Source organism: Mycobacterium triplex, from assembly GCF_000689255.1.
Classification (GTDB): Bacteria; Actinomycetota; Actinomycetes; order Mycobacteriales; family Mycobacteriaceae; genus Mycobacterium; species Mycobacterium triplex.
In genome coordinates this window covers 263,330-321,000 of record NZ_HG964446.1, presented here as the reverse complement: position 1 = coordinate 321,000, position 57,671 = coordinate 263,330, and the positions used below count along the sequence as shown (strand labels likewise).

Annotated in this window: 43 protein-coding genes; 22 read left to right on the top strand and 21 right to left on the bottom strand. The window is 67.7% G+C overall.

Annotated features, from left to right (window positions below; all coding sequences use genetic code 11):
- Positions 1 to 20: 20 nt before the first annotated feature.
- A complete protein-coding gene (locus tag BN973_RS01455; protein WP_036465454.1) occupies positions 21 to 776 on the bottom strand; it encodes an aminoglycoside phosphotransferase APH(3') in 756 nt (251 codons plus the stop codon).
- Between the two features lie 60 nt (positions 777 to 836).
- Here BN973_RS01455 and BN973_RS01450 point away from each other — a divergent pair, with 60 nt between their 5' ends.
- The 7 genes from BN973_RS01450 to BN973_RS01420 all read left to right on the top strand — a co-directional run bounded on the left by BN973_RS01450 (position 837) and on the right by BN973_RS01420 (position 6,523).
- Entirely contained in the window at positions 837 to 1,604 is a 768-nt protein-coding gene (locus tag BN973_RS01450; RefSeq protein ID WP_036465453.1) for a lysophospholipid acyltransferase family protein, read from the top strand.
- Between the two features lie 6 nt (positions 1,605 to 1,610).
- The gene (locus BN973_RS01445; protein ID WP_036465452.1) at positions 1,611 to 2,360 is read left to right on the top strand and encodes a lysophospholipid acyltransferase family protein; all 750 of its coding nucleotides are present in this window, start codon (positions 1,611 to 1,613) and stop codon (positions 2,358 to 2,360) included.
- A 21-nt stretch (positions 2,361 to 2,381) separates the two neighbouring features.
- Complete coding sequence (locus tag BN973_RS01440; protein WP_036465450.1) at positions 2,382 to 3,167, top strand: lysophospholipid acyltransferase family protein; 786 nt, start codon at positions 2,382 to 2,384, stop codon at positions 3,165 to 3,167.
- Between the two features lie 45 nt (positions 3,168 to 3,212).
- Entirely contained in the window at positions 3,213 to 4,040 is an 828-nt protein-coding gene (locus BN973_RS01435; protein WP_036465449.1) for a Cof-type HAD-IIB family hydrolase, read from the top strand.
- Between the two features lie 157 nt (positions 4,041 to 4,197).
- Positions 4,198 to 4,857 carry a hypothetical protein gene (locus BN973_RS01430; protein ID WP_232232008.1) on the top strand — a complete coding sequence of 220 codons (660 nt, stop codon included), beginning with the start codon at positions 4,198 to 4,200 and terminating at the stop codon, positions 4,855 to 4,857.
- Positions 4,854 to 6,020: a glutathionylspermidine synthase family protein gene (locus BN973_RS01425; RefSeq protein ID WP_036465448.1), complete on the top strand. Its 1,167-nt coding sequence runs from the start codon at positions 4,854 to 4,856 to the stop codon at positions 6,018 to 6,020. The genes BN973_RS01430 and BN973_RS01425 overlap by 4 nt, the downstream gene beginning before the upstream one ends.
- 32 nt (positions 6,021 to 6,052) lie before the next feature.
- Positions 6,053 to 6,523 carry a DUF350 domain-containing protein gene (locus BN973_RS01420; protein ID WP_036465447.1) on the top strand — a complete coding sequence of 157 codons (471 nt, stop codon included), beginning with the start codon at positions 6,053 to 6,055 and terminating at the stop codon, positions 6,521 to 6,523.
- A 12-nt stretch (positions 6,524 to 6,535) separates the two neighbouring features.
- Here the strand turns inward: BN973_RS01420 and BN973_RS31530 are convergent, their stop codons facing one another.
- The 3 genes from BN973_RS31530 to BN973_RS01400 all read right to left on the bottom strand — a co-directional run bounded on the left by BN973_RS31530 (position 6,536) and on the right by BN973_RS01400 (position 11,400).
- Complete coding sequence (locus BN973_RS31530) at positions 6,536 to 8,461, bottom strand: spermine/spermidine synthase domain-containing protein (protein ID WP_232232007.1); 1,926 nt, start codon at positions 8,459 to 8,461, stop codon at positions 6,536 to 6,538.
- Between the two features lie 42 nt (positions 8,462 to 8,503).
- Complete coding sequence (locus BN973_RS01405; RefSeq protein WP_407067555.1) at positions 8,504 to 10,150, bottom strand: N-acetylmuramoyl-L-alanine amidase; 1,647 nt, start codon at positions 10,148 to 10,150, stop codon at positions 8,504 to 8,506.
- A 134-nt stretch (positions 10,151 to 10,284) separates the two neighbouring features.
- Positions 10,285 to 11,400 carry a PirG gene (locus BN973_RS01400; RefSeq protein ID WP_198048877.1) on the bottom strand — a complete coding sequence of 372 codons (1,116 nt, stop codon included), beginning with the start codon at positions 11,398 to 11,400 and terminating at the stop codon, positions 10,285 to 10,287.
- A 252-nt stretch (positions 11,401 to 11,652) separates the two neighbouring features.
- On the opposite strand from BN973_RS01400, the gene glf reads away from it, so the two are divergent.
- The 11 genes from glf to BN973_RS01345 all read left to right on the top strand — a co-directional run bounded on the left by glf (position 11,653) and on the right by BN973_RS01345 (position 30,817).
- A complete protein-coding gene (gene glf, locus BN973_RS01395) occupies positions 11,653 to 12,852 on the top strand; it encodes a UDP-galactopyranose mutase (RefSeq protein ID WP_036465443.1) in 1,200 nt (399 codons plus the stop codon).
- Positions 12,849 to 14,735, top strand: a complete 1,887-nt coding sequence (locus BN973_RS01390) for a glycosyltransferase (RefSeq protein ID WP_036465441.1) — start codon at positions 12,849 to 12,851, stop codon at positions 14,733 to 14,735. The genes glf and BN973_RS01390 overlap by 4 nt, the downstream gene beginning before the upstream one ends.
- Positions 14,728 to 15,246, top strand: a complete 519-nt coding sequence (locus BN973_RS01385; RefSeq protein WP_036465439.1) for a phosphatase PAP2 family protein — start codon at positions 14,728 to 14,730, stop codon at positions 15,244 to 15,246. The genes BN973_RS01390 and BN973_RS01385 overlap by 8 nt, the downstream gene beginning before the upstream one ends.
- An 11-nt stretch (positions 15,247 to 15,257) precedes the next feature.
- On the top strand, positions 15,258 to 16,169 hold the full coding sequence (locus tag BN973_RS01380; RefSeq protein WP_036471907.1) for a decaprenyl-phosphate phosphoribosyltransferase: 912 nt from the start codon (positions 15,258 to 15,260) through the stop codon (positions 16,167 to 16,169).
- Positions 16,156 to 18,150: a terminal beta-(1->2)-arabinofuranosyltransferase gene (gene aftB, locus BN973_RS01375; RefSeq protein WP_269147630.1), complete on the top strand. Its 1,995-nt coding sequence runs from the start codon at positions 16,156 to 16,158 to the stop codon at positions 18,148 to 18,150. The genes BN973_RS01380 and aftB overlap by 14 nt, the downstream gene beginning before the upstream one ends.
- 325 nt (positions 18,151 to 18,475) lie before the next feature.
- Positions 18,476 to 19,510 (top strand): diacylglycerol acyltransferase/mycolyltransferase Ag85A, encoded by a 1,035-nt coding sequence (ag85A, locus tag BN973_RS01370; RefSeq protein ID WP_036465435.1) that lies wholly within the window; start codon positions 18,476 to 18,478, stop codon positions 19,508 to 19,510.
- A gap of 160 nt (positions 19,511 to 19,670) precedes the next feature.
- A complete protein-coding gene (locus BN973_RS01365; protein ID WP_036471906.1) occupies positions 19,671 to 20,567 on the top strand; it encodes an esterase family protein in 897 nt (298 codons plus the stop codon).
- A gap of 129 nt (positions 20,568 to 20,696) precedes the next feature.
- The gene (gene culp6 / locus BN973_RS01360; protein ID WP_036465433.1) at positions 20,697 to 21,707 is read left to right on the top strand and encodes a carboxylesterase Culp6; all 1,011 of its coding nucleotides are present in this window, start codon (positions 20,697 to 20,699) and stop codon (positions 21,705 to 21,707) included.
- Positions 21,708 to 21,988: 281 nt separating this feature from the next.
- Positions 21,989 to 23,887 carry a long-chain-fatty-acid--AMP ligase FadD32 gene (gene fadD32, locus BN973_RS01355; protein WP_036465432.1) on the top strand — a complete coding sequence of 633 codons (1,899 nt, stop codon included), beginning with the start codon at positions 21,989 to 21,991 and terminating at the stop codon, positions 23,885 to 23,887.
- 97 nt (positions 23,888 to 23,984) lie between these two features.
- Positions 23,985 to 29,234, top strand: coding sequence for a polyketide synthase Pks13 (gene pks13 / locus BN973_RS01350; RefSeq protein WP_232232166.1), 5,250 nt, complete (start codon positions 23,985 to 23,987; stop codon positions 29,232 to 29,234).
- Between the two features lie 23 nt (positions 29,235 to 29,257).
- Positions 29,258 to 30,817 carry an acyl-CoA carboxylase subunit beta gene (locus BN973_RS01345; RefSeq protein WP_139830132.1) on the top strand — a complete coding sequence of 520 codons (1,560 nt, stop codon included), beginning with the start codon at positions 29,258 to 29,260 and terminating at the stop codon, positions 30,815 to 30,817.
- A gap of 16 nt (positions 30,818 to 30,833) precedes the next feature.
- Here BN973_RS01345 and BN973_RS01340 read toward each other — a convergent pair whose 3' ends face one another.
- Positions 30,834 to 31,700 (bottom strand): cyclopropane mycolic acid synthase family methyltransferase, encoded by an 867-nt coding sequence (locus tag BN973_RS01340; RefSeq protein ID WP_036465427.1) that lies wholly within the window; start codon positions 31,698 to 31,700, stop codon positions 30,834 to 30,836.
- Between the two features lie 69 nt (positions 31,701 to 31,769).
- A complete protein-coding gene (locus BN973_RS01335) occupies positions 31,770 to 33,551 on the bottom strand; it encodes an acyl-CoA dehydrogenase family protein (protein WP_036465426.1) in 1,782 nt (593 codons plus the stop codon).
- Between the two features lie 162 nt (positions 33,552 to 33,713).
- On the opposite strand from BN973_RS01335, the gene glsA reads away from it, so the two are divergent.
- The gene (gene glsA / locus BN973_RS01330; RefSeq protein ID WP_036465425.1) at positions 33,714 to 35,483 is read left to right on the top strand and encodes a glutaminase A; all 1,770 of its coding nucleotides are present in this window, start codon (positions 33,714 to 33,716) and stop codon (positions 35,481 to 35,483) included.
- Positions 35,484 to 35,498: 15 nt separating this feature from the next.
- On the opposite strand, the gene BN973_RS01325 is transcribed toward glsA, so the two are convergent.
- From BN973_RS01325 to BN973_RS01315, 3 genes are all read right to left on the bottom strand, one after another.
- On the bottom strand, positions 35,499 to 36,005 hold the full coding sequence (locus BN973_RS01325; RefSeq protein WP_036465424.1) for a hypothetical protein: 507 nt from the start codon (positions 36,003 to 36,005) through the stop codon (positions 35,499 to 35,501).
- A 159-nt stretch (positions 36,006 to 36,164) separates the two neighbouring features.
- A complete protein-coding gene (locus tag BN973_RS01320) occupies positions 36,165 to 39,386 on the bottom strand; it encodes an arabinosyltransferase domain-containing protein (RefSeq protein WP_139830129.1) in 3,222 nt (1,073 codons plus the stop codon).
- A complete protein-coding gene (locus tag BN973_RS01315) occupies positions 39,383 to 42,712 on the bottom strand; it encodes an arabinosyltransferase domain-containing protein (RefSeq protein WP_036465423.1) in 3,330 nt (1,109 codons plus the stop codon). The genes BN973_RS01320 and BN973_RS01315 overlap by 4 nt, the downstream gene beginning before the upstream one ends.
- 114 nt (positions 42,713 to 42,826) lie before the next feature.
- Between BN973_RS01315 and BN973_RS01310 the strand changes: the two genes are divergently transcribed.
- Entirely contained in the window at positions 42,827 to 43,966 is a 1,140-nt protein-coding gene (locus tag BN973_RS01310; protein ID WP_036471904.1) for a BTAD domain-containing putative transcriptional regulator, read from the top strand.
- A 3-nt stretch (positions 43,967 to 43,969) separates the two neighbouring features.
- On the opposite strand, the gene BN973_RS01305 is transcribed toward BN973_RS01310, so the two are convergent.
- From BN973_RS01305 to BN973_RS01295, 3 genes are read right to left on the bottom strand one after another with little or no spacing between them, the layout of a single operon-like run.
- Positions 43,970 to 44,599, bottom strand: coding sequence for a maleylpyruvate isomerase family mycothiol-dependent enzyme (locus BN973_RS01305; protein WP_036465422.1), 630 nt, complete (start codon positions 44,597 to 44,599; stop codon positions 43,970 to 43,972).
- Complete coding sequence (locus BN973_RS01300; protein ID WP_036465421.1) at positions 44,596 to 45,081, bottom strand: SRPBCC family protein; 486 nt, start codon at positions 45,079 to 45,081, stop codon at positions 44,596 to 44,598. The genes BN973_RS01305 and BN973_RS01300 overlap by 4 nt, the downstream gene beginning before the upstream one ends.
- Positions 45,078 to 45,404 (bottom strand): ArsR/SmtB family transcription factor, encoded by a 327-nt coding sequence (locus tag BN973_RS01295; RefSeq protein WP_036465420.1) that lies wholly within the window; start codon positions 45,402 to 45,404, stop codon positions 45,078 to 45,080. The genes BN973_RS01300 and BN973_RS01295 overlap by 4 nt, the downstream gene beginning before the upstream one ends.
- A gap of 161 nt (positions 45,405 to 45,565) precedes the next feature.
- Between BN973_RS01295 and BN973_RS01290 the strand changes: the two genes are divergently transcribed.
- Entirely contained in the window at positions 45,566 to 45,790 is a 225-nt protein-coding gene (locus BN973_RS01290) for a hypothetical protein (RefSeq protein ID WP_051641064.1), read from the top strand.
- A gap of 61 nt (positions 45,791 to 45,851) precedes the next feature.
- Positions 45,852 to 46,184 (top strand): hypothetical protein, encoded by a 333-nt coding sequence (locus BN973_RS01285; RefSeq protein ID WP_139830130.1) that lies wholly within the window; start codon positions 45,852 to 45,854, stop codon positions 46,182 to 46,184.
- Here BN973_RS01285 and BN973_RS01280 read toward each other — a convergent pair whose 3' ends face one another.
- The 9 genes from BN973_RS01280 to BN973_RS01240 form a co-directional block, all read right to left on the bottom strand.
- Positions 46,185 to 49,451, bottom strand: coding sequence for an arabinosyltransferase domain-containing protein (locus BN973_RS01280; RefSeq protein ID WP_036465419.1), 3,267 nt, complete (start codon positions 49,449 to 49,451; stop codon positions 46,185 to 46,187).
- Positions 49,451 to 51,427 carry a galactan 5-O-arabinofuranosyltransferase gene (locus tag BN973_RS01275; RefSeq protein ID WP_036465418.1) on the bottom strand — a complete coding sequence of 659 codons (1,977 nt, stop codon included), beginning with the start codon at positions 51,425 to 51,427 and terminating at the stop codon, positions 49,451 to 49,453. The genes BN973_RS01280 and BN973_RS01275 overlap by 1 nt, the downstream gene beginning before the upstream one ends.
- A gap of 2 nt (positions 51,428 to 51,429) precedes the next feature.
- Positions 51,430 to 52,194, bottom strand: coding sequence for a decaprenylphospho-beta-D-erythro-pentofuranosid-2-ulose 2-reductase (locus BN973_RS01270; RefSeq protein ID WP_036465416.1), 765 nt, complete (start codon positions 52,192 to 52,194; stop codon positions 51,430 to 51,432).
- Entirely contained in the window at positions 52,195 to 53,589 is a 1,395-nt protein-coding gene (locus tag BN973_RS01265; RefSeq protein ID WP_036465414.1) for an FAD-binding oxidoreductase, read from the bottom strand.
- Between the two features lie 32 nt (positions 53,590 to 53,621).
- Positions 53,622 to 53,987 carry a GtrA family protein gene (locus BN973_RS01260; protein WP_139830133.1) on the bottom strand — a complete coding sequence of 122 codons (366 nt, stop codon included), beginning with the start codon at positions 53,985 to 53,987 and terminating at the stop codon, positions 53,622 to 53,624.
- 96 nt (positions 53,988 to 54,083) lie between these two features.
- Positions 54,084 to 54,563 carry a GreA/GreB family elongation factor gene (locus BN973_RS01255; RefSeq protein WP_036465410.1) on the bottom strand — a complete coding sequence of 160 codons (480 nt, stop codon included), beginning with the start codon at positions 54,561 to 54,563 and terminating at the stop codon, positions 54,084 to 54,086.
- A gap of 189 nt (positions 54,564 to 54,752) precedes the next feature.
- Positions 54,753 to 55,877 (bottom strand): SPFH domain-containing protein, encoded by a 1,125-nt coding sequence (locus BN973_RS01250; protein WP_036465408.1) that lies wholly within the window; start codon positions 55,875 to 55,877, stop codon positions 54,753 to 54,755.
- A 57-nt stretch (positions 55,878 to 55,934) separates the two neighbouring features.
- Positions 55,935 to 56,162: a hypothetical protein gene (locus BN973_RS01245; RefSeq protein WP_036471901.1), complete on the bottom strand. Its 228-nt coding sequence runs from the start codon at positions 56,160 to 56,162 to the stop codon at positions 55,935 to 55,937.
- Positions 56,163 to 56,218: 56 nt separating this feature from the next.
- Positions 56,219 to 57,671: HNH endonuclease signature motif containing protein (locus BN973_RS01240; RefSeq protein WP_414097001.1), on the bottom strand; the 1,453-nt coding region annotated here is incomplete at its 5' end.

Genomic DNA, 57,671 nt, shown 5'->3' with positions numbered 1-57,671 from the left:
GTTTGAGAATCGGTTCGAGCTTAGCGTGAGCCTCCCTCGGAGGTGGGATCCGACGCCTGCCACAGCCGCCGGTAGTAGCCGATGCGGGCCGGGTCCGGTTCGACGCCGTAGGCGCCGAAGAACTCGGGCTCCCAATTGCGGCCGGGGTAGTTCCAGCCCAGCGACAGCGTCGCGACCGCGAGGTCGGCCCACCGGTCGGCCACCCCGAGTTCGCCCAGGTCGACGTGTCCGCAACAACGACCGTCGTCGTCGATCAGGGTGTTGGGGGCGCACGCGTCGCCGTGGCAGACCACCAGCCGGTCGATCGGTGGCGGCTCGCCGACGCGGAGTCGGGCGGCCGGTGACAACGCGGCCAGCCGGCCCGGCGCCGACCACTCGAAAGGGCATGTGCGCATCGGCAATCCGTCGTGCAGTGCGCGTAGTCCGGCACCGATCGCGCGTACCGCCACCTCCGGCACCGCCAGCCGGCGCGGGTGCACCGCGGACAGGCCGGCCAACCCGCGGGTATGCAGCCAGGCAACGCCCGCGTCGACACCGAATCCGAGCACCCGCGGCACCGTCACGTAGCGAACCGCCCAGCGCAGCCGCCCGGCCTCGGCGGTGAAGTCGGCGCCCGGTGCGGTGGCCACCTTGACGAAATCCGGGGCCGAGCCGCCCGAGCCCAGCCGAAAGGTCACCCCGCCCTCCTCGTTGACCCAGACCGCGCGCACCGGCCGTCCGGCCGCGAACTGCTCGACGATCGCCGGCGCCGGCGGCGGGGAAGGCGGGAAGGTCACCGGTCACCTCTTTTCACCACTTCAGACGGCTGGATACCGGTGGCACTAGGCTGAGAAGCTGTGGAACCGGTATACGGGACTGTCATCCAGCTTGCTCGCCTGGTCTGGCGTCTGCAGGGCCTGAAGATCACCGTCTCCGGGGTCGAGCATCTACCGGCCAGCGGCGGCGCGGTCATCGCGATCAATCACACCGGTTACCTCGACTTCACGTTCGCCGGGCTTCCGGCGTACCAGCAGGGCCTCGGCCGCAAAGTGCGGTTCATGGCCAAGCAAGAGGTGTTCGACGGCAAGATCACCGGCCCGATCATGCGCAGCCTGCGGCACATCCCGGTGGACCGGCAGGACGGCGCGGCGTCCTACGAGGCGGCCGTCCGCAACCTCAAGGACGGCGAGCTGGTCGGCGTCTACCCCGAGGCCACGATCAGCCGCAGTTTCGAGATCAAGGAATGCAAGAGCGGTGCCGCGCGGATGGCCGTGGAAGCGGGGGTGCCGATCATTCCGCACATCGTCTGGGGTGCGCAGCGGATCTGGACCAAGGATCACCCCAAAAAGCTGCGTCGCCCGAAGGTGCCGATCACGGTGCTGGTCGGCGAGCCGATCGAACCGACGCTTGGCGTGCCGGAGTTGCGGGGGCTGCTGCACTCGCGGATGCAGCATTTGCTGGAACGGGCGCAGGAACAGTACGGACCGCACCCGGCCGGTGAGTTCTGGGTGCCGCACCGGCTGGGCGGCGGCGCCCCGTCCCTGGCCGAGGCGGCGCGCCTGGATGCCGAGGAGGCGGCCGCGCGGGCGGCACGGCGGGCTCAAGCCGCGGGGGCGCCGGAGTAGCCGCCGATGGTGGAGCCGACCTATCGCACGTTGGAGATCCTGTCCCAGTTGGGAGTGTTCGCCTCGGGCACCAGGATCAGCTACGGCGGGGTCGAGAACATCCCACGGCGCGGGGGTGCGGTGGTCGCCATCAACCACACCAGCTACGTCGACTGGCTCCCGGCCGGGCTGGCGATGCTCCGCCGCGGCCGGCGGCTGCGGTTCATGATCAAGGCCGAGATGCAGCAGGTGAAGGTGGTCAACTTCCTGATCAAGCGCACCGGAACCATTCCGGTGGACCGCAACGCCGGGGCGGGTGCCTACGCGGTGGCGGTGCAGCGGCTGCGCGAGGGGGAACTGGTCGGCGTCTATCCGGAGGCCACCATCAGCCGCAGCTTCGAGCTCAAGGAGTTCAAGACCGGTGCCGCCCGGATGGCCCGGGAAGCCGGCGTCCCGATCGTCCCCGTCATCGTGTGGGGTGCCCAGCGGATCTGGACCAAGGACCATCCGCGACACATCGGCCGCCACAACGTGCCGATCACCGTGCGGGTCGGCCCGCCGTTGCAGGCCGGCGACGACATCGCGCGGACCGACGACGCGCTGCGCGACTCGATGACCAAGCTGCTCTACGAAGCGCAGCAGCAATATCCGCACCCGGCCGGGGAGTATTGGGTACCGAACCGGCTCGGCGGAGGGGCGCCGACGATGGCCGAGGCGGCTCGGATCGAGGCTGACGAGGCCGCGGCGCGAGCGGCCAATCGCATTCCGCGCCAGTAGCCTTAGGGCGAAGGAGAAGACATGGCAGAGGGGTTCTACCGGTTCGGGGAATTGATCGTTCCCCCGCTGGTCGCGATGAACGGGACCAAGTTCACGTTCCACGGGCTACAGAACATTCCGCAACGCGGCCCCGCGCTGATCGCGCAGAACCACACCAGCTACCTGGACTGGCTGCCGTCGTTGTTCGCCGCGCGGGAACGAGGCCGGCGGATGTACTTCATGATCAAGGCCGAGATGGCCGACGTGAAGGCCGTCGACTACGTGATCAAGCACGCCCGACTGATTCCGGTGGACCGGCGCAATGGGCACGACGCCTTCGCGGCGGCGGTGCAGCGACTGCGGGCGGGTGAACTGATCGGGATGCACCCCGAGGCCACCATCAGCCGCAGTTTCGAGCTCAGGGACTTCAAGTCCGGGGCCGCGCGGATGGCGTTGGAGGCGCAGGTGCCGATCGTCCCGCTGATTGTTTGGGGGGCGCACCGGATTTGGCCCAAGGATCATCCAAAGAAGTTGTTCCGCAACAAGATTCCGATCACGGTGTCGGCCGGGCAGCCGATTCCGCCGCACGGTTCCGTCGAGCAACTCAACGCGACACTGCGCCAGGCGATGAACGGGCTGCTGTACCGGGTGCAGGAGGAGTATCCGCATCCGCCAGGGGAGTTCTGGGTGCCGCAGCGCCTCGGCGGCGGGGCGCCGAACCGCGATGACTCGCAGGCGATCCGGCTGGGCGAGCTGCAGCAGCGGGCCCAGAAGTACGGGACCGACGGGGTGACCCGGCCGGGCGAGAAACAAAGCGGGCGGCATTGACGAGGGCAACCGGCCGGGCGGGCGGAACGCCTGCGTGACGGCTCAATGACGGCGCCGACTTCGCGGCCGGCGCTCATCGCGTGCGATGTCGACGGCACCCTGTTCGACGACGACGAAACCATCACGCCGCGCACTCGTGCCGCGGTGCGCGCCGCCGTCGACGCGGGTGCCGAATTCATTGTGGCAACCGGCCGTCCACCCCGGTGGATACGTCCGATCGTGGAAGAGCTGGGGTTCGCGCCGATGGCCGTGTGCGCCAACGGCGCCGTCATCTACGACCCCGCAACCGACCGGGTGGTGTCGGCCCGCACCCTGCCCGTCGACACGCTGGCCGAGCTGGCCGAGCTGGCGACCCGCGTCATCCCGGGCGCCGGCCTGGCGGTGGAGCGGATCGGGCGCAGCGCCCACGACACGGCGACCCCGCAGTTCGTCAGCTCACCGGGCTACGAGCACGCGTGGCTGAACCCGGACAACACCGAGGTGTCGATCGAAGACCTGCTCAGCGCGCCGGCGATCAAGCTGTTGATCCGCAAGGCCGGGGCCCGCAGCGCGGACATGGCCGCCGAACTCGTCAAGCACGTCGGCGTCGAGGGTGACATCACCTACTCCACCAACAACGGCCTGGTGGAGATCGTGCCGCTGGGCATCAGCAAGGCCACCGGCATCGAGGAGATCGCCAACCCGCTGGAGATCGTCAGCGGCGAAGTGGTGGCGTTCGGGGACATGCCCAACGACCTGCCGATGCTGCGGTGGGCCGGTCATGGCGTGGCGATGGGCAACGCGCATCCCGAGGTGCTCGCCGCCGCCAACGAGGTCACCGCCCGCAACAGCGACGACGGGGTGGGACGCGTGCTGGAACGGTGGTGGGGCTAGCCGCCGCGCGCCGCTGCTGACCTCTGCCGAAGCCGTAGCAAATGTGGCAGACTGCCCGCGTGCCCGCGTTCTGGCCCGTTGCCCCTCGTCAGGTGTTCGCTTGCCCGGAGGGTGAGGCCGCCGCCGGTGGTGATCCGTCCGGGTCGAAGGACCGGTAGTGGCGACGGACGAAGACCCGCCGAAGGGCGGCGAGCCCACGGAAGACAAGCCGGACGACAAGCCGGACGAGAAGTCGGAGCCGGAGCAGCTCGCCGACAGCGGTGACGCCGGGCAACCTGCCGACCAGGACGAGTCGCGGCTCCCGTCCGGCGGCAGCATGGAGTTTCAGGATGCGGCGACGACCAGGCCGCGCCCGCCCACACCGGCCGAACAGCGGGCCCGGGCCAAGTACGAAAAGAAACAGAAGGAGCTCGAAGAGGCGCGGCAGGCGGCCGAGGAGAAGCGACGCCATCAGCGCCGGGTGTTGATGGGTGCCGCGGCCGCCGTCGGCGTGGTGGGCCTGGTTGCGGGCCTGGGGTATTGGGCACTGTCGGAGCCGAATGTCACCGCGCAGTGCGTCCAGGACGATCCGAGTGGTCAGCCGGTGATCGTGCCGGACAGTTACTGCACTGGTCATACCGCGGGGCTCAACGGCTTCTTCTTCTACGGCGGCCACCAATACCGTTACTACTACGGCAGTTCGGGCTCGGTGGGTTCCCGGCCGAGCGGCGGAACGACCGTTGCGCCCAAGGGCGCCAACATCACCACCAAGTCGGGGACCAGCATTTCCCGCGGCGGCCTGGGCGGCTCGTCGCCCGGGAAGAGCAGCGGCTCGTGAAGCGCGCGAGGCAGCGACCGCGGCCGAACTGGCAAACGATCGTGGAATCGCAAGGCCTGGTGTACGGGACGCCCGCGCGGGATGCCAGTGGCCGCAGTCGGCCGTATTGGGATGAGTCGGTGCACTACGAGTTCGAGATGGACGAGATCCTGGCGTTGGAAGCCGATGTCGAACTACTGCATTCGATGTGCCTGAACGCCGTCGAGCAGGTCGTCCTGATGGAGCGCTACGCGGAATTCGGTCTGCCGGAATGGAGTTGGCAGCCAATCGCCGAATCATGGCGGCGCGCCGACCCACACGTCTACGGCCGCTTCGACTTACGCTACGACGGACGACGGCCTGCGGTGCTGCTCGAGTACAACGCCGATACGCCGACAACGCTGCTGGAAGCCGCTATCCTGCAATGGTATTGGCTCAAGGACTGCCATCCCGACGACGACCAGTGGAACTCGTTGCATGAACAGCTGGTCGACCGCTGGAAGCAGCTACGCGATCTGCTGCCCAACGACGAGCTGCACCTGAGTTGGTCGGGCGTGGAAGCCACTGGCGAGGACCAGATTACGACCACCTATATGCAGGAAACGGCCGCGGAGGCCGGCTTTCAGACCGTCGGGCTGACGATCGAGGACATCGGCTGGGATTCCGCCCTCGAGCGTTTCGTCGATCTGGAAGAGTCGCCGATTCACGCGGTGTTCAAGCTCTACCCGTGGGAATGGGTGCTCGACGACGACTTCGGCAAGCACGTGGTGTCCAGCTTGCCGCAGACGGCGTGGATCGAACCGTTGTGGAAGACGTTGTTGTCCAACAAGGCGATTCTCGCGATCTTGTGGGAGATGTATCCGGGTCACCCGAACCTGTTGCCCGCCTACATCGACGATCCGCACGAGCTGACCGAATACGTGCGTAAACCCAAGCTGGGGCGGGAAGGCGCGAACATCACCGTCGTCGGCGCCGGCATCCAGACCGCCACCGGTGGCGTCTACGGCGAAGAGGGATACGTCTATCAGCTGCTGGACCCGCTGCCGGAATTCGACGACATGCGGCCCGCCCTGGGCGCGTGGATCGTCGGCGACACCGCGGCCGGACTCGGCATCCGTGAGACGGCGGGACTGATCACCGACGACGGCGCGGCCTTTGTCCCACACCGGATCCCCCAGAAGTGAGCCTCTGAGCAAGTGAACGGAGTTGATCATCGATGACAAGAAACATCGTGGCGCTGAATTCGGGCTACTGGGACCACGGCTATTGGGCGGTGCTCGGCCGGGGCGCGGCAGCCATCATCCTGTACGCGATCGTCGGCCTGGTACTGATGCTGGTCGGGTTCTACGCCATCGACCTCACCACGCCCGGGCCGCTGCGCAAGATGGTCAACGTCGGAAAGCCGAACGCGATCATCGTGTCCGCCGCGGGCATGGTGAGCATGGCGCTGATCGTGGTGCTGGCGATCTACTCGTCGTCCGGAAAGCTGGCCGAGGGTCTGGTCGGCTCGGCGGTGTTCGGGCTGGTGGGCATCGTCGCCCAGGTGGTGATGATGCGCATCGCGGCCGTGGTGATCGGCATCGACATGGACGCGTTGTTCAACTCCGACGAGTTCAACTACGAGGCGCTGATGGTGGCCGCCGCGCAGGTCGCGCTCGGCATCGTGGTCGCCGTCGCGATTCTCTGACGCGCAGCCGATCTAGCGGGAATCGAGGGCCCGCAGGCTTTTTGGCGGCACGGTGGAAGCGATCAGCGTGTCCGCGTCGATGGTCAGGGAACGGTAGGGCAGCGTCGGCAGTCGTGCCGACATCCGTGCGACGGGGTCCTCGCAGGCTTCGGCCAGCCCGGAAAGAAACGCCCATTCGTGTTCGTCACTACCGAAATAGACGACGGTGGGGAAGGTTTCGCGAAATCTCTGCCATGACAAGTGGAGTGATTCGTTGCGCCACAGCGTGGGACAGCCGGCCTGAGCGACGACCACGCGGCCGATGTCACGGCAGCGCCGGAGGAAGTCGGTGTGGTAGAGCCGGTTGTGCTGCACGGCCTCGGTGCGCTCGTCGGGCAGATCGATCACCACGATGTCGTACGACGTGGCGCAGCGGTCCACGAACTCCCAACCGTCGCGGTAGTGCATGGTTATCGGCCCGGATCCCTTTTCCGCCCTGCGCAATTCGTCCTCGGTATAGCCGTAGGGAAGGTACTGCGCGCACAGCCGGACGGCCTCGCGGTCGATGTCGACGTGATCGACATGGGTGGCCCCCGCCGATACCGCCTGCTGACTGACCACGCCCTCGCCCGAGCCGATGACGAGCACCTGCTCGACCTCGCCGGCCAGCAGCAGCGCCGGTACCAGCAGTGCTTCGTGATAGACGAGCTGGCTGAATTCGGTGCTCTGCCGTTCGCCGTCGCTGAACAACGAGACGCCTTGGTGGGTGCGGCCGATCACCAGGTTCTGGAAGTCGGTGTCGACGTCGCAGATGACCTCGGAAACGTCCCAGATCCGGGTCAGCCCCGGCGCCAGCGGTTCGGCGATCTCCCAGCGGTTATCGGCGGCGCTGTCGAAATATGTTGGCAACGCGAAGAATCCGTTGAACTCTACCGATGCGTAGCTGGCGGTGTAAGCGCCGGTGTCGGGGATCTCGACCCGGTCGCCGGGGCTCAGGCTGACCGGAAGCGGATAGCTTTGGTACAACACGTCGTCGCCGTCGCACGTCGGACCCGCGACGACCGCGTCATCGACGGGGTCGCCGTCGCGGTCGGTGAGCAGCCGGTAGCGGATGTACTCGTTCTCGGTCTCGGCAAGACCGCCGTAGCGACCGATGTCGAGGTATACCCAGCGCCGGGCATCTGTTCCGGTGCGCACCGCCGCCACCTCGCAGCTGATCGTGCCCGCCGTACCCGCGATCGCTCGCCCGGGTTCGACCGCCAACTGGGGCGGGCGGGCGCCGAAATGGCGGGCCAGCGCCGCGTCGATGGCCGCGGCGACGACGTCGAGATCCGGTGCGGTACCGGCATAGGCCAACGGGAATCCGCCGCCGACGTTGAGCGTGCTCAGGTCGCCCAATTCGTCAAAAATCGATGCGGCACAACGTATTCCCAGCTCCCACGCCGCCGGGTCGAGTTGCTGGGAGCCGACGTGAAAGCACACACCTTCGACACGAAGCCCCAGCCGCTGAGCACCCTTCAGCAATTCCGCGGCGGACTCCGGCGCGCAGCCGAACTTGTGCCCGAACGGCGTGACCGAGGATGGAAACTCCGGTGCGATGCGGCATTCCACGGCCGCTCCCGGGGCGTGCTCGGCAATGGCCGTCATACCCTGGCTGGTGTCGAACGTGAACCGCCGAACCCCGCGCGCGTACGCCCGGGCGATGTCGGCGGGCTTCTTGACGGTATTGCCGAATGTCATCAGGTCGCCGTCGATGCCGGCGGAGCCGCATGCGGCGATCTCGCCGACCGATGCGACGTCGAATGCCGAGCCCTCCGCGGCCAGCACTCGCAGGACCGGTTCGGCCGGGTTCGCCTTGACCGCGTAGCGAATCTGTGCCCGCGGAAATGCGGCGCGCAGCGCCCGGAAGTTCTTGCGCACCCGAGAAAGATCGATGCTCAGATACGGCGTCTCGGGCACAGGTCGCAGACTAGTACGCCGTTGGGAGGCGTGCTCGGGGCGTCAGGCGTCCGGGTGGGTGGGCAAGGAGAAGTGTTCCGGCGGGACGGCCGGGGCGCTGGGTTCCCGTCCCGAGAGCTTGGTGGTGATGCCGTCGAGGATCTCGCTGACGTCGCCGGTGAGGCGGTTGTAGTTCAGCGTCCCGTGCTGGAAGTTCTGCGTGATCTGCAGTGGCTCTTGGATTTCGGCACTGGTCGGCAAGCCCAGCGGGCCGCGCTCGTAGCTCTGCGAGGCCCAGGCGTCATAGATCGCGCCGGTGACGGGTTGTGCTCCGGTCACGGGGGACCAGTACATGGCGCCCTTGGCGAAGGTGGAGTAACGGGCATCGCCTTCGGCGTTGTCTTCCGGCGAGGTGGGCGCACCCAGCACGCTGTTCATCCCACCGAGTTCCTGCCAGTGCTGGTAGATGGCGCCGCCCTGCAACGCCTTGATCAACTCCTCCGGCGGATCGTTGAAATGGGATGCGATGTCCCGGATTTCGTCCATCAACGCATACGCGGCGTTGCCCGGACAGTCGGTGTTGCCGACGTCGCGGTGGGTGAAGATGGTCGGCAGTGTCGCGACGGCGCCGGCCGGAAACGTCGTGTAGTGGCTACCCGCGGACTCCAACGCCACCATGCCCTTGGGGTCGACGCCGTCCAGTCCCAGGCGCCAGCCCAGCAGCCGTCCGACGGCGCGAAGCGCAAGCGGTGTCGGCGGTACGTCGTCGAAGTTGCCGATCATCGCGACACCCCAGGTGTTGCGGTTGAATCCGCCGGTGTGGAAGCCCTCGACGGCCTTGGTGAGACCTCCGGCGCTGCCCTCGAACACCTGGCCGTACTTGTCGACCAGCGCGTTGTAGGCGATGTCGCACCAGCCCAGCGTCTTGCTGTGGTAGGTGTAGATCGCTTTGACGATGCCCGCCGATTCCAGCGGCGAGTAGTCATTGCTGCCGGCGGTGTGGTGAATGACGGCCGCGCGAACCCCGTTGTCGTATTGCGGACTACCGCACCGCAGCGACTCGTCGGCGCCCCATTCCGCCCGGCTGATGATGGCGGGCGCCTGGCCGGGCATCAGCACTCCCGACGGCGGCGTCCACGTCGTCTTGACCGGCGCCTGCGGCGGGGAGATGAGGATCGCGGAGATGTTCTGCCCGAACGGATGTTCCTTGGAGGCCGGCCGATAGCCCAGCTCGTTGACCGGTGCCGCGGGAGCCGGCCCCAGGGTCACCGCGGCATCGAGCGGGCGGGTGACGGCGATCTGCACGGTTGTCGTGGTGCCGACGAACACCGGATCGGTGCTGCGAGGTCCCTCGGTGGGTCCGGCCGATTCGCCGGCCGGTGGTCCGTCCGGCGCCGCGGTCTCGTACTCGGTCTGGTACCAGGGCCCCCACGAACCGTCGGGGTGTTTGGCCCGCACCCGGGTGGAGGTGCCGGCCAGGTCGCCGGTGAGCGCGACCAGCGAAAACGGCGCCTGCTGGGTGACTTCGCGAACCGTGACGCCGCCGCCTAGCCCGACCAGGGGCTGCTCGGTCAGTTTTGTTTCCCGAGCCGGTTTCGCGGCGGCGGGGGCGCCGTGGTCGCGGGTCAGGTCCGCGACCGCCGAAACGAGGACAACCGTGGCCGCGATGGCGGTAAGCAACATCGTTGGCGGACGGTGACGAGACGACACCAGCCGATGTTACGTGTGTTTCTGATGTTATTAATGAGGCGACACGAGTTTTCGTGGGGCTAAAACCTGTTCGACGGCACCGCAGAGGATTGGTGACTCTGCGGTGCCGTCAGGTAACGGGGCCCCCGAAAGTTCTAGACCGGAGGCAGCGCCGGGGGGAGCGCCGCGGCCGCACCCGGCAGGGCGCCGGCCGCACCCGGCAGAGCCGCGGCAGCACCGGGCAGGGCACCGGCCGCACCCGGCAGAGCCGCGGCAGCACCCGGCAGGGCACCGGCCGCACCCGGCAGCGCCGCAGCCGCACCCGGCAGGGCACCGGCCGCACCCGGCAGGGCACCGGCGGCACCGGGCAGCGCACCTGCGGCGCCGCCCTGGGCCTGCATGATGGCCGGCATCACCAGGCCCTTGAGCAGGTCGATGGCCTGACCGGCACCAAGCTGGTTGGCGGCTTGCATCACGTCGTTGACGAGGCCGCCACCGCCGCTGCTGCCGCCGCTGCCCGCCCCGCCGATCGGCGAGGCGCCACCCAGCGTCGACGGGTCACCCAGGATCGGGTAGGTGCCGTCGACACCCGGGTCCAGCGGCGCACTGATCGGCACCTCGCCGGGGGCGCCCAGGCCACCGGGGGTGAGACCGGCCGGGCTGGTCAGCCCCGGGTTGGCCAGCGCGGGGTTCAGCCCCGCGCCCGGCATCGTCGGCATACCGGGAGTGGTCGGCATACCCGGCGTGGTCGGCATGCCGGGAGTGGTCGGCACACCGGGTGTCAGCGCACCGGGCGCGGCACCAGGCGTCAGGCCGGGGCTGGTCAACCCCGGGCTCGTCAGGCCGGGACTCGTCAGACCCGGGGTGCCCAAGCCGGGAGTGCCCAGGCCCGGACTGGTCAGGCCCGGGCTCGTCAGGCCGGGACTCGTCAGACCCGGAGTGCCCAAGCCGGGAGTGCCCAGGCCCGGACTGGTCAGGCCCGGGCTCGTCAGGCCGGTAGTCCCCAGGCCCGTCGTCCCGGTGCCGGTACCGCCCAGGGCGGGCACCGGTGGCAGGTTGATCCCGAACTGGGACAGACCCTGGGTCAGCGCGCCCACCAGCTCGCCGGGCAGGTCGGACATGACCGCTGCCTGCTTGAACTCGTGGTGCTCGACCGGCTTGTTGCTGGCGGTCGATTCGTAAACAAGGAAGTAAGCGCAAGGACTCGCCACTGCCAGGGCGGCGACCGCGCTCATGGCTGTCGAGAGCTTGCGACGGCGTCGGTTCGGCACGGAAGTCTCCTCAATTCATCGGTTGTGTCGGCGGATCCCGCCGGTCCGTATCCGGTGGGAACCACACAGGTTCGATGGTACGAGTGAGAAACCTGTTACTAGAGTGGTGATATGGAATCGTGAGGTATTTGCGACCCTGCGCGTTACGTGCGATTCGGGTCACTGCTAACCAGTCTTCACGTGCCGGAATCCCGACTCGTCAGCCTCGCCAACTGGGGGCGCGCCCGCGGGGTCGGATACCCTAAGCAACCGATGACCGCTCGTTTTGACCTCCTCGTCGTCGGATCCGGATTCTTCGGCCTCACCATCGCCGAACGTGTGGCCAGCCAACTCGGAAAGCGTGTGCTCGTCGTCGAGCGACGCCCGCACATCGGCGGCAACGCCTATTCCGAACCCGAACCGCAGACCGGCATCGAGGTACACAAGTACGGCGCTCACCTGTTCCACACCTCGAACAAGCGGGTCTGGGATTACGTGCGGCAGTTCACCGAATTCACCAACTACCAGCACCGCGTCTTCGCGATGCACAACGGGCAGGCCTACCAATTCCCGATGGGGCTGGGCCTGGTGTCGCAATTCTTCGGCAAGTACTTCACCCCCGAGCAGGCCCGGCAGCTGATCGCCGAGCAGGCCGCCGAGATCGACACCGCCGACGCGCAAAACCTCGAGGAGAAGGCGATCTCGCTGATCGGCCGGCCGCTGTACGAGGCGTTCGTCAAGGGCTACACCGCCAAGCAGTGGCAGACCGATCCGAGGGAACTGCCCGCGGCCAACATCACCCGGCTGCCGGTGCGCTACACCTTCGACAACCGCTACTTCAACGACACCTACGAGGGCCTGCCGGTCGGCGGTTACACCGCATGGCTGCAGAACATGGCCGCCGATGACCGCATCGAGGTCCGGTTGGACACCGACTGGTTCGACGTCCGCGATCAACTGCGCGCCGAGAGTCCCGATGCCCCGGTCGTCTACACCGGCCCGCTGGACCGCTACTTCGACTACGCCGAAGGCCGGCTCGGCTGGCGCACCCTCGACTTCGAGCTCGAGGTGCTACCCGTCGGCGACTTCCAGGGCACGCCGGTGATGAACTACAACGACCTCGACGTCCCCTACACCCGCATTCACGAGTTCCGTCACTTCCACGTCGAGCGCGATTACCCGACCGACAAGACGGTGATCATGCGGGAGTACTCCCGGTTCGCCGCGGACGACGACGAGCCCTACTATCCGATTAATACCGAGGCCGACCGCGCCCTGTTGGCCGCCTACCGGGGGAGGGCGAAGTCCGAGACCGCTGCTTCGAAAGTGCTTTTCGGCGGGCGGCTGGGCACCTATCAGTATCTGGATATGCATATGGCGATTGCCAGCGCACTGAACATGTACGACAACACCCTCGCGCCGCATCTGCGCGACGGAACGCCGTTGACCGAAGAGGAAGGCGCGCGCGGATGACCGCCGTGAGCTTGCTGTCCCGAATCATCTTGCCGCGTCCGGGGGAACCGCTCGACGTGCGCAAGCTGTACCTCGAGGAGTCGACCACAAACGCCCGGCGGGCGCATGCGACCAGCCGCACGTCGCTGGAGATCGGCAAGGAGTCCGAGGTCTCCTTCGCCACGTACTTCAACGCCTTCCCGGCCAGCTATTGGCGCCGGTGGTCGATCTGCACCTCGGTGGTGCTGCGCGTCGAGCTCACCGGGACCGGGCGCGTCGACCTGTACCGGACCAAGGCCACCGGCGTGCGGATCTCGGTGGAGGGCCGTCAATTCGTCGGCACCGACGAGCAACCGGCCGTCGTCGAGATCGAGGTGCCGCTCAAGTCGTTCGAAGACGGCGGCTGGATCTGGTTCGACATCACCACCGACACCGCGGTGAACGTGCTCAGCGGTGGCTGGTACGCGACCGAGCCCGCCCCGGGCACGGCCAACATCGCCGTCGGTATCCCGACGTTCAACCGGCCCGCCGACTGCGTCAACGCGCTGGCCGATCTCACCGCAGACCCGTTGGTGGACAAGGTAATCGGTGCGGTGATCGTCCCGGACCAAGGCACCCGCAAGGTGCGCGACCACCCGGACTTCCCGGCGGCGGCCGCCGGCCTGGGCGATCGGCTCTCCATCCACGACCAGCCCAACCTCGGCGGTTCCGGGGGCTACAGCCGGGTGATGTACGAGGCGCTGAAAAACACTGACTGCCAACAGATCCTGTTCATGGACGACGACATCCGCATCGAGCCGGACACGATCCTGCGGGTGCTGGCGATGAACCGCTTCGCCAAGAAGCCGACGCTGATCGGCGGTCAGATGCTCAATTTGCAGGAGCCGTCGCACCTGCACATCATGGGCGAGGTCGTCAATCAGTCGAACTTCATGTGGACCGCCGCGCCGCATGCCGAGTACGACCATGACTTCGCCCAATTCCCGTTGAACGACAAGAACGATCGCAGCGCGCTGCTGCACCGTCGCATCGACGTCGACTTCAACGGTTGGTGGACGTGCATGATCCCGCGCCAGGTCGCCGAGGAGCTGGGCCAGCCGCTGCCGCTGTTCATCAAGTGGGACGACGCCGAGTACGGCCTGCGCGCCGGTGAGCACGGCTACCCGACGGTCACGCTGCCCGGCGCCGCGATCTGGCACATGGCGTGGAGCGACAAGGACGATGCGATCGACTGGCAGGCCTACTTCCACCTGCGCAACCGGCTGGTGGTCGCCGCTCTGCACTGGGACGGCGACATCACCGGCCTGGTCCGCAGCCACCTCAAAGCGACGCTGAAACACCTTGCCTGCCTTGAATATTCGACGGTAGCGATCCAGAACAGGGCCATCGACGACTTCCTGGCCGGCCCGGAGCACATCTTCTCGATCCTGGAATCGGGGCTGCCGGAAGTGCATCGGTTGCGCAAGGACTACCCGGATGCCGTCGTGCTGCCGGCGGCGAGCGAACTGCCTGCGCCGCAACACAAGACAAAGGCGATGAAGCCGCCGGTGCACCCGGTGTCGATCAGCTACCGGCTGGCTCGCGGGATTTTGCACAACCTCAAGGCCGCCGACCCGGAAAGCCATCAGCGTCCGGAGTTCAACGTGCCGACCCAGGATGCGCGCTGGTTCCGGCTGTGCACCGTCGACGGTGTCACGGTCACCACGGCCGACGGTTGCGGCGTGGTCTACCGGCAGCGCGATCGGCGCAAGATGTTCCGCCTGCTGCTGGAATCGCTGCGCCGCCAGCGGCAGCTGTTGAGCCGGTTCGACGAGATGCGCCGGGTGTACCGCGGCGCGCTGCCGGTGCTGTCCAGCAAGCAGAAGTGGGAAACGGTGCTGCTTCCGGAAGCAAGCCATGCCTGAAGTGGCGCCGCGCGGCGAAGTGGCCGCGATGGTTGCCGTTCAGTCGGCCCTGGCCGACCGTCCCGGACTGCTGGCGACCGCGCGCGGAATGTCTCACTTCGGTGAGCACAGCGTCGGTTGGCTGATCGTCGAACTGCTGGGCGCCCTGTTGCGGGAGCGCCGTCGCCGGGAATGGCTGGTGGCCGCCGCCGGCACGTTCGCCGCGCACGCGGCCGCCGTGCTGATCAAGCGGGTGGTGCGCCGCAAACGCCCGCACGACCCGGCCGTGCAGGTCAATGTCGGCACCCCCAGCGAGTTGAGCTTCCCGTCGGCGCACACCACCTCCACGACGGCCGCCGCCGTGCTGATGGGCCGGGCCACCGGACTGCCGCTGCCGGTGGTGCTGGTCCCGCCGATGGCGCTGTCGCGGATACTGCTGGGCGTGCACTATCCCAGCGACGTTGCTTTCGGCGTGGCGCTCGGCGCCGCGGTCGCGCGCCTTGCACTCTGGCTCGATAGAAAGTCGAGGTAGGTGTGACCGAAATGAGCGAAGAGGTGGTGACCGGGCGACCCCCGGCGAACCTGATCACCGGGTTGATCAAGGCCGTGCGCCCGCGGCAATGGGTGAAGAACGTGTTGGTGGTGGCCGCCCCGGTGGCGGCGGCCGGCCGCGGCGTCCGCTACGACTACGCCGAGGTGGCGACCAAGGTCGGCGTGGCCTTCGTGGTGTTCTGCCTGGCGGCCTCGGCGATCTACCTGATCAACGACGTGCGCGACGTGGACGCCGACCGAGAGCACCCCACCAAGCGGTTCCGGCCGATCGCGGCCGGCGTGGTGCCCGAATGGCTGGCCTATGCGCTGGCCGTGGTGCTGGGGGCGGCCTCGGTGGGGATTTCCTGGTGGCTCACACCCAATCTCGCGGTGGTGATGGGCGTCTACCTGGCCATGCAGCTGGCCTACTGCTTCGGCCTGAAACACCAAGCGGTGATGGACATCTGCATCGTGTCGTCGGCGTATCTGCTGCGGGCGATTGCCGGCGGTGCGGCCACCGACATCCCGCTGTCCCAATGGTTCTTGCTGACGGCGGCGTTCGCGTCGCTGTTCATGGTGGCCGGCAAGCGCTACGCGGAGTTGCAGCTGGCCGAGCGCACCGGAGCGGCGATCCGCAAATCGCTGGAAAGCTACACCAGCACCTATCTGCGATTCGTCTGGACCATGTCGGCCACCGCGGTGGTGTTGTGCTACGGGATGTGGGCGTTCGAGCGCGACCGCTACTCGGGTTCCTGGTTCGCGGTCTCGATGGTCCCCTTCACGATCGCGATCCTGCGCTATGCGGTCGACGTCGACGGCGGACTGGCCGGCGAGCCCGAAGACATTGCGCTGCGGGACCGGGTGTTGCAGCTGCTGTTCCTGGCGTGGATCGCAACAGTTGGTGCCGCCGTTGCCTTCGGCTAGCCCGGGTCTGGAGGCGCTGAAGCGTTTCAACGGTTCTGTGCTGCGCCGTCGGCCGCGGGGTGGCCGGCCGCCGTTCCCGTACGACCCCGTGGTTCGGATCAGCCTGTGGGCGAGCGTGGCGGTGGTCGCCGGACTCTTCGGTTGGGGAGCGTGGCAGCGGCGCTGGATCGCCGACGACGGACTGATCGTGCTGCGCACGGTGCGCAACATGCTGGCCGGCAACGGGCCGGTGTTCAACCAGGGCGAGCGGGTCGAGGCGAACACCTCCACGGCGTGGACCTACCTGATGTACCTCGGAAGCTGGGTCGGCGGGCCGCTGCGCATCGAGTACGTGGCGCTGACTCTGGCACTCGTCCTGTCTGTGTCGGGTGTGGTGCTGCTGATGCTCGGCACCGGCCGGCTCTATGCCCCCAGCCTGCGGGGACGCCGGGCGATCATGCTGCCCGCCGGGGCGCTGGTCTACATCGCGCTGCCACCGGCGCGGGACTTCGCCACGTCGGGTCTGGAGAGCGGGCTGACGCTGGCCTATCTGGGGTTGCTGTGGTGGATGATGGTGTGCTGGTCGCAGCCGCTGCGCAACCGGCCGGACACGGACGTGTTCCTCGGGGTCCTGGCCTTCGTCGCGGGGTTCAGTGTGCTGGTGCGTCCCGAGCTCGCGCTGATGGGCGGTCTGGCTCTGATCATGATGCTGATCGCGGCCCGGACCTGGCGTCGGCGGGTGCTGATCGTGGTGGCCGGCGGGTTGCTTCCGGTGGCCTATCAGATCTTCCGGATGGGCTACTACGGCCTGCTGGTGCCGGGGACGGCGTTGGCCAAGGACGCCGCCGGTGACAAGTGGTCCCAGGGCATCATCTACCTCTCGAACTTCATCTCGCCCTACGCCGTGTGGCTGCCGGTGCTGCTGCTGGTGCCGCTGGGGGTGCTGCTGATGCTGGCGCGCCGCCGGCCGTCGTTCCTGCGCCCGATGCTCGCGCCCAACTACGGGCGGGTGGCGCGCGCCGTGCAAAGCCCGCCGGCGGTGGTGGCCTTCGTCCTGGTGAGCGGAGCGCTGCAGGCCCTCTACTGGACCCGGCAAGGCGGCGATTTCATGCACGCGCGGGTGCTGCTGGCGCCGCTATTTTGTTTGCTGGCGCCAGTCGCCGTGATCCCCGTGCTGATCCCTGACGGGCAGGACTACTCGCGTGAAACGGGCTACTGGCTGGCCGGCGCGGCCGGCCTGCTGTGGCTCGGAATCGCGGGCTGGTCGCTGTGGGCAGCAAACTCTGGCGGGATGGGTTACGACGCCACCCACGTCACCTACAGCGGCATCGTCGACGAGCGACGCTTCTACGCCCAGGCGACCGGCCACGCGCACCCGCTGACCGCCGCGGATTACCTCGATTACCCGAGGATGGCGGCGGTGCTGGCGGCGCTGGACAACACCCCGGACGGGGCGTTGTTGCTGCCGTCCGGCAACTACATCCAGTGGGACATCGTGCCTCAGGCGCAGCAGCCACCGCCGGCCCCGGGCAGCCCCCCCGACAGCAAACCGCCGCAAAAGCCGCAGCACGCAGTGTTTTTCACGAACTTGGGCATGCTGGGCATGAACGTCGGGCTCGACGTGCGCGTGATCGACCAAATCGGGCTGGCGAACCCGCTCGCCCAGCACACCCAGCGCCTGGCGCACGGCCGGATCGGGCATGACAAAAACCTCTTCCCGGACTGGGTGATCGCCGACGGCCCGTGGGTGAAGGTGTATCCGGGCATCCCGGGCTATCTGGACGCGAATTGGGTTGCCCAGGCGGTGGCGGCCCTGCAGTGTCCCGACACCAAGGCGGTGCTGGCGTCGGTGCGCGCCCCGATGTCGCTGCACCGGTTCGTCTCAAACTTCTTGCACTCCTTCGAGTTCACCGCGTACCGGATCGACCGGGTCCCGCTGTACGAACTCGCCAGGTGTGGGCTGCCGGTGCCCGAACCCGGCCCGCCGCCGCCTCGGGAGTGAATATTGCGTGGATAAATCTCACACATCGCGAACCGGTCACAATCCTGCGCGTGGCGATACTTACAGCAAATTCACATCTGCAACGTCACCAGTGCGCCCTGACCGCCCGGCACATGCGGAAATGCCGCCGTGAGGCATCGAGACCGGCCCGGAAATCCCTAGAAATCGCGGCCCGGCGAGGGTTTGCGGAGCGTCCTCGATGAGAGCCCGCGCGGGTTCGTGTGGTTGACTACACAAGCACTGCTGCGCCTACGCGTATGCGAGTACGACCCCAATCAACGACGCGCCCTGCTGAAGGACGCGCCGAAAGGATGAGGAAGCAAGAATGACGCTTGTTGACAGGTTTCGCGGCGCCGTGGCTCGGATGCCACGTCGGCTCGTGGTGGGTGCCGCAGGTGCGGCTCTGCTTTCGGGTCTGATCGGCGTCGTGGGGGGCCCGGCGACCGCGGGGGCGTTCTCTCGCCCCGGCCTGCCCGTGGAGTACCTGCAGGTTCCGTCGGCCGCGATGGGCCGTGACATCAAGGTTCAGTTCCAGAGCGGTGGCGCCAACTCGCCGGCCCTGTACCTCCTTGACGGCATGCGCGCGCAGGACGACTTCAACGGCTGGGACATCAACACCCCCGCCTTCGAGTGGTACAACCAGTCCGGCATCTCGGTTGTCATGCCGGTCGGCGGCCAGTCCAGCTTCTACTCCGACTGGTACGCGCCCGCCTGCGGTAAGGCCGGTTGCACCACCTACAAGTGGGAGACCTTCCTGACCAGCGAGCTGCCGCAATACCTGTCGGCCCAGAAGCAGGTCAAGCCGACCGGCAGCGCGGCCGTCGGTCTGTCGATGGCCGGCTCGTCGGCGCTGATCCTCGCCGCCTACCACCCCGACCAGTTCCCGTACGCCGGCTCGCTGTCGGCGCTGCTGGACCCGTCGCAGGGGATGGGCCCGTCGCTGATCGGCCTGGCCATGGGCGACGCCGGTGGCTACAAGACCAAGGACATGTGGGGCCCGTCCAGCGACCCGGCGTGGCAGCGCAACGACCCGTCGCTGCAGGTCGGCAAGCTGGTCGCGAACAACACCCGGATCTGGGTCTACTGCGGTAACGGCAAGCCGTCCGACCTCGGTGGCGACAACCTGCCCGCCAAGTTCCTGGAAGGCTTCGTGCGGACCAGCAACCTGAAGTTCCAGGACGCCTACAACGCGGCCGGCGGTCACAACGCGGTGTGGAACTTCGACGCCAACGGCACCCACGACTGGCCCTACTGGGGCGCGCAGCTGCACGCCATGCTGCCCGACCTGCAATCGACGCTGGGCGCCACCCCGGGCGCCGGCCCGGCCACGGCCGCTCCGGCTCCGAGCCAGGGCGCCTAACCCCTTCAAAGCAACGCGATTGGCGGCGGGAACCTCCGGGTTCCCGCCGTCAGTCGTTCCATGGTGTGACCTGTTTCACTACCCTGCGGATCGGCTCAACTTCGGCGCTGGTTACTGTGCAAACACAGCGACTACACGATGGAGGGCGGACATGGGTGGCGTGCGGGGTCTGTCGATGCTATTGCGGGTGCTCTGCGTTGCCGCGCTGACACTCGCATTCGGCGGTGTGGCGGCAGGGATCATGGGCAAGGCCGAAGCGGCGCCGTACGAGACGCTGATGGTGCCGTCCGGCGCCATGGGCCGCGATATCCCGGTTGCCTTCCTGGGCGGCGGTCCGCACGCGGTGTATCTGCTGGACGCGTTCAACGCTGCCCCCGACGTCAGCAACTGGGTGACCGCCGGCAACGCGATGGGCGCGCTGGGCGGCAAGGGCATCTCCGTGGTCGCGCCCGCCGGTGGCGCCTGGAGCATGTACACCAACTGGGAGCAGGACGGCAGCAAACAGTGGGACACCTTCCTGTCCAGCGAGCTGCCCGACTGGCTGGCCGCCAACAAGGGCCTGGCACCCGGCGGGCACGCCGCCGTGGGCGCTTCCCAGGGCGGCTATGCCGCGATGGCGCTGGCCGCCTTCCACCCCGACCGCTTCGGCTTCGCCGGCTCGCTGTCCGGGTTCCTTTACCCGTCGAACACCACCACGAACGGTTCGATCCTGGCCGGCCTCCAGCAATTCGGCGGCGTGGACGGCAACGGCATGTGGGGCGCCCCGCAGCTGGGCCGGTGGAAGTGGCACGACCCGTACGTGCACGCCGCGCTGCTGGCACAGAACAACACCCGGGTGTGGGTCTGGAGCCCGACGAACATGGGTGGCGACGCGGCCGCGATGATCGGGCAGGCCGGCGAGGCGATGGGTAACAGCCGCATGTTCTACCAGCAGTACCGCAGCGTCGGCGGGCACAACGGCCACTTCGACTTCCCGGCCGGCGGCGACAACGGCTGGGGTTCGTGGTCGGGCCAGCTGGGCGCCATGTCGGGCGACATCGTGGGAGCCATTCGCTAGCCACGCGACCCGCTGGCAGGACGGACGGCGCCGCGCGCCGAGCCGGTACCGTGTATTGAGCAGCAGAGGGCGCGATGGCCGCTTGCCTGGCAACAAGCTGCGACCCACCGACTCTGCTAGCAGGAGAACATGACCACCAACGCCCAGCGCAAGCGCCGCCGAATCCTCGCCTGGGTGGCCGCGCTTTCCATGGCCGGGGTCGTTTTGTTGGTCATCGTGGCCGTGGTGACGATGCTGCGCAGCACCGAGGCGCCGCCGAGCGCGGTGCCGCCGGGCATCCTGCCGCCGTCGTCGACGACGACGCATCCGCACAAGCCCCGGCCGGCCGCACAGGACGCATCCTGCCCCGACGTCCAAATGCTCGTCATTCCCGGCACCTGGGAGTCATCGCCGACCGACGATCCGCTCAACCCGATGCAGTTCCCGAATGCGTTGCTGCACCAAGACACCCTGGCGATCAGCCAGCAGTTCCCGTCCTCGCGGGTGCAGACCTACACCGTCCCCTACACCGCCCAATTCAACAACCCGCTCGGTGGCGTCAAGCAGATGTCCTACAACGACAGTCGGGCGGAGGGCACCCGCGCGGCGATCCAAGCGCTGACCGACATGACCAACAAATGCCCGCTGACCAGTTACGTGCTGGTCGGCTTCTCGCAGGGCGCGGTGATCGCCGGTGACATTGCCAGTGATATCGGCAACGGCCGCGGTCCCGTCGACGACGACCTGGTGCTGGGCGTGACGCTGATCGCCGACGGGCGCCGCCAGCCGGGCGTGGGCAACGACGTCGGCCCCAACCCGCCGGGCCAGGGCGCGGAGGTCACCCTGCACGAGGTACCGATGTTGTCCGGGCTCGGTTTGACCATGACCGGCCCCCGGCCCGGCGGCTTCGGCGACCTCAACAGCAAGACCAACGAGATCTGCGCGGCCGGCGATCTGATCTGCGCCGCTCCGGACGAGGCGTTCAGCGTCGCGAACCTGCCGAATACCCTCAACACGCTGGCCGGCGGTGCGGGCCAACCCGTCCACGCCATGTACGCCACTCCGCAGTTCTGGAATCTGGACGGAGCCACGTCCACGGATTGGACATTGAACTGGGCGCGTAACCTCATCGAAAACGCGCCGCACCCCAAGCACGGATAACGCGGAGTGCCGGGCGAAGGGACACAGCGGTCAGGTAGGCGGTACCGAGGGCAATCGGCGGTACCTTGAGATTTGGTCTGCCGCGCGCCGCCGCCTAACATTAAGAGAAAAATAAGAGCGATAAGAGTTTGGCGGTTCCCGACCGGGTCGAAGCTCGGACGGACCGGCGCAAGTTTGCGCCGCGTACGAGGCCGGCCCGCGCGCGGAGGACATCGTCGGCGAAGCCGACACCAGGACCGTCGGAGTAGCTAACCGGCGAGTGTGTAACAGGAGAGGGCGGCATGGCGTACCACAACCCGTTCATCGTGGACGGACGAATCAAGTTCCCGGACAACACGAACTTGGTCAAGCACGTCGAGAAGTGGGCGAAGGTTCGCGGTGGCAAGCTGGCCTACCGGTTCATCGACTATTCCACCGAGCGCGACGGCGTCGAGCGCGACATCGTCTGGTCGGAGTTCAGCGTGCGCAACCGCGCCGTGGGCGCGCGTCTGCAACAGGTCACCGAGCCCGGCGACCGGATCGCCATCCTGTGCCCGCAGAACCTGAACTACCTCATCGCGTTCTTCGGCGCGCTGTACGCCGGCCGGATCGCGGTGCCCTTGTTCGACCCCGGCGAGCCGGGCCACGTCGGTCGCCTGCACGCCGTCCTCGACGACTGCGCGCCCTCGACGATCCTGACCACCACCGAGGCCGCCGAAGGTGTTCGCAAGTTCATCCGGGCCCGGGCGGCCAAGGAGCGGCCGCGCGTCGTCGCCGTCGACGCGGTGCCCGACGAGGTCGCCGCCACCTGGGTCGCGCCCGAAGCCGACGAGGACACGATCGCCTACCTGCAGTACACCTCCGGATCCACCCGGACCCCGACCGGCGTGCAGATCACCCACCTGAACTTGCCCACCAACGTGCTGCAGGTGCTCAACGGCCTGGAAGGCAAGGACGGCGACCGCGGTCTGTCCTGGCTGCCGTTCTTCCACGACATGGGACTGATCACCGCCTTGCTGTCCCCGGTGCTCGGCCACAGCTTCACCTTCATGACGCCGGCGGCGTTCGTGCGCCGTCCCGGCCGCTGGATCCGCGAGATGGCGCGCAAGCCGGATGACGGCCCGGATTGTGAGGTCTTCACCGTCGCACCGAACTTCGCCTTCGAGCACGCCGCGGTCCGCGGTCTGCCCAAGGACGACGAGCCGCCGCTGGACCTGAGCAACGTCAAGGGCATCCTCAACGGCAGCGAGCCGGTGTCCCCGGCGTCGATGCGCAAGTTCTACGAGGCGTTCGAGCCCTACGGTCTGCGCAAGACCGCGATCAAGCCGTCCTACGGCCTGGCCGAGGCCACGCTGTTCGTGTCCACCACGCCGATGGACGAGGCGCCCACCGTCATCCACGTCGACCGTGAGGAGCTGAACAAGCAACGCTTCGTCGAGGTCGCCGCGGATTCGCCGAACGCGGTCGCCCAGGTATCCGCCGGCGTGATCGGCGTCGACGAGTGGGCCGTCATCGTCGATCCCGACACCGCCAGCGAGCTGCCCGACAGCCAGATCGGCGAGATCTGGTTGCACGGCAAGAACCTGGGCACCGGCTACTGGGGCAGGGAAGAAGAGACCAACCACGTCTTCCGCAACATCCTCAAGTCGCGGATCCCCGAGTCACACGCGGAGGGCGCCGACGACGACGCGCTGTGGGTGCGCACCGGCGACTACGGCACCTATTTCAACGGCCACCTCTATATAGCGGGCCGCATCAAGGACCTGGTCATCATCGACGGCCGCAACCACTACCCGCAGGACCTCGAGTACTCGGCGCAGGAGGCCAGCAAGGCGTTGCGCACCGGATACGTCGCCGCCTTCTCGGTCCCGGCGAACCAGTTGCCGCAAGCGGTGTTCGACAACCCGCACGCCGGGCTCAAGTTCGACCCGGACGACACCTCCGAACAGCTGGTGATCGTCGCCGAGCGTGCCGCCGGAACACACAAGCTCGACTACCAACCCATCGCTGACGACATTCGCGCGGCCATCGCCGTACGTCACGGGGTCACCGTCCGTGACCTGCTGCTGGTGCAGTCGGGGACGATCCCCCGCACCTCCAGCGGCAAGATCGGGCACCGCGCCTGCCGCGCCGCATACCTGGACGGCAGTCTGCGCAGCGGCGTCGGATCCCCGACCGCTTTCGCCAGTGCCACAGACTGAAGGAACCATGGCTGACACAGAATCTGACCTGACGGACAACTCCGAAAACGCGGCCGCTGGGGGGCCCGCCGAGGACGCGCCCGCCAAGCGGACCGACATGACGGTCCCCGAGATGCGGGAGTGGCTGCGTAACTGGGTGGGCCGAGCCGTGGGGCAATCGCCCGACACGATCGACGAGTCCGTCCCGATGGTGGAGCTGGGGCTGTCCTCCCGCGACGCGGTGGCGATGGCCGCCGACATCGAAGACATGACCGGTGTCACGCTGTCGGTCGCGGTGGCCTTCCAGCATCCGACCATCGAGTCGTTGGCGACGCGCATCATCGAGGGCGAACCCGAACGTCCCGACGACGTCGGCGAACTCGACTGGACCCGCACCGGACCGGCCGAACGCGTCGACATCGCGATCGTGGGGCTGTCCACCCGGCTGCCCGGCGACATGAACAGCCCCGACGAAACCTGGCAGGCCCTGATGGAGGGCCGCGACGCCATCACCGATCTGCCCGAGGGCCGCTGGTCGGAGTTCCTGGAAGAGCCGCGCATCGCCCAGCTGGTCGCCAAGGCCCGCACCCGCGGCGGCTACCTGAAGGACGTCAAGGGATTCGACTCCGAGTTCTTCGCGATCGCCAAGACCGAGGCGGACAACATCGACCCGCAGCAGCGGCTGGCGCTCGAGCTGACCTGGGAGGCCCTCGAGCACGCCCGCATCCCCGCGTCGGCGCTGCGCGGCGAGGCCGTCGGCGTGTACGTCGGCTTCTCCAACCACGACTATCAGCTGCTGGCGGTGTCCGACCCGACGGTCGCCCACCCGTATGCGATCACCGGTACCGCGAACTCGATCATCGCCAACCGGGTGTCCTATTTCTACGACTTCCGCGGCCCCTCGGTCGCACTGGACACCGCGTGCTCGAGCTCGCTGGTAGCCACGCATCAGGCGGTGCAGGCGCTGCGCAACGGCGAATGCGACGTCGCGCTCGCCGGCGGTGTCAACGCACTGCTCACCCCGCTGGCGACGCTCGGTTTCGACGAGATCGGCGCGGTGTTGTCGCCCGACGGCCGGATCAAGTCGTTCTCCTCGGACGCCGACGGATACACCCGCTCCGAGGGTGGCGGCATGTTCGTGCTCAAGCGGGTCGATGACGCGCGTCGTGACGGCGACCAGATTCTGGCCGTCATCGCCGGTAGCGCGGTCAACCACGACGGCCGGTCCAACGGTCTGATCGCCCCCAACCAGGACGCGCAGGCCGAGGTGCTGCGCCGGGCCTACAAGGATGCCGGGATCGACCCGCGCACCGTCGACTACATCGAGGCGCACGGCACCGGCACCATCCTCGGTGACCCGATCGAGGCCGAGGCGCTGGGCCGGGTCGTCGGCCGCGGTCGTCCCGCCGACCGTCCGGCGCTGCTGGGTGCGATCAAAACCAATGTGGGACACCTGGAGTCGGCCGCCGGCGCGGCCAGTTTGGCCAAGGTCGTGTTGTCGTTGCAGCACGACAAGCTGCCGCCGTCGATCAACTTCGCCGGCCCGAGTCCCTACATCGACTTCGACGGCGCGCACCTGAAATTCGTTGACAGCGCGACGGATTGGCCGCGCTACGGCGGCTACGCGCTGGCCGGGGTGTCGAGCTTCGGCTTCGGCGGGGCCAACGCCCATGTGGTCGTCCGCGAAGTACTGCCGCGCGATCTGCAACCCGGACCCGAACCCGCGCCCGAGGTGACGCCGGCCGCCGACACCGAGCAGGCCGAGGCGCCCACGCTCGAAAGCCACTCGCTGCGGTTCGACGATTTCGGCAACATCATCACCGACGAGTACGAGGTGCCCGACTTCGAGCCCGAGCTGCCGGGCATCACCGACGAGGCGCTGGAGCTCAAGGCGGCGGCGCTGGAAGAGCTTGCCGCGCAACAGGAGTCGGAGCCCACCAAGCCGCTGATCCCGCTCGCGGTGTCGGCGTTTTTGACCTCGCGCAAGAAGGCCGCGGCCGCCGAACTGGCCGACTGGATGGAAAGCCCCGAAGGGCAGGCGTCGTCGCTGGAGTCGATCGGGCGGTCGCTGTCGCGGCGCAACCACGGCCGTTCCCGCGCGGTGGTGCTGGCCCACGACCACGAGGAAGCCATCAAGGGCTTGCGCGCGGTCGCCGAGGGCAAGCAGCGCCCGAACGTGTTCAGCGTCGACGGGCCGGTGACCAACGGCCCGGTGTGGGTGCTCGCCGGATTCGGCGCTCAGCACCGCAAGATGGGCAAGAGCCTGTACCTGCGCAACCCGGTGTTCGCCGAGTGGATCGAGAAGGTCGACGCCCTGGTCCAGGACGAGCTGGGCTATTCGGTGCTCGAGCTGATCCTCGACGACTCGCAGGACTACGGCATCGAGACCACCCAGGTCACCATCTTCGCGATCCAGATCGCGCTGGGTGAGCTGCTCAAGCATCACGGTGCCAAGCCCGCCGCGGTGGTCGGGCAGTCGCTGGGTGAGGCCGCGTCGGCCTACTTCGCCGGCGGATTGTCGCTGCGCGACGCCACCCGGGCGATCTGCTCGCGCTCGCACCTGATGGGCGAGGGCGAGTCGATGCTGTTCGGCGAGTTCATCCGGCTGATGGCGCTGGTGGAGTACTCCGCCGACGAGATCAAGACGGTGTTCGCCGACTTCCCCGACCTGGAGGTGTGCGTCTACGCGGCACCGACCCAGACCGTGATCGGCGGCCCGCCCGAGCAGGTGGACGCGATCATCGCCCGGGCGGAATCCGAGGGCAAGTTCGCCCGCAAGTTCCAGACCAAGGGTGCCAGCCACACCTCGCAGATGGATCCGTTGCTCGGCGAGCTGGCCGCGGAACTGCAGGGCATCAAGCCGATGAGCCCGACCGCCGGTATCTACTCGACCGTGCACGAGGGCAGCTACATCAAGCCCGGCTCGGACCCGATCCACGATGTCGACTACTGGAAGAAGGGGCTGCGCCACAGCGTCTACTTCACCCACGGCATCCGCAACGCCGTGGACAGCGGGCACACCACGTTCCTGGAGCTGGCGCCCAACCCGGTGGCGCTGATGCAGGTGGGCCTGACCACGGCGTCGGCCGGGCTGCATGACGCGCAGCTGATCCCGACGCTGGCCCGCAAGCAGGACGAGGTCGAATCGATGGTCTCGACGATGGCGCAGCTGTACGTCTACGGACACGACCTGGACATCCGGACCATGTTCAGCCCCGCCCAGAGGCCTGGGGATTACGCCAACATTCCGCCGACCCGGTTCAAGCGCAAGGAGCACTGGCTCGACGCGCACTTCAGCGGCGACGGCTCAATCGTCATGCCCGGGACGCACGTCGCGCTGCCGGACGGCCGCCACGTCTGGGAGTACGCACCCCGGGACAAGACCGACCTCGCGGCGCTGGTGCGCGCGGCTGCGACGACGGTGATGCCCGACGCCGAGTTGACGGCGTCCGAGCAGCGCGCGGTGCCGGGCGAGGGCGCCCGGTTGGTGACGACGATGACTCGCCACCCCGGCGGTGCGTCGGTACAGGTGCATGCCCGCATCGACGAGTCCTTCACGTTGGTCTACGACGCGTTGGTCTCCCGGGCGGGTCAGGCCGCCGCGGCGTTGCCCGCCGCGGTCGGTGCCGGTGTGGCGGTCGCGCCCGCAACGGGATCGGCCCAAGCACCCGTCGAAGAGGTCGAGGACGCGGAAACGCTGTCGGACAGCCTGACCAACCGGTACATGCCCGCCGACTTCGTGAAGTGGTCGCCGGAGTCCGGTGAGACCATCGCCCAGCGACTCGGCGCCATCGTGGCGGCGGCCATGGGTTATGAACCCGAGGACCTGCCGTGGGAGGTGCCGCTGATCGAGCTGGGCCTGGACTCGCTGATGGCGGTGCGGATCAAGAACCGCGTCGAGTACGACTTCGACTTGCCGCCAATCCAATTGACGGCGGTGCGGGACGCCAACCTCTACAACGTCGAGAAGCTGATCGAGTACGCGATCGAGCACCGCGACGAGGTCGAGCAGCTGCACGAGCACCAGAAGACCCAGACGGCCGAGGAGATCGCCCGGGCGCAGGCCGGTTTGCTCAGCGGCGCAACGCCGGAATCCGTTGTCGCCGCGCCTGATCCGCAGGCCGAACCGGCGCCGCCGCCGTCGGATGCGCCGATTCCGCCGCCGCCGACGGATCCGTCCGGTCCGGCGGGCAACCGTTCGGGCAATGGTGTCAAGCCGAACCTGACCGGTGCGGCCGAGGCGCTCAGCCAGGAGACCGTCGCCAAGGCGCTGAACTCCGACGTGCCGCCGCGCGATGCCGCCGAGCGGGTCACGTTCGCCACCTGGGCCATCGTCACCGGCAAGTCTCCGGGCGGCATCTTCAACCCGCTGCCCAAGCTGGACGAGGCCAGCGCCGCCAAGATGGCCGAGCGGCTTTCCGAGCGCGCCGAGGGACCCATCACCGCCGAAGACGTGCTGACCGCCGAGAACATCGAGGCGCTGGCCGAGAAGGTCCGCCAGTACCTGGAGGCAGGCACCATCGACGGGTTCGTCCGCACGCTGCGGGCCCGCCCCGAGGGCTCGACCAAGACGCCGGTGTTCGTCTTCCACCCGGCCGGCGGCTCGACCGTGGTGTACGAACCGCTGCTCAACCGGTTGCCCACCGACACTCCGATGTACGGCTTCGAGCGGGTCGAGGGGACGATCGAAGAGCGTGCGGCGCAATACGTTCCGAAGCTGATCGAGATGCAGGGCGACGGGCCCTACGTCCTGGCCGGCTGGTCGCTGGGCGGTGTGTTGGCCTACGCGTGTGCGATCGGACTCAAGAAGATGGGCAAGGAGGTCGCCTGGGTGGGTCTGATCGACGCGGTGCGCGCCGGCGAAGAGGTCCCGCAGACCAAGGAGGAAGTCCGCGCCCGCTGGGACCGCTACGCCCGCTTCGCCGAGAAGACCTTCCAGGTCACCATCCCGGCGATCCCCTACGAGCAGCTCGAAGAGCTCGACGACGAGGGCCAGATCCGGTTCGTGCTCGAGGCCGTGAGCCAGAGCGGGGTGCAGATCCCGGCCGGGATCATCGAGCACCAGCGCACGTCGTACCTGGACAACCGGGCGATCGACACCGCCGAGATCCAGCCTTACGACGGGCATGTGACCCTCTACATGGCCGATCGCTACCATGACGACGCGATCATGTTCGAGCCGCGATACGCCGTTCGTAAGCCGGACGGAGGCTGGGGCGAGTATGTCGCCGACCTCGAGGTCGTGCCGATCGGTGGCGAGCACATCCAGGCCATCGACGAGCCGATCATCGCCAAGGTCGGCGCGCACATGACCCAGGCGCTGAACGCGGTCGAGGCAGAGCACCGCCGGACGACTTCGAATAGTTAGGTAGGCAAGTAGTGACGGGTGAAGTGCCCTCGCGCGCGCACACGACCGCCGAGAAACTGGCCGAGCTCAACGCTCGTCTGGAACTGGCCAAGGAACCCGGCGGCGAGAAGGCGGCCGCCAAGCGCGACGCGAAGGGCATCCCCAGCGCCCGGTCCCGCATCCATGCGCTGGTCGACCCGGGCACCTTCCTGGAGGTCGGGGCACTCGCCAAGACGCCGAACGATCCGAACGCGCTCTACGGCGACGGCTGCATCACCGGCCACGCCATGATCGACGGCCGGCCGGTCGGGGTGTTCTCCCACGACCAGACCGTGTTCCAGGGCACCGTCGGGGAGATGTTCGGCCGCAAGGTGGCCCGGCTGATGGAGTGGTGCGCGATGGTCGGCTGCCCGATCATCGGGATCCAGGACTCGGGCGGCGCCCGCATCCAGGACGCGGTCACATCACTGGCCTGGTATGCCGAACTGGGCCGCCGCCACGAAGCCCTGTCCGGGGTGGTGCCTCAGATCTCCCTCATCTTCGGCAAATGCGCTGGGGGAGCGGTCTATTCGCCGATCCAGGACGATCTCTTGGTCGCGGTGCGCGACCAGGGCTACTTCTTCGTCACCGGGCCCGACGTGATCAAGGAAGTCACCGGCGAAGAGATCACGCTCGACGAGCTGGGTGGCGCCGACGTCCAGGCCCGCCACGGCAATATTCATCACGTTGTCGACACCGAGGCCGAGGCGTTCCAGTACGTCCGCGACTTCCTGTCATTCCTGCCGTCCAACGTCTTCGAGAAACCGCCGATCGTCAATCCCGGGCTGGAGCCGGAGATCACCCCGACCGATCTGGAACTCGACACGATCATCCCGGACAACGACAACGCGGCCTACGACATGCACGAGATCCTGCTGCGGATCTTCGACGACGGCGATTTCCTCGACGTCGCCGCGCAGCAGGGGCCGGCGATCATCACCGGGTTCGCCCGGGTCGACGGGCGCCCGGTCGGCGTGATCGCCAACCAGCCCATGTTCCTGGCCGGGTCGATCGACAACGAAGCTTCCGACAAGGCAACACGTTTCATCCGGTTCTGCGACATCTTCGAGCTGCCGCTGATCTTCGTCGTCGACACCCCCGGCTTCCTGCCGGGGGCCGAACAGGAGCGCAACGGCATCATCAAGCGCGGCGGCCGGTTCCTCTCCGCGGTGGTGGAGGCCGACGTGCCCAAGGTGACGATCACGATCCGCAAGTCCTACGGCGGCGCGTATGCGGTGATGGGATCCCGGCAGCTGACCGCCGACTTCAACTTCGCCTGGCCCACCGCACGCATCGCGGTGATCGGCGCCGAGGGCGCCGCCCAGCTGCTGATGAAACGGTTCCCCGACCCGACGACGCCCGAGGCGCAGCAGATCAAGAAGGACTTCATCGAGGGCTACAACCTCAACATGGCGATCCCGTGGACAGCCGCCGAGCGCGGCTTCATCGATGCGGTCATCGATCCCCACCAGACCCGGCTGCTGATCCGCAAGTCGCTACATCTGTTGCGAGACAAGCAGATCTGGTTCCGCGTCGGCCGTAAGCACAGCCTGCTGCCGCTCTAGCCCAACACGTGGGCTGCTACTTGCGCAGGGTGAATTGGTTGAGGTCGGTGTAGCCCTTGCGGAAGAGGTTCGCGCAGCCGGTGAGGTACTTCATGTACATCTCGTAGACCTCTTCGGACTGGATCGCGATGGCCTCGTCCTTGTGTGCGGAGAGGCCGGCGGCCCATACGTCCAGAGTCTTTGCGTAATGCCGCTGCAGCGACTGGCGACGCTTCAGCTTGAAGCCGGCCTTCGCCGAGAACTCCTTCACCATGTCGATGGTCGGCAGGTAACCGCCGGGGAAGATCTCGGTCTTCATGAAGTCGCTGAACTCGACTATCGCCGGAGTCAGCGGCAATCCCGACGCGATGATTTCCTTCTCCGACAAGACGGTGATGGTGTGCAGCAAGAATGTGCCACCGGCCGGCAGCAGCTCGTAGGCCCTCTCGAAGAAGGCGGCGTAACGGTCGTAGCCGACATGCTCGAGCGGGCCGATCGCCACGATCCGGTCCACCGGGTCGTGAAACCGCTCCCAGCCCTCGAGCAGCACCCGCTTGGAACGCGGGCTGTCCATTTCGTCGAGCATCTTCTGGGCGTGGGCGGCTTGATTCTTGGACAACGTCAAGCCGACGACGTTGACGTCGTATTTCTCGATGGCCCGCTTCATGGCGGCGCCCCAGCCGCAGCCGAGGTCCAGCAGCGTCATGCCGGGCTGCAGGCCGAGCTTGCCGAGCGAGAGGTCGATCTTGGCGATCTGCGCCTCTTCCAGCGTCATGTCCTCGCCGCCAAGCCAATAGGCGCAGGTATACATCTGGGTGCGGTCGAGGAACAGACGGAAGAAGTCGTCGGATAGGTCGTAGTGCGCCTGCACGTCCTCGAAATGCGGCGTCAGCTCCTCAGCCATATGCATCACTCTAAGACGAACACGGTTGCAGCGCTTCGCCGAGGGCAGTGGGTCCACTGACTATCGGTGTCACAGCGTCAGCGCGCCGTCCACCAGCTCGTCGAAGCGCTCCAGTGCCACGTCGGAGTCGGCGTCGATACCGCGTAGCGGCCCGCGGTCGGCGAGATACCGCTGCGCGTAGGCGGCGGCCACCAGTGCCTTGCGCTCGCCGCCGCGGGTCTGCCGCTCCCAGGCCGCCTGTTCGATCAGCAGCGCGCCCGCGTACACGTCGCCCATGAACTGGGCCAGCGGGAACAGCCGGGCCTCGGCGACGGCGCTGTCGAGTTTGGTCCAGGCCGTGATGGCGGCGTCGAGGTCCTCGATCCGGCGGGCCACCAGGGCGGTGGTCTCGTCGTCGTCGGAGACCGACACCGCGTCGTGCAGCCGCGCCAACAACGTCTCGTGGGCCCGGGTCTGCTCGATGCCGCGGCGCACGTCGAGGCACAGGATATTGTCGGGCCCTTCCCAAATCGTGTTCACCTGGGCGTCGCGCAGCAGCCTTGCCACCGGCCAGGTCTCGATATAGCCGTTGCCGCCGTGGATTTCGATCGCATCCGAGGCCGCGGTGATCCCCAGCCGGCACACCTTGAGTTTGGTGACGGGTACCGCGATGCGCTGCCGCAGGCTGCGGGGCTGGCGATGGTTGGGCGCGCCGGTGCCGTCGAAAACCATTGCCTGCGCGGCTTCGACGTCGACGATCAGCTCGGCCAGCTTGCGCCGCATCAGCGGCTTGTCAATCAGCGCACCGCCGAACGCATGGCGTTGCCGCGCGTAGCACAGCGACTCGACCAACGCGCGGCGCGCATTGCCCAGCCCGAACAACGCGATGCCCAGGCGCGCGGCGTTGGTCAGCTCCATCATCCGGCCCAGGCCCTTGCCGTCGGACGGACCCGCTTGGCCTTCTGGACCGGTCGGCTTCTCGGACAGCAGAAACGCCTCGGCGTCGACGAACTCGACCTCGCCGGAGGCCACCGACCGGGTGCCGAGCTTGTCCTTCAGGCGCCGCACCCGCACCCCGTTGCGCGAGCCGTCGCGGCGGGTGCGCAGCACTAGGAAATTCGCTACCCCGCGCGAAGAGTCCGGGGCGCCCTCGGGTTTGGCCAGGACGACGAGCGCCTCGCCGGCGCAGTTGGAGGCAAACCACTTGAAGCCGTTGAGAAGCCAGGCGTCCCCGCTGCGTGTCGCCGTCGTCTCCAGCGCGCCCAGGTCGGAGCCGCCGGTGCGTTCGGTCAGCAGCTGCGCGGTCTCTCCAGCCCACTCGCCGGAGGCGAACTTGGCCGACACGTACTCGGCCACGTCGGCCGGCGCGTACGCGGCCACCAGGGACTGGACCATCCCGCCGCCGGTGCCCAGCGCGCACCCCATTCCGATGTCGGCCTGGTTGAGTAGATAGTTGGACGCGAACAGCGCCAGCCCGGAGCTCACCTTCGCGGCGCGCGCGTCGGCGCGCAACGCCTGCTGCGCGTCCAGGACCGCGCGCTTGGACTGCGTGAACGACGCCGGCATGACGACCTGACTGACGTCGTGCCCCCACCGGTCGTAGCGCTCCAGCCGTGGCGGGTTGCGGTCCGTCTCGTCGGCCCAGCGGGCCACCGGGCCGCCCATCAGTTCACCGATGCTGGTCAAATGTGGCTCTACGACGGCTAATTCGTCGGGCCGCAGGTAGTAGTTCATCGTGAACCGCAGCGTGGGGTCGGTCAGATACCAGTTCAGGCCGACCGCGCCGGTGTAGTTGTCGGTCCGGTAGCGCTGCGACTTTTCCGGCGTGGAGAAGGGCAGCCGGTCGACGGCCTCCAGGTCGTACTCGCTCATGGCTTTCTCCTATGTCAAGCCGCTGGCTCCGGCCTACGCCGATTGTAGGGTTGGCGGCTTCTTGTCGGTCAGGACGCGTTTCACCGATCGACCTCGTTAGGCCAATTGGCATACGCCGGAACGTAGTACGTTTCGCAAACTCCGACGGAAGGTGAAATGCGAATGCAGCTACCGCTAGAAGCTGAACTCAATGCCATTTTCGACCACGTCGCCGGCATCCATCAGGGCGAGGTCGCCGACTACATCCCCGCGCTGCAAGCCGCCGACCCGGACTGGTTCGGCGTCAGCCTGGTGACCGTGGACAACCACCGATATGACATTGGGGACTTCAAGCAAGGCTTCACCATCCAGTCGGTGTCGAAGCCATTCGCCTATGCCATTGCCCTGGAACAGCGCGGCATCGACGCGGTGCTGCAGCGAATCGGCGTCGAACCATCGGGAGATCCGTTTAACGCCATCGAGTTCGACATGAATACCCGCCGCCCGTACAACCCCATGGTGAACGCGGGCGCGATCCTCACCACGAGCCTGCTCGGTGATACGGATTCGGTCGCGGCCGCTTTTGCCCGGTTCGCCGGGCGCGCGCTCGAGCTCGACGAGGTGGTGCGTCGCTCCGAGTCCGACAGCGGCGACCGCAACCGGGCAATCGCATACTTGATGCGCAACTTCGGCATGCTCGAGACCGAAGTCGAGACCACCCTGCAGGCGTATTTCCGGCAGTGCGCCTTGCTGGTCGACACCCGCGATCTCGCAACGATGGGCGCGACGCTGGCGAACCGCGGCGTCAACCCGATGACCGGCGAGCGTGCTGTCAGCGAGGCGAATGTGGTGCGGGTGCTGAGCGCGATGAGCACCTGCGGCATGTACGACTACGCGGGCGAGTGGCTCTACAGCGTGGGACTTCCCGCGAAGAGCGGGGTATCCGGGGCGGTGCTCGCAGTGCTGCCGGGGCAGTTCGGCCTGGCCATCTTCTCGCCCCCGCTCGACGGACACGGCAACAGCGTGCGCGGGCTCGCATTCTGCCGGGAGATCTCGGACCGTTTCAGCTTGCATCTGTTGAGCCCGCCGGCCTCCGACACATCCGTGGTGCGTCGCGCCTACGGCGGCGATGCCGTCCGGTCGAAGCGACATCGGCTGGCAGCGCAAGACGATGCCCTCAAGCGGCTCGGGAGCACCACGAAAGTGTTTGAGTTGCAAGGTCAGCTGCGCTTCGGTTCGTGCGAGGTGTTGAGCCGGGCCGTCGCCGCGGAGCTGGACCGTGCCGAGGTGTTGATCCTGGATTTCCGCCGGGTCAATACCGTCGATCGCAGCGGCGCGTCGCTGCTACGCGCTATCGGCGCGTTGTTGGAGTCGTCACGGGCTGAGCTGGTGCTGGTCGGCGCCCCACCCGAAGTGGCGGAAATCCTCGATGCGGTGTCGTTCGAGTCGCACAGCGATGCGCTCGAATGGCGGGAGAACCAACTGCTCGAACGATCAAGTCTCGAACCGGGTATGGCGCGCTGCGCACTCGCCGATGTCGAGGTGCTGGACGGCGCGGACGCCGACTTCTTGGCCCTGATCGAGGCGGCCGGCACCTACACCGACTACCAAAAGGGCGCGGTGATCTTCGACGTGGGCGACCACGCGGACCGGATCTATTTTGTGATCGCGGGCTCCGTCGACGTCGTGTTGGCCATGGGTGAGTCGTTTCACCGGGCGACCACGTTCGGGCCGGGTGCGACGTTCGGTGAAATGGCCGCGCTCTACGGCGGCACCCGAACCGCCAGAGTCCGCGCCGCGACGCCCTGCGTCTGCTTCGAGTTGGAGGTCGCCGCGCTCAACGAATTGAGCCGTGACCGCCCGGGCATCGCGCTGCAGATTCACACGAACATCGGCCGCGTATTGGCCCACCGGGTGGCCCAGCTCAGCGAGGAAGTGCTGACGCTCAAGTGAGCACGAGCGCCCGAGTCAGACCGGCGCGACGAACTCGGACGTGTAGAACTCCGCCGGGTTTTGGGAATTCGGATTGGGGCGCTGGACAATTACCCACACGCCCGTCGTGCCCGGCCGAATAGTGTCCGAAACGGTCACCGTTCCGTTGCCCGCCGCGTCGGTATCCAAGCCGGAAAAGGCGGTGCCCGGGTCCCCGGGTCCGCAATTGCCGGCGGCCGGCCGGGGTTCCTGGATCAGGCCGACGTCGAAATGGGTTCCCGGGGCAGGCGCATCGGACAGATGCACCTCCGCGAACGCTTGACCCCCCGAGGTATGAACGATGACCTGACCGGTGCCCAGGGCGGACCGCGGGACCATCGGCACGGTGCTGACCAGACTGAAATCACAACGCCTGAGCTTGCTGTCCAACACGACGATCGTCCCGCTTTCGGCCCCGGCGATGGCGATCCCCACCGTCGCCACTGAAGACATCGCCGCCGTGAAGGCCGCTGCGCATGCGGCTAGTCGTTTCCGTGTGTGCATGAGTCCCGCAATCCCTCCCAGCTGCGCTCCCCGAATCACAGCGGAGTAGATATTGACCTTTATTTGTCGAATTTAAACCAATTCACCGAATTACTAAGGCGTAAATTAAATGCTTTTATTCGACCGGTGACAAATTAAGGCGGTATTTGCCGGGCCAATTTACGGCTTGATCCGGATCTGGCCGGGCGACCACCATCCGCTGCGGGTCGCGGTGCCCAGGTCGATCTGCGCGGGCTGGGCGTCGGCGATGGTGTCGAACCTGCGCAGCGACCCCCAGTCGCGGCCCCAGTCGTGGGACAGGTAGGTCGACATCACGTGGGCGCGCAGCAGCAGGTCGGTGATGCCGAGCAGGCCGCCGTTGACGCCGTCCTGCCAGGTGTCGGTGTCCTGCTTTTTGGCCGTGTAGTCCGGCGTGATGCGGAACTTCGGGATTTCGGTGACGCCGTTGACGTGCAGCATCGGCTGCTGGCACGGGAACGCCAGGCCGACCGCCCAGTCCATCAGCACCGGCTGCGTCGAGCCGACGTACTCCTGTAACGAGCGCAGCTCGGGTACGCGCGGCGGCGTCACCGCGATCCAGTCGTCCGGCGTCAGCGACAGGTCCTCGGCCACCACCCGGACCGCGATCGTGTCCGACGGCATCTCGGAGCGGGCGAACCGCAGGTTGCGCCACACCTTCGGCTGCTCGCCGTAGAGGTCGTAGGGCACCACCCGGCCGGCCGGCGCCACGGTGCCGTCGGGTCCGGGCTTGCCGTATTCCAATTCCACGGTCTGCCCGGTGGTGTGGTGGTGCAGGATGCTGTTGCCGGCGATCGCGCCCGCGGCGGTCACCACCACCAGCGGATGCCCGGCGTCGGGCTTGGGCAGCTGGTACCACGCCGAGGTGAGCCTGCTCTGCTGTTGCGGGCCGCTGGTGTAACTGCCGGCCACCGGAACCTGTGCGGGGTTCAGCCCGTAGGGCAACGGCAGCAGTGAGCCGTTGATCCCCGGCGCGGTCAATTTGGTCGGCCCGTACCAGTCGTAGTCGGTACCGGGCTGCGGCACGGCGGTCTCCCGGACCGCTTCGGCCAGCGTGCGCTCCGGTACACCGTTCGCGGTGAATCCCGTCGGGTTGATACCACCCAGCGCGCCCAGCGGGGAGTAGCTGCCGGGATACGGCGTCATGAAGCCGACATTGCTGTCCGGTTCGACGAGGACGTCGTCGGCCAGGCCGCAGCCGCCGCTGAACTCGCGCAGGTTGTCCCAGGCATTGGAGTAGGTGGGGTACTGGCGCACGATGCCCGCCGTCATCGACGCCACGAACACCAGCGCCATGAAGCCGGCGGCGAGCGGGATCGGCGCCGCGGTCAGCGCCCGCGCCAGCCGGCCCTCGCCGTGGCTCGGGTCGGCGAAGTGCAACCAGGCCGCATAGATTGCGGTGATCACAAAGAGTGCGAAAAATATTGTGCTGATTGAGATTCCGCCGACTTTCGGCATGGAGCTGTTGAACGGCACGCCGTAGCTCGAGACGTACCACCAACCGTTGGTGGTGGCGAAACACAGTGCCAGCACGAACATCAGCGCCGCGGTGAACGCCATCCGGTTGCGCGACCAGCGCAGCACCGCAGGCGACACCAGCACGGTGGTCAGGGCGGCCATCGCCGCACCCACCGCGGCGAACAGCCCGAAGTGGTGCACCCACTTGGTCGGGGTGAACATCAAAAAGAACATGGTGCCGAAGATGACACCCATCAGCCGCCACGCCGGCCCGCGGGCGACCCCCGGAACTCGCTTGCGCCGCAACATGATGAACACCGCGGTGAACAAACACAGCGCGGTGACCAGGAACCCGAACCGGCGCGACAGCGAACCGTCGACGGTGGGCAGGATCAGGTAGTAGTAGCGCAGGTTCTCGGTGTACCACGCCTGGCTGGGACCGATCGCGGTGCGAATCCTGGTGGCTTCCAACACCGTTGACAGTGTCTGGTCGGCGAACACCACGGTGAGGATGACGGTGCCGGCGGCCAGCATCGGGGCGACCAGCGGCCAGGTCCCGACCAGGCGATGCCGTTTCACCAGAATACGCAGGATCGGACGACCACCGGCGACCAGCGCGGCCACCGCGATCAACCCGGTCGGCTGCACACCCAGGGTGAATGCCGCGGTGACCACGGCCAGGGCGGCCGGAGTCAGCCGGGAGGCGCACATCGTGCGCTCGATCAGCACCCACGTGAGAAGCGAACCGACGGCGATGATCGGCTCCGGACGCAGCCCGTTGTCGAACGGCATCCACGCGGTCAGCAGCACCAGGCCCGCCGCCCAATTCGCCGCCTTGCTCGACGTCACCGCCGGCCCCAACCGGGGCAGCACCTCACGCGAGAGCAGCAGCCAGCACACCAGCCCGGCGACCAAGTCGGGCAGTCGCATCCACAGGCTGGCGTCGGTGACGTGGGTCATCAGCGCCAGCAAGTTGTAGTACCAACCGAAGGGGTCTTCCGGGCTGCCGAACCAGCGGAAGTAGTTGGACATGTAGCCGGCGTGGTCGGCGACCCGGGCCATACCCAGGATGTAGCCGTCGTCCGAGGAGTTCGCTCCGATCACATGCCACAGCACGAATCCGAAGATCACCGTGGCGTCGGCGAGGGTGAATTTCTTCCAGCGCGTCGGGATCAGCCGGTGCATCCGGCGACCGTCCAGCTGGTCCAGCCGCCACAGCGCGACCAGCGAGACGATGGTGGACAGGATGGCGCCCACCATCGCCAGCAGCTTCAACGTCGTTGGGGTGGTGGAGAACCGGGTGTCGATGGTCGACGAGAACTTCAATCCGGGCGGTGCGGGACCGACCAGGTCGGTGAACACCCCGACGATCTGCGGGCGCAGGTTCGGGTCGTTGAACCCGCCGCCGAGCGGTTTGCCCGCCGGGTCGGTCAAGCCGACGAAGGTGGCGAAAGTGCCGGCGCGGGTGGAGGTTATCTCGATGCGCTGGCATTGCTCGGACTCGACCTGCTCGCGCGACGCGCTGGCGATCACCACGTTTCGATCGGTGACGTCGACGCGCTTGGCGTTGACGACGACGAACAGCGCGTTGAGTGCGGCGTCCTTGCCCTTCTTGGGTGCGGTGCTCAGCACCACACCGCCCTCGGGCGCCACGCCACGCACCGCGTCGCACGGCACGCTGGCCGTCACGTCGACCGGGCTCAGCGAAATGAGCGGGGCCGTAACGCTATTCAGCTGGCCGCCCTGCGGCCAGTTCAGCATCGCGGTGGTCTGCACGACGGGCAGCAGCGGTGTCGCGACCGACAGCACGAAGCCGATCAGCCCGGCGATCGTGGCGACCCAGCGGGTGACGCGGACATCGTCGCGCGGCGCGGCTTCGGCGGGTGTATCGATGACGACGCTCACGGTAGTGCCCGAATCGGTCCTTGCCGGCTCCAGCCGTTCACGGTCATCACACCCTGTTCGACGACGGCGTTCGGCGCGAGATCACTCGGCACCAGTGGGTAATACTGCTCGACGGATCCCCAATCGCGATACCAGTCGCCGCGCAGGTAGGTCGAGATCGTCGACGTCCGCAACAGCGTCTGGGTGAACAGGAAGGGGCCGCCGGCCTCGCCGGCCTGCCACCCGTTCGACGACGCCGCCGTCTGCTTGTGGTCGGGAAGGATGCGGTACCCCGGAAGTTCGGCAACGCCAAGGTGTTCGGCGAACGGGCGCTGGCACGGGAAGTTCGCGGCGGTCGCGATGTCCATCAGCACCGGTGTCTGCGATCCCATCAACTGCTGCAGGGTCTGCAGCACGGGCACGCGCGGCGGCGTGAACGCGAACCACTGATCCTCGCTCAGGTTCGGGTCGTAGGCGACGATGCGCGCCACGTTGGCGTCGGGCGGCGCCCAGGTCAGCGGGAACCGCAGATTGCGCCACGCCGGCTCGGGCCCGATGTCGATCGGCTGGACCTCGGTGAGTGGCTGGGTGGTCCCGTCGGGGCGGGTGACACCCCACTGCAGTTTCAGCGACTGCCCGTAGGTGAAGGTGCCGTCCTCTTTGTACGACCAGATGGCGCCCGCGGCGGAGACCACCACCAGCGGGCGCTCCGGTGTGCGCTCTTTCCAATCAGGAGGCAACTGGTACCAGGCAGAGGTGGCGGTGGCCGACAGCGAATTCTCGCCGTAGCTGCCCATCACCGGGGTGCGGGCCGGGTCGAGCCCGAACGGCAGCGCCACGTTCGACCCGTTGACCCCGACCGGGCCCCTGCCGCCGGCGGTGCCCGCGGAGTCGCTCATCGCGGCGTTGGGCTTGTTCGGTGACGCGTCGGAGTTCACCACGCCCGGTTTGGTCACCACGGGATAGGACCTCAGGTCGTCACCCACCCCGCCGGGTTTGAAGCCGACGGGATTTGTGCCGCCGAGTGGGCCGTCGGGTCCGAACGTCTGGCCGCTAACCGGTTGCAGCAGGCCAAGATTGGGGTCGGGCTCGGTCAGCACGTCGTCGGCCATCGCGCAGCTGGTGTTCGACAGCCCGGAACTGAGCGCGGCCAGATTGGCCTTGGCGGTGGTGTAGAGCGGGTAGCGGAACACCGCACCCTTGGCCAGCGAGCCGACTTCGCCCAGCACCATGATCGTCGCGACGACCAACAGCGGCGTGGCGGCCAGCACGCGGTTACGCCGGCTCTCCTTGATCTCGGTGTGCCCGGCGTAGTCCATCCGGAAGTGCTGCCAGGCGGCCAGCAATCCGGTCGCGATCGACAGTGCCAGGAAAATCGACGTCACCGGCTGGCTGGCGACGACGGGCTGGATGTCGAACCATGGCACCCCGTAGTTGCCGACGTAGAACCACCCGTTGATGCCCGAGGTCGCCCAGGCCAGCAGGAACAGTAGCGCGGTGACGTACAGCGTCAGGTTGCGGCGACTGTGCAATCCGATGCGGGCGAAGGCGAACGCGGTGACCGCGCCGAGCGTCCCGCCCAGGCTGGCGAACGCCCCGAACTGCACGGCCCATTTCGTCGGCGTGAAGGTCAGCAGCAGCAGGCCCAGTGCGGTGGCGCCGATCAGCCGCCAGGCCGGGCCGCTGGCCAATCCCGGCACGCGGCCGCGGCGCAACAGCACGACCAGCATGCCGAACAGGCAGAGAAACAACACCAGCACCGCGAAGCGCCGCGCCATCGACCCGTCCGGGTTGGACTCGACCGTCAGGAAGTAGTAGCGCAGCCAGTCCTGGTACCACGCGATCGTCGGCCCGACCTTGTATTTGATGCGGGCCGACTCGGCGACCGTCGCCAGCGTCTGGCTGCGGAACACCACCACCAGGATCAGCGACAGCGCCGCCGCCAGCACGGCCAGCGGCGCCAGCAGCCCGTCGGTGGCGCGGCGGCGCCGGATGATCGTCGCGATGGCCCGGGCCCCGGTCAGCAGCGCGGCGACGGCGATCAACCCCTGCGGCGCCAGCGTCACGGTGAGCATCGCGACCACGATCGCCACTGCGGCGGGAGCCAGCCGCTGTAGAGCGATCGCGCGCTCCACCAACATCCAGGTGACGATCACGCCGAGCGCGATCAGCGGCTCGGGGCGCAGACCGTTGTTGAACGGCAACCACGCGGCCAGGAACACCACGCCGCCAGTGAGCACCGCCACGGTGTTGGATCCCAGTCCGCCCTTGCCGGGGCCCAGCCGGCGCAGCGCCCAATGGCTGATCACCAGCCAGCAGGCGATCCCGGCCAGCGTGGCCGGTAGCCGCATCCACACGCCCGCGGTGCTGACCGACGCCAGTTTGGACAGCACCGACAGGTACCAGTCGAACGGCGCCTCGGTGGTCCCGAAGTAGCGGTAGTAGTTGGCCACATAGCCGGCCTTCGGCGCCACCCGCGCGATCGTCAGGTTGTAGCCGTCGTCGGACGAGGCGGCGCCGATGACGTGCCATATCAGCAGTGTCGCGATCACGCCCACATCGGACAGCCAGGTGGCCCAACGCCACCCGGGGCGGGGCGGATGCGGGCGATACCGGGACAGCCAGCCGACCGGCGAGCGCCAGTTGACCAGGGTGCCGCCGCGGCCATGGCGGTCCAGCATGGCCAGCGCGACGATGGCGACCAGCACCGCCAGCACACCGGTCGCCATCACCAGCTTCTTCAGCGCGGTCGGCGTCGTGATGAACCGGGTGTCGATGTCGACCCGGGCCGACAGCCCCGGCTGGGCGGCCACCTTCAGATCGGTGAAGATGCCGCCGACCTGAGGCTTCTTCTCGGCGGACAGGATCCCGGCGGCACCCGGGATGCCGACGAAATCCGCGCCCGCCGCACCGGCGTCGGCCCACACGTGCAGCACGCTGCAGTCGCCCGCAGCGATCGCCGAGCGCTTGGCCACCGCGGCCACCGTGTCCCGGAAGGCGACGACGACCACGTCCTTGTCGGCGCGGACGAACAGGCCGTTCTTCCCCGGGTCGACGCCGCCGGTCGGCAGCGTCGAGATCACGAGTCCGCCGCCGGCCGGCAGGGTGGCCATCGCCGGGCAGGGGATGGAGATGTCGAGTGTGCGCGGCGCACCGGACACCAGCGGCGCGGTGATCTGGGTGACGTGCCCGTCAGGACCTGCTGTGCTGCCCTGCGGCCACGCGATGGTCGCCGTGGTCTGCTTGACCGGGAGTAACGGGACGACGAGGCACAACAGTAGGCCGGCGAGTCCGGCGACGACGGCGACCAGGCGCAGGATCCGCTGGGATCGCTCGTCGTGGGGCACGGGGTTCGATGGTAAGCGACGCCGCTTGGTGGGTTGAGGATGCGGGGCCGCACCCGCTGGGCGCCTTCGAAGATTCGTGCATTTTCGGGTCCCGGTCTGAAACCATGCAAGGCGATGACGGACTCAGGTCTCGGGTTCGGCGTGTTGGGGCCCTTACAGGTGACCGCCGGCGGTACGCGGATGAACTTGGGGGCACCGAAGCAGCGTGCGGTGCTGGCGATGCTGGTGATCAACCGCAACCGGCCGGTGTCCGTCGACTCGTTGATCGGCGCGGTCTGGGACGAGGACCCGGTACCGGCCGCACGGATCAGCATCCAGTCCCACGTGTCCAACCTGCGGCGGCTGTTGCGCACCGGCGCGGGCGTCCCGAGCCAGGTGCTGGCCAGCGTTCCGCCCGGTTACCAGCTCAGCATCGCCGACGCCGACTGCGACCTCGGCCGGTTCAGCACCGGCAAGGCCGCGGGTTCCCAGGCCGCCGCCGCGGGTCGGTTCGAGGATGCCAGCAGCCACCTGTCGGCCGCGCTGAGCGAATGGCGCGGGCCGGTCCTCGACGACTTGCGCGAGTTCGCGTTCGTCGACGCGTTCGCCGCCGCGCTGATAGAAGAGAAGGTCGCCGTCCACACCGCCCACGCGCAGGCAGAGATCGCCTGCGGGCGTGCGGAATCCGTCATCGGTGAGCTCGAGGCGATCACCGCCGAACATCCGTACCGGGAACCACTGTGGGCGCAGCTGATGACCGCCTACTACGTGACCGAGCGGCAATCCGATGCACTGGGTGCGTATCGGCGACTGAAGAGCGCGCTGGCCGACGGGCTCGGCATCGACCCCGGGCCGACGGTCACCGAGTTGCACGAGCGGATCCTGCGCCAGGAACCACCGGCACCCACTCGGGCGGCGCTGACCACGCTGAAGGTCAACGTCGACGTGCCCGCCGTCGAATCCGCCGCGATTCCCGTCGACGGGTCAGTCGTCGTGGTGTTGCGCGACAAGTACGGACGCGAGTACCGGCTCAACGACGCGACCACCCGGATCGGCCGTGTCATGGACAACGACATCGTTCTCGACGACAACGACGTCAGCCGGTATCACGCCGCCATCACCGACAGCGGCACCGGCTTCGTGATCACCGATCTGCGTTCCACCAATGGCGTCGAGGTGCAGGGCAAGCGCATCCGCGGCAGCGTTGTCCTCGGCGACGGCGATCACGTCAAAATCGGCAGCCGAGAATTCACCGTCGAAATCCGTTCGCGCTGACCGCTATTCGGGCATCCTCGCCGCCAGCGTGGCGCAGCCCGGGCCGCTGAGGTCGGCCAGCGCCGCGCGGCGTCCGGCCATCGCCATCAGCAGGGCCTCGCCCGGGCCGGTGACCGCCGGCCCGCTGCCGTGTGCCCAGTCGACATCGGTGGCCCGCAGTTGCAGCCCCCTGATCCGGCGCCCGGCGCCCAGGCGTGGATTGCCCGGCACCAGACCGAGCACCCGTTCGAGCCGAGCGGGCGGCACACTGCGCGGTCGGCCGAGCGACCGGCGGATGTCCTGGTGATGGATCGTGCCGTCGACCAGCGCGATCATGCCGCCGAAACCGGCTGTCAATCCCTGCGGTTGGAGGTGGTTGCGCAGCGAGGCGAGCAGTTGAGGGGCGCTCAGCGGGGCGAATTCGTCGACGCCCACCTGGTTCGCCCGCACCACCCAGCCCTTCGCGAAACGCTTCAGCAGCCCGATCTTGCCGAGCTCCTCATAGCTGATCACGTGCGCCACAACATCTTTGACGCTCCACTTGGAGCACAGGCTGGGTGTCTCCCAGTCCTGCGGGCTCAGCGTGGTCAGGAAATCCGCGAGGTCGGCCCGTTCGTCGTGGGCCATGCTCATCATCGACCCGACGGCGGTCATTGCGGCACTCCGGCGGTGAGGGCGACGTAGCGGTGCAGGTACAACGGCCATCCGGCCTCGCCGTCGACGCCGTCGGCAACCGACCGCCAGCCGGGGCCGTGCCGGTCCAGGTGGCGGTGGTCCAGGTCGACGCGCGTGCGCGTTTCGGACTCCGCGGTGAAGCGCACCTCGACCTCGCTGGTTCGCGACTGGTCGGATTCCGGTTGCCAGGACGGACTGATGTCCCAGGTGAACAGCAGCCGGTGCGGGGGCTCGTAGGCGAGCACGCGCGCCCACCGGCACACGCTGCCGTCGACACCGCGGTCGTAGATGTGGCCGCCGGCCCGGCTTTCGAACACCGTCTCGGCGATCGGGACCGCCAGCAGGTTGTGCTCCCGCGGTTTGAAGTCGCCGAACTGTTCGGTGAAGACGGCGAAGGCGCGTTCGATCGGGGCATTGACGATCACCTGGTGCTGAACTTCGGGGCTGCGCGGCTGGGTCATGACGCCTCTCCTTCGATCTCGGTGAACTTGGCCGCATAGTTGGCCAGGGCTTGGGTCCAGAACCGGTCCAGCTCGGCGCGCATCGCCTCGAGGCCGGTCGGGTCGAGCTGGTAGACGCGACGGGTCCCCGCCGCGTGGTCACGCACCAAGCCGGCGCATTTGAGCACCTTGAGGTGCTGTGACACGGCCGGGCGGCTGACCGGCAGCTCCCGGGCCAGTTCGCCTACGGCTGCCGGGCCATGCGCCAGGCGCTCCATGATGGCCCGGCGCGTGCGATCCGCCAGGGCGACCCACGCATCACCAGAGGATTGGTAAGTCGTCACGAACCGTAAGTTTACGCTTACCAATAGCGCTCGTCAGCGGCGCATGAATTTCGCAAGGATCTCGCAAAGGCCCTGCAAGCGGCGCGCGTGAGGATACCGGCGTCGGCAACCAGGAACCGAGTCGCACAGCCGGCAGCGACAAAAGCGCAAAGGAATCGATCATGAACTGGACACGGATTATTGCCGGGGCGGTGGTGTCGGGTGGCGTTGCGGCCGCCGGTTTGGGCTTGGCCGTGTTCGCCACGGCCGATGGCCCCCACTACTGGTGCCCCGGGGACGCCATGCCGGCGACCGTCGGCCTCACCTGGGACATGACCGTCTGCCACCAATACCACCGGCTTCCCAGCGGCCAAGTCGCCGAGGGACCCGCCCCCGACAGTCGCTGAGTCTTTGGGATCGGTAGCACCCTTGACCGGTTGCACTGGCGGCATGAACACTTCTCACAACATGAAACGAGCGTTTGCCGGTGCGGTGGTGTCGGGCGGCTTGGCTGTCGTCGGATTGAGCCTGGCCGCGGGAATCGGCCAGGCTCAGCCCGCCCCGATGGTGTGCCAGGACGGCGGCACGGTACCAAGCCCGACAAATAGCTGCACCTATCAGTGGTGCCCGGGCTCACCGGTCATGAAGCACATGCCGAACTGGGACAGAAACGTCTGTCACCCTTGGTATTTCGATCAGAACAGTCCGCCGACCGACTCGGTCATCATCGAGGGTTTCCCGCCGCCGCGGCCGCCGTCGCCGCCGTGCATCCCGTTCGTCAACTGCCTGCCGGGGCTGTAGCTAGCCCCGACGCAGCGGGGCTGGGTCCCACAGGCCGCCGCGCGTCGCGGTGCCCAACTGGAGACGGGCGGGCTGGGCGTTGGCGTAGTACGGCGTCAGGCGTTGCAGCGAGCCCCAATCGCGTGACCAGTCGTCCTTCAGGTAGGTGGCCATCGTGGTCGCCTTCACCAGCAACTCGGTGACACCCAACGGGCCGCCGCCGTTGTTGTCCATCACCGGCGAGTTGGCCTCGGCGCCGAACCGGTCCGGCAGGATGCGCCACTTGGGGGTTTCGTCGACGCCGTTCTGATGGCCGAACGGTCGCTGGCACGGGAATGCCAGACCCACCAGCCAGTCCAGGAACACCGGATCCGACGAGCCCACCACCTGCTGCAGCGTGCGCAGCTGGGGAATGCGCGGCGGGGTGACCGCGATCCAGTGCTGCGGCGCCAGGTCCTCGTCGTTGGCGACCAGACGGACCTGGGTCGCGCTCTCGGGAATCCAGGACATCGGCATCCGCAGATTGCGCCATGCCGGGGAGGCGCCGACATCGAAGAACTGGAACGACCCGCCCGGGTGTCCGCCGGCCGCCTGCGCATCGGTGGCCCACTGCACCTGCACCTCGCGCGCGTCGAACCGGCCGGCCGCCGAGACGACCAGCAGCGGGCCCGCCTTGTCCCGCGGCGGCAACCGGTACCAGCCCGAGCGCAGCATGGCGGGCACCTGGATGCCGGCCCGCCAGCTGCCCAGCACCGGGGTGTGCGCCGGATCAAGGTTGTACGGCAGCTGGGCGCGTGAGCCGTTGATGCCGGGCGCGGCGCTGGTGCCGCCCTCGGTGCCGGCCTCGCTGGTGGTGGTCTTGCCGTCTTCGTTGACGAAGCTGCGGTCGCCCGGACGCTCCATCACCGGGTCGGCCGAGACATCGGACGGGATACCGTTGGGCGTGAAGGCTTCCGAGAGACCGGCGCCCAGCGCGTCGCCCACCGGGGCGGACATCGGCAACAGCATGCCGGCGTTGGGATCCTGCTCCACCATGACGTCCTCGGCCAGGCCGCAGGACTTACCGGTCAGCGCTTCCAGGTTGGAGCGGCCCACCGACCAGGCCGGGTACTGCCCCGTCATCGCCAGCGTCAGCGAGAGGACTTCGAACGTCACCAACGCCCACGCCGCAATTGCCAACGGGGACTGGATGATTGCGGCCATCCGCGCCCCATTGCGGGTCTTGGGGGGCCCGTTCTCCGGAGCTACGAAGTGGAACCATGCCGACAAAAGCAGCACCACCAGCGTCAGCCCGAGCAGCGCGGTGGCGAACGCGTAGTGCCAAGCCGGGAATGCATTCGACCATGGCACACCGAAATTGGAGACATACCACCAGCCGTTGACGCTGGCGAACGACATTGCGACCAGGAACAACACCGTCGCTGAGAACACGGTGCGGTTGCGGCGTGAGCGCATCGCCACACTTGTCACCGCAACGGCGGCCAATGCGCCCAGCGAGCCCGCCAGCCCGGCGAACACCCCGAAGTGGTGTGTCCATTTGGTCGGGGTGAACATCATCGCCAGGAACGAGATGATCGTGATGCCGACGATGCGGCGGCTGGGTCCGGCCGCGGTGCCCGGAATTCTGCCCTTGCGCAACGACATTGCCACGGTGATGCCGAGAGCGAGCAGCACCGCCAGCACCGCGAAGCGGCGGGCCACGGATCCGTCGGGACTGGCCATGAACAGCCGCTCGTAGCGGATGTGTTCGTCGAACCAGCTGAGGCTGGGCCCGAGCGCCCGCTTGAGCGCGGTGGCCTGCAGTTCACCGGCCAGCGTTTGGTCGCGGAAGATCAGGATCACCGTCACGGTGGCCGCGGCCAGGATGGGCGCCAGCAGTGGCAGTACCCCGAACCGCCTGGACCGGCGGTGAATGATGGTGCGCAGCGGCCCGATTGCGACCAGCAGGGCGCCGATCGACGCGATGCCGGTCGGCCCGGAGAACAGGGTCAGCGCGCCGATGATGCACGCGATCGCCACCGGCAACAGCCGATTGGTGGCCACCGCCCGCTCCACCGAGCACCAGGTGAGCAGGATGCCCAGGGCGATGATCGGCTCGGGGCGCAGCCCGTTGTCCAGCGGCAACCAGGTCGCCAGGAACAGCCCGGCGGCCGTCCACGCCGCCGCACGGTTGGTCTTGACGGCGTGGCCCAGGCGGGGGATGACCTCGCGACTGATCGCCCACCAACAGGTCAGCGCCATCGCCAGGGTGGGCAGCCGCATCCAGACGCTGCTGGTACTGACGTGCGCCCAGATCGCCAGCAGGTCGTAGTACCAGCCGAACGGTGCCTCGGGCGTGCCCAGCCAGCGGTAGTAGTTGGCCATGTAGCCGGCGTGCTCGGACACCCGGGCCATGGTCAGGATGTAGCCGTCGTCGGAGGTGTTGGCCCCGACGAAGTGCCACCACACCAGTACGGCGATGACGAGCGCGTCCAGCGCGCCGATCGACCACCATCGCGACGGCAGGAAGCGGCGGTGCCGGGTGCCGTCGGCGGTGTCGAGGATGTGCAGCGCGATCAGTGCGACGGCGGTCAGCACGACGCCGAGGATCATCGCGGCCATTTTCAGCGGCGTGGGGCTGCTGCTGTAGCGGGTGTCGACGGTCGCCGAGAAGCTCAGACCGGGCGGCGTCGGTCCGGCCAGGTCCGTGAAGACGCCGACGATCTGCGGGCGGAAGTCGTAGCCGCTTTTCTCGCCGCGCAATGGCGCGCCGGGATGTTCGGCGTTGGGTCCGTAGGTCAGCCCGACGAATTCGGCGGTGACCCGATCGGCGTGCGCGGTGAAGGTCAACCGCTGACAGGCCGGGCCGAGGACCTCACTCAGCGGCGCGGTCACCACCGGGACGTTGCGCACCACCAATACCAACTCGTCGTTGGCGCGCTGGATCAGCAGCCCGCGGTCGACGGCTTTGGGCGCCTGCTTGGGCACGGTCGACAACAGCACGGTCTTGCCGGCGTTCCGCGGTCCGGCCAGTCCGGCGGCGGCCGCGCACGGCACGGAGATGTTCAGGTCGGTAGCCACATAGCCGATCAGCGGCGCGTCGACGCTTTCGAAGGTGCCGTTCTGCGGCCAGTTGAGTTGGGCGGTGGTCTGGTCGACCGGTAGCAGCGGCGTGGCGATCGCCAGCAGGGCCCCGAGCAGACCGGCGACGACGGCGACGATGCGAGCGGTCCGGTGCTTAGCTCCCGCGCCCTTCACGGACCTAGATGGTAGTTCTTCGGCCAAGTCGCGCGCGGTGTCGGTCGCCATCAGCGGCTCGGCCCCGGTTGGGCCGCCGGCCGGCGGATGGCCAGCACAAACGGACCGACGCTTTGCACGGCGAAGCGCGGGTCGTCGAACAGCGCGGCCCGCAGGTCGACGGTGTAGCGACGAACGTTGGGCTGGTTGGGGTACACGTCCTCGGCCAGGCGCAGCGTGTAGTTGTTGTTGGCGCCGCGGCGCATCAGGAACACGGTGGGCGGAGGCCACGGTGAGGTGTCCAGTGCGTGGATCAACTCGTCGGGGCTCTTGAGGTTGGACCACTTCTTGATCTGCGCGGCGCGCAGGTCGAACTGCGCCAGCGGGTTGGCGTAGTGCGACGTCAATCCCTGGAAGCCCCAGTAGGGGTAGTAGGACAGGAAGCTGTAATCGGCGGTCAGCACCACGGTTTGGTCCCGCGGCTTGCCGGTGACCGCCGCGATGGCGGCGTCGATGGCGGGGTAGAACTTCTCCGAGCCCGGAGGCCGCCGGTCACCGCGCTGGCCGTGGCCGTCGGTGTCGGTGTAGGCGATGGTGAGATCGGGTCGCAGCACGTCGGGGATGTCCTGGCTGAACGCGATGGCGGCGGTCAGCCCGATCGCACCGGCCACCGGCAACGCGGCCCGGCTTCGGTGTCGCAGGGCGAGTGTGCCCTCGATGAAGCCGAACACTCCGGCGGCCACCAGCAGCACGCTCAACGTCGGCTGCAGCCGGAACGACAGCAGCGTGGTGCGCGCCAGCGTAGTCAGCATCGACAGCAGCGACCACAGGTAGATGGCCAGCACCCCGATCGTCAGGGCGCCGGCACGCACCGACGAACGAGTGCGCACCACCAGCCACAGGGTGCCCAGCATGCAGATCGCCCCCAGCAGCGAGAACTGCAGCATCGGGAAGGTCAGCTCGGCGCCGTCGGCCGGTAGGTAGTGGAATGCGCTGCCGCTGTTGCTGACCGGATTGCTCGCCGCGCGCACCAGGAACGGCAGCCAGGTCGTGGCGGCGATGGCGGCTGCGATGACGGCGATGACGACCACTCGGCGCAACGGGTCCAGCGCGGCTTTGCGGCCGGCCCGTCGCCAGCGTGAGACCACCAGCACCAGCGCCATCAACGCGATCGTGAAGGCGGTGTAGCCGAATAGCAGCGAGTACCAGGTGGCCGTGAAGCCGAGGAACAGCCCGGCCCCGACGACCGCGGCCCAGCCCGCGCGACTCGGCCCCTGTCCTTCGAGCGTGACGCTGCAGTCACGCTCGGCCTCCAACGTGACTGTGGCGTCACGTTCGGTGTTTGGGGACCAGCGCCCACCGGCGCGCAGGCCCGACCAGGTCAGCACCAGCACCGGCGGCAGCAGCATGGTGATCATCGCCGCGTAGGGCTCCGGCGAGCTGTAGGCCAGCGTCACCGCCGTGGTCGCGGTCGTGACGATCAGCGCGTACTCGAAGCGGATCATCCGCCACCACAGCACCAGCGCGACGGCGACGGCGATCGTGATCGAGGTGATCGCCCACGGCTTGAACAACTCCCACGCGGGTGTCCCGGTCAGGGCCGCGGCACGCCCGCCGATCCAGAACCAGCCCGGCGGGTAGAACGACGGCAGCCCGAGATAGGTCATGTCGTGCAGAGCGGGGCTGTCGGCCAGGCGCGTCAGGTACTCGGTGCGGAACTGCTGGTCGACGGAGATGCCGAACAGATACAGCTTCGTCGCTCCCAACGGCATGCCCAGCGTCACGATGCAAAACGCCGAGGAGAACACCAGCCCGCCCAGCTGGGCGACCAGCCGCCACCGGCCGGCCCGCCGCCACAGCCAGCCGACGCCGAGAAGCCCGATCAGGCAACCGGTTTGGCCGACGGTGGTCAGCGCGTGCAGCTGGTTCGACGACGGAAAGGCCGGCCACTGGACCCGGGCGATGGCGATCAGCGAGATCACCGAAACGACGACGGCCACTACCACCGCGGCTAACATCTGGCCGAGGCTGGCCAGTGCGTTACGCATGATCAGATGGGCAGCTTGCGGAAGATGGGCCGCGGGATGTGTCGCAACACCATCATCACGTATTTGAATGCTGCTGGCGCCCAAACCAATTCCTTACCTTTTGCGGCTGCGGTGACCGCGAGGTTCGCGACATACTCTTTGTCGACGGTGAGCGGCGCTTCCTTCACATGCGCGCTCATCCGGGTGCGCACCTGGCCCGGGCGAATCACCAACACGCGAACTCCGTACTCGCGCAACGCCTCCGACAAACCGAGATAGAAACCGTCCAGGCCGGCCTTGGTGGAGCCGTAGACGAAGTTGGACCGTCGCACCCGCTCGCCGGCCACGGTGCTCATCGCGATGATCTGGCCGAAGCCCTGGGCCCGCATCTTCTCGCCCAGTAGTACACCCACGGAAACCGCTGCCGTGTAATTGATCTCAGCGGCCAACACGGCCTTGTGCTGGTTTTGCCACAGCTCCTCGGCGTCGCCGAGGATGCCGAACGCGACGATCGCCACGTCGACGTCACCGCCCGAGAAGGCCGCCTCGATCATCTTGGGGTGGCTGTCGGGCTCGGTGGCCTCGAAATCGATCAACTCGACCGAGCGCGCTCCCGCGGCCTTCATCTGAGCGACGGCGTCGTCACGCCCCGGATCGCCCGGCATGGCGGCCAACAGGATTCGCGCGTGTGCGTTCTGCAGGTAGCGCTCGCAGATCGCGAGCCCAATCTCGGAGGTACCGCCCAGCAGCAGGATCGTCTGCGGGTTTCCTACGGCGTCAAGCACCATCTAGAGCAGCTCCAAGCGTCGGGCCATGTCGGAGGCGAAGACCCGCAACGGGTCGGCCTTGCGGCGCACGGCGATCCACTCGTCGATGCGGGGATACATGGCGTGAAAGGTTTCGGCGTTGGTGCGCGAGTCCTTGGCGGTGTAAACCCGCCCGCCGAATTCGAGTACCCGGCGGTCGAGTTCGTTGAGGAACTCGTTGACCCCGGGCTTGTTGGGGAAGTCCATCGCGACGTTCCAGCCGGCCATCGGGAAGCTTAGCGGTGCGCGGTTACCCGGGCCGAAAAGCTTGAACACGTTCAGCGCCGAATAGTGGCCCCGCGTCTGGATCCAGCGGATGATCGCCTTGAACTCGTCCAAAGCGTCCGGTGGCACCAGGAATTGATGTTGCGCGAAACCCGTTGGGCCGTAAGCGTTATTCCAGCCGCTGACCAGGTCGAGCATGTGGTAGAACTGGGACAGATTCTGGATCTTGCCGGTGTAGTTTCCGCCCAGCCGGTAGTACGTTTCGCCGATGGCCATGAACGACAGCTTGTTCATCGCGCTGAGCGGGAAGACGTTGGGCACCGTCAACAGGTGTGGCGCGTCGAATTTCAGCGGATTCTTGGCCAGCTTCTGGGGTAGCTGATCCAGTTTCGCCAGGCTGCCCCGGCTGACCGCGGCACGGCCGAGCTTCGGCGCCGGGCTGATCAGGTCGAACCAGGCGCTGGAGTAGGTGTACCTACTTTCGCTGCCGTCGACGTGCACGGCGACGGTCTCGTCGAGGTCCTTGGTGGCCACGCCGTCGGCGACGAAGTACGCGGTTTCCGTCGGCGTCATGGCGATCGTCGCACGCAGCACGATCCCGGTCAGGCCGCTGCCGCCGACGGTCGCCCAGAACAGCTCGGACTCGGCACCCTCAGGGGTGATGGTGTGCACGGAGCCGTCGGCCATCAGCAGATCCATCGACCGCACATGGCTGCCGAAGCTGCCCGCGCTGTGATGGTTCTTGCCGTGGATGTCCGACGCGATCGCGCCGCCGATGGTCACCTGGCGGGTGCCCGGCAGCACCGGAACCCACAGCCCGAACGGCAGCGCCGCCCTCATCAGTTGGTCCAGGCTGACCCCGGCGTCGACATCGACCAATTGGGTGTCGGCGTTGATCGAGTGGATGCGGTTGAGCAGCGTCATGTCGATCACCAGGCCGCCGCCGTTTTGCGCGTTGTCCCCGTAGGACCGGCCCAGCCCGCGGGCGATCACGCCTCTTCCGTTTGAAAGGCCGCCGGAGTCGGCGACGCGGGCCACCGCCTTGGCAATCACCTCGGGATCGGGCGTCGAGAGCACGTGTGCCACCGACGGCGCGGTGCGGCCAAAGCCCATCAGCCGGGTCGGGGTGGTCGGAAAGTCGGCGCTCAACATCGTCACAGAGGGTACCGCTTGCGCGGGAAGGGTCAGTGGATGCGGAAGATCACGACTCGCTGCACGATGAAGTTGATCACCGTGGCGGTGCCCTGCGCGATCACGAATGCGACGACGGCCGCCCACCCCCGGTAGTGCATCAACACCAGGCAAAGATGGTTGAGCCCGACTTGCACGGCGAAGGTGACGGCGTAGAGAACCATGACCGCGACGAAGCGGGCGGTGCTGGGCGGGGCCTGGAACGTCCACCGGCGGTTGATCAGGTAGGCGGTAATGGTGCCCACCACGAAGCTGGTGGCCTTGGACACGTCGACCTGCACGCCCAGGACCTTCCAGAGCAGCATGTAGAGGCTGAAGTCGACGACGGCGGCCATCCCGCCGGTCGCGACGAAGCGCACGATCTGCGTGGTCAGACCGAGGCGCGCGGGCGCGGTGTCCGACTCGGGGGGAAGCATTGGGGGAGTTTATCGGGGGTGTGCGCGCCCCAGCGTCGGCTAGCGGGGCAGCTTGACCGCGATCAGCTCGACCTGGCTTTCGCCCTGCGGGGTCGAGTAGGTGACCGTGTCGCCGGCTTTGTGTCCCACCAGGGCCAGCGCCAACGGACTGTGCGAGGTCAGCGTCTCGGCTTCGCGGCCGACGGGCGTCTCCTCGACGATGGAGATCACGTGCATCTTGACGACCTCGCCGTCGGCGAACTTGAGGGTCACCTCGGTACCGCCGGGCAGCGCCGCGTCCTCGTGGGAGTTCGACGGGCCGGTCCGCAGCCGCCGGTCCAGTTCGTTGATCCGGTCGCCGAGGACCACCAGTTCCTCGGCCCGCTGGATGGCCTCCGCGGCGTCGCCGTGGTCGCCGATCATGCCGCGGTCGTCCTTGACCTCGGCCTCGAGATTGTCGCGGCGCAGCCGCAGGCGGTCCAGCTCCGCGGCGAGGTTCTCCCGCGCCGCATCCGCCACTGATTGGACTTTTTTACTCACGTCCGTCGACCTTCCGCGGCGCCCCATCGTGGTCGCGGGGCATCCCAATTTGCCTGGTGGTGAATTTGTGGTGCTTCAGTGTCGCACCACACGAACTCGGCCGCCACCGATATCCGGCGAGCTGCTGTCATCGGTTATACACGCGTGCCGCGATCGGCCGGCCGCTCTTTCCGCGCCGTCGGGCGCGTTTTACTGCTGCGACGCGGTGTCCGTGGTTCCGGTGAACGTCGCGTCGTCGTACTCGACGATCTCACCGCGCAGCGCGTCGAAGATGGCCATGCCCTGCGATACCAGCCCGGCGGCCACCTGGCCCAGGCCCTCGGCGCCATTGAGCACCGTGAGGTTGGAGTTTGCCAATCCCAGCGCGGCCTTCTCGACGATCTGCGGCAGCTGGTCGATCAGCGCCTTGTCCAGCGCGACGCGGTTGTGCGACGCCGCCGCCTCGGCCTGGATCTTCATCTTCTCGGCATCGGCCACGGCCATGATGCGGACGCGCTCGGCTTCGGCCTCCGCGGGCTTGACCACCTCGGCGACCAGTTCCTGCTGGCGCAGCTCGGCGGCACGCTGGGCCAGCTCGGTGCGCATCTTGAGCACCTCGCGCTGGGCCTCGGCCTCGGCCAACGGGCCCGCCTGGGCGGCAAGCGCCTGGGCCTTGTCGACCTCGGCCTTGTACTCCGCCTTGACGATCGCGGTCTGGCGAGCGAATTCGGCCTGCTTGCGCTGGGATTCCTGCTCGGCCTCGGCGGCCGCCTGGTTCGCCTGGGCCTGCGCGATCTGCGCCTGCTGCTGGATGGCGGCGTTGTGCGGCGCCGACATCGCGTTGATGTAGCCGAGGCCGTCGTCGTCGATGGACTGGATCTGTAATGCGTCGACGGCAAGACCGATGCGGGCCATCTCCTCCTTGGAGCCGTCGAGGACCTCGGTGGCCAGCTTTTGGCGTTCCCGGATGATCTGCTCGACGGTCATCGACCCGATGATCGACCGCAGGTGGCCGGCGAAGATCCGGCCGGTCAGTACCGACATCTGGTCCTGCTCGGACAGAAATCGCTGCGCGGCGCTGATGATGCTCTCGGTGTCGTTGCCGACCTTGAACGCGATCACCGCCCGGACGTTGAGGGTGATCCCCTGTTGAGTGACGCACTTTTCGGCGACCTCGGACTCACACATGGCCAGGGTGAGGAAGCGCGCCTTGCGGAAGAACGGCAGGACGAACGCGCCGTGGCCGGTCACCACCCGGAACGGGGCATTGCCTTTCGCGCGGCCGCCGGAGATGAGCAGCGCCTCATCCGGGGCGGGGACCCGATAACCGAGCATTTTTGGACTCCTTAGGTTTTGGTGTTGTGTAGCAGGGGATTTCACTCGTTGTCTGGATCAGGACAGGTCCTGCTCGGCTCGTTCCCAAGGCTCGACCACCACGGTCCGGCCGCCCCGGATCTCTACTACCAGGACCTTGCTGCCCTTCGGTAACGGGTCGTCGGACCAGGCCAGGAACGTCTCCTTCGACCCCCGTACGGTCACCAACACCTCGCCGGGGCCGCGGTCGCCGCGCGTCGCCACGACCAGTTTTCCCACACAACCGATTGCCAAGGCGTCGCTCACGATCGCATATTCCTCCATCGACGGCGTCTGCGCTACGCCCAGCCCCCTACCCCAGATCAGAAGGGCGGTGGATCGTTGCTGGCGGTGAGGCGTTCGGCGCGTCGCGCGGCTTGGGCGGCAATGCGGGCTTCGTTGATGCCGCGCTCCCAGCGGATGCGGGCGGCGCGGTCTAGGGCCCGGGTTTGTCGCCGGGCCGGCATCATGAGTCCGCGGGTTTCTGCCGGCGACGGTGTCCAGGTGGGCAGCGTCAGCGTCCCCGTTGGAACGGCCAGCGCTGGAAACAACAGGCTGCCACCGGGTTTGGTGAGGTAAGTATGCCCCGTTGGCGATGTCCACACCACGGTGCCGTCGGGCTCCTGCCGATCCGCCCAGCCTGCCGGGCCGGCAAAGAACGTCTTGAGCAGGTGATGGTAACGGCACAGCAGTTTGAGATTCGACGGATGGGTCGGACCCAGCGGAAACGGCACGGTGTGATCGACGTCGCAGACCTCCGCCGGTGCATCACAGCCCGGGAATCGGCAGCACAGATCGCGAAAGCGGACGAACTCGGCCAGCGCCGCCGAAGGCCGATAGCCCGACTCCACCCGGCCCTTCGGGATGATCAGGGGCTTGACCTTGGCGGTACCGGCCAACTCGCGCAACCGGGCCGGGGGCAAGGGCCCAAACCCGGGTAGATGGCCGAGAGCTTGCGATCCGCCGTCCACAGCGGTCTGCTCGGCGAGTACATGAATCACCACATTGGCGCCCGAAGGGCGTTGTGCGGCGGCGCAATCCGGTGAACCACACTGGCAACGCAGCGCCTTGAACCCGGCGGCCAGCGCGCCCATGGCATCGGCGCGGCGCTGGGCGTGGGTGCGCGGATCCGCCCGGCAGACGGTGCTGGCCAACGCATCCAACTTGTGCTCCAACGCGGCGCCGTCGGTGGCGTGTAGCTGCGCCCACACTCCGGCCAGCCCAGAATCGGTGGGCGCGATCTCGACATAGCGATCCTCGGTGCGCGCTCCCGGCCGCCGCACCCCCGCCGGGTCGAACCGGGCCACCCACAGATCAATGCGCTCGGCGAGTTTGGGCCCCGACAGCCGCATCCATCGCGGCGCATGTCGGGCTATCGCGGCATCGACCTTCGCGATCAACTCGGCATCGTCGACCAAGTCGGTGCGGTACACCGCCGCGGCCACCAACCGTAAGTCGATGTCACCGCGCGCAAACACCTCAGCCACCCGCGGCAGCCGCTCACGCAACGCAATCGCATACCGCAACCGTTCCCGGGCCCGGCCTCGACTGATCCGCAACGCCGCACCCAACTCGGCCACCACATTTTCATGCCCGTCAATGGCCCAGCAGGACCGCTCGACATCATCATCGGGCGCTCGACGCGCATACAGCTCACCGACCGCCACCAGCTCCCGCGCACACGCGGCGTTTTGCGCGCGCGCCGCGGCAGTGATGGCATCCACCACGCCCGCATCGGTCAGCGAATCGAACATACATTCGATTGTACGCGCCTCG

Excerpts from the sequence above, each read along its gene's own strand:
- BN973_RS01445 (WP_036465452.1), top strand. The coding sequence starts at position 1,611 with ATGGTGGAGCCGACCTATCGCACGTTGGAGATCCTGTCCCAGTTGGGA.
- BN973_RS01440 (WP_036465450.1), top strand. The coding sequence starts at position 2,382 with ATGGCAGAGGGGTTCTACCGGTTCGGGGAATTGATCGTTCCCCCGCTG.
- BN973_RS01435 (WP_036465449.1), top strand. The coding sequence starts at position 3,213 with ATGACGGCGCCGACTTCGCGGCCGGCGCTCATCGCGTGCGATGTCGAC.
- BN973_RS01420 (WP_036465447.1), top strand. The coding sequence starts at position 6,053 with ATGACAAGAAACATCGTGGCGCTGAATTCGGGCTACTGGGACCACGGC.
- glf (WP_036465443.1), top strand. The coding sequence starts at position 11,653 with ATGACCGCTCGTTTTGACCTCCTCGTCGTCGGATCCGGATTCTTCGGC.
- BN973_RS01390 (WP_036465441.1), top strand. The coding sequence starts at position 12,849 with ATGACCGCCGTGAGCTTGCTGTCCCGAATCATCTTGCCGCGTCCGGGG.
- BN973_RS01385 (WP_036465439.1), top strand. The coding sequence starts at position 14,728 with ATGCCTGAAGTGGCGCCGCGCGGCGAAGTGGCCGCGATGGTTGCCGTT.
- BN973_RS01380 (WP_036471907.1), top strand. The coding sequence starts at position 15,258 with ATGAGCGAAGAGGTGGTGACCGGGCGACCCCCGGCGAACCTGATCACC.
- ag85A (WP_036465435.1), top strand. The coding sequence starts at position 18,476 with ATGACGCTTGTTGACAGGTTTCGCGGCGCCGTGGCTCGGATGCCACGT.
- culp6 (WP_036465433.1), top strand. The coding sequence starts at position 20,697 with ATGACCACCAACGCCCAGCGCAAGCGCCGCCGAATCCTCGCCTGGGTG.
- fadD32 (WP_036465432.1), top strand. The coding sequence starts at position 21,989 with ATGGCGTACCACAACCCGTTCATCGTGGACGGACGAATCAAGTTCCCG.
- pks13 (WP_232232166.1), top strand. The coding sequence starts at position 23,985 with ATGACGGTCCCCGAGATGCGGGAGTGGCTGCGTAACTGGGTGGGCCGA.
- BN973_RS01340 (WP_036465427.1), bottom strand. The coding sequence starts at position 31,700 with ATGGCTGAGGAGCTGACGCCGCATTTCGAGGACGTGCAGGCGCACTAC.
- BN973_RS01335 (WP_036465426.1), bottom strand. The coding sequence starts at position 33,551 with ATGAGCGAGTACGACCTGGAGGCCGTCGACCGGCTGCCCTTCTCCACG.
- glsA (WP_036465425.1), top strand. The coding sequence starts at position 33,714 with ATGCAGCTACCGCTAGAAGCTGAACTCAATGCCATTTTCGACCACGTC.
- BN973_RS01325 (WP_036465424.1), bottom strand. The coding sequence starts at position 36,005 with ATGCACACACGGAAACGACTAGCCGCATGCGCAGCGGCCTTCACGGCG.
- BN973_RS01310 (WP_036471904.1), top strand. The coding sequence starts at position 42,827 with ATGACGGACTCAGGTCTCGGGTTCGGCGTGTTGGGGCCCTTACAGGTG.
- BN973_RS01305 (WP_036465422.1), bottom strand. The coding sequence starts at position 44,599 with ATGACCGCCGTCGGGTCGATGATGAGCATGGCCCACGACGAACGGGCC.
- BN973_RS01300 (WP_036465421.1), bottom strand. The coding sequence starts at position 45,081 with ATGACCCAGCCGCGCAGCCCCGAAGTTCAGCACCAGGTGATCGTCAAT.
- BN973_RS01290 (WP_051641064.1), top strand. The coding sequence starts at position 45,566 with ATGAACTGGACACGGATTATTGCCGGGGCGGTGGTGTCGGGTGGCGTT.
- BN973_RS01285 (WP_139830130.1), top strand. The coding sequence starts at position 45,852 with ATGAAACGAGCGTTTGCCGGTGCGGTGGTGTCGGGCGGCTTGGCTGTC.
- BN973_RS01280 (WP_036465419.1), bottom strand. The coding sequence starts at position 49,451 with ATGGCGACCGACACCGCGCGCGACTTGGCCGAAGAACTACCATCTAGG.
- BN973_RS01275 (WP_036465418.1), bottom strand. The coding sequence starts at position 51,427 with ATGCGTAACGCACTGGCCAGCCTCGGCCAGATGTTAGCCGCGGTGGTA.
- BN973_RS01270 (WP_036465416.1), bottom strand. The coding sequence starts at position 52,194 with ATGGTGCTTGACGCCGTAGGAAACCCGCAGACGATCCTGCTGCTGGGC.
- BN973_RS01265 (WP_036465414.1), bottom strand. The coding sequence starts at position 53,589 with ATGTTGAGCGCCGACTTTCCGACCACCCCGACCCGGCTGATGGGCTTT.
- BN973_RS01250 (WP_036465408.1), bottom strand. The coding sequence starts at position 55,877 with ATGCTCGGTTATCGGGTCCCCGCCCCGGATGAGGCGCTGCTCATCTCC.